Annotated in this window: 40 protein-coding genes, 1 rRNA gene and 1 pseudogene (1 of these 42 running past the window's edge); 10 read left to right on the forward strand and 32 right to left on the reverse strand. The window is 72.1% G+C overall.

Going from position 1 to position 46899, the window contains the following annotated elements:
* The 3 genes from ACIQM4_RS31305 to ACIQM4_RS31315 form a co-directional block, all read right to left on the reverse strand.
* Nucleotides 1-787: the 5' portion of a transferase gene (locus tag ACIQM4_RS31305; RefSeq protein ID WP_401598462.1), read on the reverse strand. The gene continues 74 nt to the left of window position 1, outside the view; the window shows 787 of its 861 coding nt (coding positions 1-787); its start codon is at nt 785-787; its stop codon lies beyond the left edge, outside the window.
* Nucleotides 784-2055 carry a glycosyltransferase family 4 protein gene (locus tag ACIQM4_RS31310; RefSeq protein WP_401598463.1) on the reverse strand — a complete coding sequence of 424 codons (1272 nt, stop codon included), beginning with the start codon at nt 2053-2055 and terminating at the stop codon, nt 784-786. Before ACIQM4_RS31310 ends, ACIQM4_RS31305 begins: the two co-directional genes overlap by 4 nt.
* 209 nt (nt 2056-2264) lie before the next feature.
* On the reverse strand, nt 2265-2885 hold the full coding sequence (locus tag ACIQM4_RS31315; protein ID WP_401598464.1) for a transglycosylase family protein: 621 nt from the start codon (nt 2883-2885) through the stop codon (nt 2265-2267).
* Between the two features lie 443 nt (nt 2886-3328).
* Here ACIQM4_RS31315 and ACIQM4_RS31320 point away from each other — a divergent pair, with 443 nt between their 5' ends.
* Together ACIQM4_RS31320 and ACIQM4_RS31325 are read left to right on the forward strand one after the other, a co-directional pair.
* Nucleotides 3329-4111: a hypothetical protein gene (locus ACIQM4_RS31320; protein WP_401598465.1), complete on the forward strand. Its 783-nt coding sequence runs from the start codon at nt 3329-3331 to the stop codon at nt 4109-4111.
* Between the two features lie 179 nt (nt 4112-4290).
* The gene (locus tag ACIQM4_RS31325) at nt 4291-4614 is read left to right on the forward strand and encodes a hypothetical protein (RefSeq protein ID WP_401598467.1); all 324 of its coding nucleotides are present in this window, start codon (nt 4291-4293) and stop codon (nt 4612-4614) included.
* Between the two features lie 13 nt (nt 4615-4627).
* Here the strand turns inward: ACIQM4_RS31325 and der are convergent, their stop codons facing one another.
* The 6 genes from der to ACIQM4_RS31355 form a co-directional block, all read right to left on the reverse strand.
* Nucleotides 4628-6118, reverse strand: coding sequence for a ribosome biogenesis GTPase Der (der, locus tag ACIQM4_RS31330; RefSeq protein ID WP_401598469.1), 1491 nt, complete (start codon nt 6116-6118; stop codon nt 4628-4630).
* A 111-nt stretch (nt 6119-6229) separates the two neighbouring features.
* Entirely contained in the window at nt 6230-6817 is a 588-nt protein-coding gene (locus ACIQM4_RS31335) for a lysophospholipid acyltransferase family protein (RefSeq protein ID WP_401598533.1), read from the reverse strand.
* Nucleotides 6818-6903: 86 nt separating this feature from the next.
* Nucleotides 6904-7611 carry a (d)CMP kinase gene (gene cmk, locus ACIQM4_RS31340; RefSeq protein WP_401598471.1) on the reverse strand — a complete coding sequence of 236 codons (708 nt, stop codon included), beginning with the start codon at nt 7609-7611 and terminating at the stop codon, nt 6904-6906.
* Between the two features lie 129 nt (nt 7612-7740).
* Nucleotides 7741-8826: a prephenate dehydrogenase gene (locus ACIQM4_RS31345; protein WP_401598472.1), complete on the reverse strand. Its 1086-nt coding sequence runs from the start codon at nt 8824-8826 to the stop codon at nt 7741-7743.
* Complete coding sequence (aroH, locus tag ACIQM4_RS31350; protein WP_401598535.1) at nt 8823-9185, reverse strand: chorismate mutase; 363 nt, start codon at nt 9183-9185, stop codon at nt 8823-8825. The genes ACIQM4_RS31345 and aroH overlap by 4 nt, the downstream gene beginning before the upstream one ends.
* Before the next feature lie 333 nt (nt 9186-9518).
* On the reverse strand, nt 9519-9956 hold the full coding sequence (locus ACIQM4_RS31355; RefSeq protein ID WP_401598473.1) for a YidB family protein: 438 nt from the start codon (nt 9954-9956) through the stop codon (nt 9519-9521).
* Nucleotides 9957-10385: 429 nt separating this feature from the next.
* Here ACIQM4_RS31355 and ACIQM4_RS31360 point away from each other — a divergent pair, with 429 nt between their 5' ends.
* Genes ACIQM4_RS31360 through ACIQM4_RS31375 form a run of 4 tightly spaced genes read left to right on the forward strand, consistent with a single transcriptional unit; the run spans nt 10386 to nt 14262 of the window.
* Nucleotides 10386-10838 (forward strand): Rieske (2Fe-2S) protein, encoded by a 453-nt coding sequence (locus ACIQM4_RS31360; protein ID WP_401598475.1) that lies wholly within the window; start codon nt 10386-10388, stop codon nt 10836-10838.
* 17 nt (nt 10839-10855) lie between these two features.
* Entirely contained in the window at nt 10856-11566 is a 711-nt protein-coding gene (locus tag ACIQM4_RS31365; RefSeq protein WP_401598476.1) for a DNA polymerase beta superfamily protein, read from the forward strand.
* Nucleotides 11567-11591: 25 nt separating this feature from the next.
* The gene (locus ACIQM4_RS31370) at nt 11592-12050 is read left to right on the forward strand and encodes a hypothetical protein (RefSeq protein ID WP_401598478.1); all 459 of its coding nucleotides are present in this window, start codon (nt 11592-11594) and stop codon (nt 12048-12050) included.
* A 10-nt stretch (nt 12051-12060) separates the two neighbouring features.
* On the forward strand, nt 12061-14262 hold the full coding sequence (locus tag ACIQM4_RS31375; protein WP_401598480.1) for a hypothetical protein: 2202 nt from the start codon (nt 12061-12063) through the stop codon (nt 14260-14262).
* A gap of 636 nt (nt 14263-14898) precedes the next feature.
* On the opposite strand, the gene ACIQM4_RS31380 is transcribed toward ACIQM4_RS31375, so the two are convergent.
* The 11 genes from ACIQM4_RS31380 to ACIQM4_RS31430 all read right to left on the reverse strand — a co-directional run bounded on the left by ACIQM4_RS31380 (nt 14899) and on the right by ACIQM4_RS31430 (nt 28288).
* Nucleotides 14899-16080 carry an ADP-ribosylglycohydrolase family protein gene (locus tag ACIQM4_RS31380; RefSeq protein WP_401598481.1) on the reverse strand — a complete coding sequence of 394 codons (1182 nt, stop codon included), beginning with the start codon at nt 16078-16080 and terminating at the stop codon, nt 14899-14901.
* Nucleotides 16077-16841 carry an NUDIX hydrolase gene (locus ACIQM4_RS31385; RefSeq protein ID WP_401598483.1) on the reverse strand — a complete coding sequence of 255 codons (765 nt, stop codon included), beginning with the start codon at nt 16839-16841 and terminating at the stop codon, nt 16077-16079. Before ACIQM4_RS31385 ends, ACIQM4_RS31380 begins: the two co-directional genes overlap by 4 nt.
* 246 nt (nt 16842-17087) lie before the next feature.
* Complete coding sequence (locus ACIQM4_RS31390; RefSeq protein ID WP_401598484.1) at nt 17088-18482, reverse strand: pseudouridine synthase; 1395 nt, start codon at nt 18480-18482, stop codon at nt 17088-17090.
* Nucleotides 18482-19132, reverse strand: coding sequence for an SMC-Scp complex subunit ScpB (gene scpB / locus ACIQM4_RS31395; protein WP_401598537.1), 651 nt, complete (start codon nt 19130-19132; stop codon nt 18482-18484). The genes ACIQM4_RS31390 and scpB overlap by 1 nt, the downstream gene beginning before the upstream one ends.
* A complete protein-coding gene (locus ACIQM4_RS31400; protein ID WP_401598485.1) occupies nt 19102-20145 on the reverse strand; it encodes a segregation and condensation protein A in 1044 nt (347 codons plus the stop codon). The genes scpB and ACIQM4_RS31400 overlap by 31 nt, the downstream gene beginning before the upstream one ends.
* Before the next feature lie 144 nt (nt 20146-20289).
* Nucleotides 20290-20883 carry a hypothetical protein gene (locus tag ACIQM4_RS31405; protein ID WP_401598486.1) on the reverse strand — a complete coding sequence of 198 codons (594 nt, stop codon included), beginning with the start codon at nt 20881-20883 and terminating at the stop codon, nt 20290-20292.
* Complete coding sequence (locus ACIQM4_RS31410) at nt 20868-22031, reverse strand: ParA family protein (RefSeq protein WP_401598487.1); 1164 nt, start codon at nt 22029-22031, stop codon at nt 20868-20870. Before ACIQM4_RS31410 ends, ACIQM4_RS31405 begins: the two co-directional genes overlap by 16 nt.
* A 341-nt stretch (nt 22032-22372) precedes the next feature.
* Nucleotides 22373-23488 (reverse strand): alanine dehydrogenase, encoded by a 1116-nt coding sequence (ald, locus tag ACIQM4_RS31415; protein WP_401598489.1) that lies wholly within the window; start codon nt 23486-23488, stop codon nt 22373-22375.
* Nucleotides 23489-23671: 183 nt separating this feature from the next.
* The gene (locus ACIQM4_RS31420) at nt 23672-25648 is read right to left on the reverse strand and encodes a tetratricopeptide repeat protein (protein WP_401598539.1); all 1977 of its coding nucleotides are present in this window, start codon (nt 25646-25648) and stop codon (nt 23672-23674) included.
* A gap of 250 nt (nt 25649-25898) precedes the next feature.
* Complete coding sequence (locus ACIQM4_RS31425; RefSeq protein ID WP_401598490.1) at nt 25899-26525, reverse strand: NUDIX domain-containing protein; 627 nt, start codon at nt 26523-26525, stop codon at nt 25899-25901.
* A gap of 98 nt (nt 26526-26623) precedes the next feature.
* Nucleotides 26624-28288 carry a CTP synthase gene (locus tag ACIQM4_RS31430; RefSeq protein ID WP_401598492.1) on the reverse strand — a complete coding sequence of 555 codons (1665 nt, stop codon included), beginning with the start codon at nt 28286-28288 and terminating at the stop codon, nt 26624-26626.
* Between the two features lie 550 nt (nt 28289-28838).
* Between ACIQM4_RS31430 and ACIQM4_RS31435 the strand changes: the two genes are divergently transcribed.
* Together ACIQM4_RS31435 and ACIQM4_RS31440 are read left to right on the forward strand one after the other, a co-directional pair.
* Complete coding sequence (locus tag ACIQM4_RS31435; RefSeq protein WP_401598493.1) at nt 28839-30641, forward strand: glycoside hydrolase family 15 protein; 1803 nt, start codon at nt 28839-28841, stop codon at nt 30639-30641.
* Nucleotides 30642-30727: 86 nt separating this feature from the next.
* A complete protein-coding gene (locus ACIQM4_RS31440) occupies nt 30728-32356 on the forward strand; it encodes a PucR family transcriptional regulator (protein ID WP_401598495.1) in 1629 nt (542 codons plus the stop codon).
* Between the two features lie 79 nt (nt 32357-32435).
* Here the strand turns inward: ACIQM4_RS31440 and ACIQM4_RS31445 are convergent, their stop codons facing one another.
* The 5 genes from ACIQM4_RS31445 to ACIQM4_RS31465 all read right to left on the reverse strand — a co-directional run bounded on the left by ACIQM4_RS31445 (nt 32436) and on the right by ACIQM4_RS31465 (nt 38156).
* Entirely contained in the window at nt 32436-33629 is a 1194-nt protein-coding gene (locus ACIQM4_RS31445) for a glycosyltransferase family 4 protein (RefSeq protein ID WP_401598496.1), read from the reverse strand.
* Nucleotides 33630-33995: 366 nt separating this feature from the next.
* On the reverse strand, nt 33996-35717 hold the full coding sequence (recN, locus tag ACIQM4_RS31450; RefSeq protein WP_401598541.1) for a DNA repair protein RecN: 1722 nt from the start codon (nt 35715-35717) through the stop codon (nt 33996-33998).
* 310 nt (nt 35718-36027) lie between these two features.
* On the reverse strand, nt 36028-36936 hold the full coding sequence (locus tag ACIQM4_RS31455) for an NAD kinase (protein ID WP_401598543.1): 909 nt from the start codon (nt 36934-36936) through the stop codon (nt 36028-36030).
* Nucleotides 36937-36983: 47 nt separating this feature from the next.
* Complete coding sequence (locus ACIQM4_RS31460) at nt 36984-37799, reverse strand: TlyA family RNA methyltransferase (protein WP_401598498.1); 816 nt, start codon at nt 37797-37799, stop codon at nt 36984-36986.
* 6 nt (nt 37800-37805) lie between these two features.
* The gene (locus tag ACIQM4_RS31465; protein WP_401598499.1) at nt 37806-38156 is read right to left on the reverse strand and encodes a hypothetical protein; all 351 of its coding nucleotides are present in this window, start codon (nt 38154-38156) and stop codon (nt 37806-37808) included.
* 55 nt (nt 38157-38211) lie between these two features.
* Here ACIQM4_RS31465 and ACIQM4_RS31470 point away from each other — a divergent pair, with 55 nt between their 5' ends.
* Nucleotides 38212-38562: an SCP2 sterol-binding domain-containing protein gene (locus tag ACIQM4_RS31470; protein WP_401598500.1), complete on the forward strand. Its 351-nt coding sequence runs from the start codon at nt 38212-38214 to the stop codon at nt 38560-38562.
* Here the strand turns inward: ACIQM4_RS31470 and ACIQM4_RS31475 are convergent.
* The 4 genes from ACIQM4_RS31475 to ACIQM4_RS31490 all read right to left on the reverse strand — a co-directional run bounded on the left by ACIQM4_RS31475 (nt 38546) and on the right by ACIQM4_RS31490 (nt 42848).
* Nucleotides 38546-39364, reverse strand: coding sequence for an ABC transporter ATP-binding protein (locus tag ACIQM4_RS31475; RefSeq protein ID WP_401598502.1), 819 nt, complete (start codon nt 39362-39364; stop codon nt 38546-38548). The genes ACIQM4_RS31470 and ACIQM4_RS31475 overlap by 17 nt on opposite strands.
* A gap of 140 nt (nt 39365-39504) precedes the next feature.
* Nucleotides 39505-40581, reverse strand: coding sequence for a FecCD family ABC transporter permease (locus tag ACIQM4_RS31480; protein ID WP_401598503.1), 1077 nt, complete (start codon nt 40579-40581; stop codon nt 39505-39507).
* The gene (locus tag ACIQM4_RS31485) at nt 40578-41639 is read right to left on the reverse strand and encodes a FecCD family ABC transporter permease (protein WP_401598545.1); all 1062 of its coding nucleotides are present in this window, start codon (nt 41637-41639) and stop codon (nt 40578-40580) included. The genes ACIQM4_RS31480 and ACIQM4_RS31485 overlap by 4 nt, the downstream gene beginning before the upstream one ends.
* 168 nt (nt 41640-41807) lie before the next feature.
* On the reverse strand, nt 41808-42848 hold the full coding sequence (locus tag ACIQM4_RS31490; RefSeq protein WP_401598505.1) for an HAD hydrolase-like protein: 1041 nt from the start codon (nt 42846-42848) through the stop codon (nt 41808-41810).
* Nucleotides 42849-42924: 76 nt separating this feature from the next.
* Here ACIQM4_RS31490 and ACIQM4_RS31495 point away from each other — a divergent pair, with 76 nt between their 5' ends.
* Complete coding sequence (locus tag ACIQM4_RS31495; protein WP_401598507.1) at nt 42925-44208, forward strand: DUF1015 family protein; 1284 nt, start codon at nt 42925-42927, stop codon at nt 44206-44208.
* Between the two features lie 84 nt (nt 44209-44292).
* On the opposite strand, the gene ACIQM4_RS31500 is transcribed toward ACIQM4_RS31495, so the two are convergent.
* From ACIQM4_RS31500 to rrf, 3 genes and pseudogenes are all read right to left on the reverse strand, one after another.
* Nucleotides 44293-45156 carry a hypothetical protein gene (locus tag ACIQM4_RS31500; protein WP_401598546.1) on the reverse strand — a complete coding sequence of 288 codons (864 nt, stop codon included), beginning with the start codon at nt 45154-45156 and terminating at the stop codon, nt 44293-44295.
* Nucleotides 45157-45651: 495 nt separating this feature from the next.
* Nucleotides 45652-46488: pseudogene (locus tag ACIQM4_RS31505) on the reverse strand (tetratricopeptide repeat protein); the annotation flags it as partial.
* Nucleotides 46489-46807: 319 nt separating this feature from the next.
* Nucleotides 46808-46899, reverse strand: a 5S ribosomal RNA gene (gene rrf / locus ACIQM4_RS31510); the annotation flags it as partial.

The following is a 46899-nucleotide window of genomic DNA, read 5'->3' on the forward strand; positions in this document are numbered from 1 at the left end:
CACCGACGGGCAGCACCGGGTACTTGAGGACGGGCTGCTTCTCCGCGATGTCGTCCAGCAGCCTGGCCACGCGTATCGGGGGCGCGCCGTCGGCCGCGGAGAGCCACAGGTCCCAGACCCGGGCGCCGCCGTCGCGGCCCTCGTCGAGCGACGCGTAGGGCAGCGTGAACGCGAAGCTGTGCTCCGCCCCGTCGGCCGCGGCCGTCACCGGCTCCCGGTGCACCCGGTCGCGCTCGCCGCGCAGCCGGGCCTCGACGACCGTGTCCCGGCCCGCCTCGATCCCGTACAGCCGCCCCTCGACCGTCATCGTGGCCCCGTCCTGGCCGAAGGTGATGTCGCCGGCCTCGGCGTGCGGGGAGCGGCGCCAGCTGCGGACTGCGAGCCGGCCGTCGGGTGTGGCGTACGGGATGCGTACGGCGACCGCCTCGGTACGCGGGTCGGGCCGGCGGTCGACCAGGGCGCGCAGGTCGCGCAGGCCCGGCCGGACGGTGAGGTCGGCCCCGCCGCCGTGCACCCGGGTCTCCCAGCGCCCCTCGGGGAGGTCGACGGTGCTGGGCAGCACGGCCCGCAGCCTGCCGTGCGCGACGGGGGTGAGCGGCAGCCGTACGTCGTCGCCGCCCGTCCCGCCCGTGCGCCTCAGCACCAGGGCGGCGTCGGGCGCGGCGGCGGCCGCCACGTCGAAGGTGATGCCGCCCGCGGAGTCCGCGGTGCAGTCGGCGCGGGGCGGCACCTGGGTACCGGCCCGGCCGGCCGGTGCCGTCGGGGGCCTGGAGGAGGAGCTGGTCATGCGGTACGCCCTTTCCGGAGCGTGGAGAGGACCTTGCGGCGCAGGGTGAATGCTTCGTCGATGAGGACACCCGGCGCGCGGTGAAGGTTGTCCCGCAGCGGGCTGCGATTGCGGTCGTTGGTGCCACGGGCGACGAGATCGGCGAAGAGAGCCGCGTGCCGTTCGGCGATCTGCCCGGGGTCGAAACGTGCGGAGTTCTCCAGCGCGGCCCGGCCCATCCGCTTGCGCAGCGCCTCGTCCTCGATCAGGGCGAGCAGGGCGCGTGCCACCGCGTCCGCGTCGCCCATGGGGACGAGGCTGCCGTCCACCCCGTCCCGGATGATCTCGCGGGGGCCGTGCGGGCAGTCGGTGGAGACCACCGGGAGGCCGCAGCGCATCGCTTCCACGATGGTCATGCCGAACGCCTCCAGGTCGGAGGTGACGGCGGCGATCGACCCCTTGGGCCACTCCGCCTCCAGGGGGTCGGCAATGCCCATCAGGAAGACGTGGTTGTGCAGTCGCAGCTCCTGGACGAGCCTGCGCAGGGCCGGGGCGCTGACGCCGTCCCCGTAGATCCGCAGCTTCCAGTCGGGGCGCACCGCGACGACCTGGGCGAAGGCCCGTACCAGCAGGTCGTAACGCTTGCCCGGGGTGAGCCGCCCGGCGGCCACCACCCACTTGCTGTCGCCGTCCGCGGGCGGCAGGGCCGCCGCCGGGATGCTGTTGGCCATGGCCTCGATGCGGACGCCCGGCAGCCGCAGCCTGGTCCGGTACGAGCGGGCGTCGGCCTCGGTGACGGTGGTGACCGCGTCCAGCAGGGCGTACCGGTAGCGCAGCTCGCGGCGCAGCCGGTAGCGGTGGCTGTCCAGGGTGAGGTGCTCCTGGCCGACCCGCACGGTGTCGTGCCTGGCCTGGCGGGCGATGTGCACGTTGAGGCCGGGCCGGGTGCCGACGACGACGTCGGTCTTCAGCTCCTGGAGGTGGGCGCCGATGCGCTGGTCCGTGAGCCGGCTGTACTGGTAATGGCGGCTGTCACCGGCCGGGAAGACCCGGGCCGGCAGGGCGTGCTCGGGCAGGTTCGCGTCGTTTCCGGGGCTCTGCTTGCGCTGGTCGACCAGGTGGCCGATGCGCACGCCTTCGGGCGGGCTCATCGAGGGTTCGTCGCGGTGCCGGAAGACCGACATGATCTCCACGTCGTGCTGCTCGGCCAGGGTCTGGGCGAGGTTGAACGTGGTGCGGATGGTGCCCCCGACGGCATAGGCGTTGTGGAGCAGAAAAGAGATGTGCATGCGCCGGTAGGTCCCCCTGGTCTTCGGCGGCCCCGGGCGACCCCCTCACGGTGCCCGTTGCCGTTGCTTCGGTGAGAGGACTGTACTTGTCCCTTCATCGGCCGTGCAGGTGCAGAGCCTGTTACGGGTGCCACGGCGGTGGGCCGGTGGCGGCCCGGCGGCTGCACGAAAGGGCACGCGCCCGGTCAGCAGCCCGGGGCGGCTCGTCCCTACGGGAGGGGCGTCGCGGCGCTCGTCGGCCCGGTGGCGGTGCGGCCCGGCCCCGAGCCGCGGGGAATGACCAGCCAGGTACCCACGTTGAGCCCGTCGGCGCGGGGGCCGACCATCTTCTCGTTGGCCTGGTAGAGGGCCTTCCAGCCACCCTTGACCTGGTACTTCCTGGCGATCGACGACAGCGTCTCGCCCTTCCTCACGATGTGCACGCGCCCTTCGAGGCCGTACCGCCTGGCGCAGTCGGGCCAGGCGGCCCAGCCCTGGGTGGCCAGGACCTCCTCGGCGACCTTGATCTGTTCCCCGCGGGTGGCGAGGTCGGCCCGGGGCGCGTACTCGAGTCCGCCGTATTCCTCCCAGGTCCGCTGCCCGAACTGGAGGCCGCCGTAGTAACTGTTGCCGGTGTTGGTCTTCCAGTTGCCGCCGCTCTCGCACTCGGCGAGACAGCCCCAGGGCCACTGGTCGGCGGCGCAGCTGGGCGGCCCGGACTGCTCCGCGGCGGGCATCGGCATCGGCTGGACGGCCGGGCCTGCGGCGGCGGACGCGGCGGACAGCGGGCAGAGGGCGAGCAGCGCACCGAGCACGGCGCAGGACAGGAATCGCGATCGAGGCTTCAGCACGGGCCCACCCCATCACCGTCCCGCCCGGGTGCACGCGTGCCGCGCGGACGGCGGCCGGGCCCCACCCGGTCGGACGACGGGGCGCCGGCTCCCTCGACCGGCCTCGTCGTCGGCGGCCGCGCGGGCCGGTTGCTCCCGGCCCGGGGGCGCCTGGCCTTGCTTCCTACCTCGGGTAACGGTCAATTCCGGACAGGCAGTTGATTCGCCGATATCAGGATTTGTCGATCTTCCCGTCCGTGCGCCATCGCGGTGCCCAACCGGCGCAATTCCTCCTGAACAGCACGTGTTTCCCCGGGCGGAAGCTGCCGTCCGGTGCCTCACCCGCTGCGCCGGATGAGTCGATTCGGTTCCCCCTCCGGCGTGACCCCGGCCGGGAAAAGTCCGTTGTCCTGTTGAAGCTCCGGGAACCGCCCGGTGCAAGCACCCAGTTCGAGGAGCCACCCGTGTCGCGCATGCTCGACGTCAGCGACGACGTACGCGCCGAGATCGGCGACGTAGAAGCCGACCGGCTGCTCGCCGGCGAGAACGCCCCAGGAAGTTACGACTGCACCTCCTGCCGCACCCCGGGCGACAGCGGACAGGAAGCCACCAGCACCGTGCTGTTCGTGGGCGAGGAGACCGCCGTCCTCGCCTTCGCGCACGCCACCTGCATCCCCTCCCAGGTCGTCCCCGTCTCCGAGGAGCAGCTACAGGGCGCGGTGCGCTCCATCACCGCCAGCCAGGACGGCTCGGGCGGCGGCGCCGACGGGACGCCCGAGCAGGCCGTGCTCGGGGTGACCAGCGGGCTGGTCCTGATCGAGGGTGAGCTGCGGCCCGCGCTGGTCGTCGAACCGACCGCGGCGGTCTCCCGGCCGGGCGCGGAGAACGGCGACGAGTTCCTGCCGCTGCTCATCGAGCAGGGCTTCCAGCCGGTCGCGGACCTGCGTTCGGTGCCCGCCGCGCTGTCCGGCTGGTCCGTGCTCCTCGCGATGGGCCAGCTGCACGCCGTGCTGCAGCCCGGCGCCGCGGGCGGCAACCCCGTCGCCTGGTGGCAGGCGCACCGCCCGCTCCAGGTCACCGACTCCTGGCGGGCCGCCGCCAACAAGTCGCAGAAGATCCTGGTGCTCGCCGCCCCGGTCGGCTCCATCGGCCAGCAGCCGCGCGAGGACCTGCTGCGCGGCGCCCTGGACAAGGCCGCGGCGAACGGCCGTCTGGTCGCGGCGACGATGCCGCTGGCCGGCACCTGACAGCCGTCCCGCCCCCGCTTCCGAGGGGAGCCCGGGTGAATCCGGACGCGGGTGGTCCGTTTGCCGCGCGACTGCCTCACCCGTACCCGCGTCACCCGCATCCGAGAGGCAGTGGGGTCGTTGGCACAGACGTGCACTCATACGACCCCACTCGCCCGTACCAGAGCCAGATCCCTGCCATGCGGCCGTCGCAGGAGGCCCCGCCGCACCACTCGCTGACGCCGATCTACGACGCCCTGTACTCCGAGTACCGGAGGTCCTTCCGGGCCCTGCCCGGCGACCGCAGCGGCGAGGAGGACCTCGGCTTCACGGCCTTCGGTACGGGGCCCGTGTACGGCGGTTTCGGCCACGGCCACCACGGGCATCCGCACGTACCGCAGCACGCGGCCTACCCGCAGCACCTCAGTACCTGGCAGAACCTGCACACCCAGCACGGCCAAGGGCGGCAGTACACCGGGAACCTTCCCGCCGCACTGCCGCCCGGCCCCCGTAGGGGCTACTGACGCCCGGGGCGGGCTACTTGTTCCGGCCGCGCTTCTCGCGCACCCGCACCGAGATGTGGACCGGTGTTCCCTCGAAGCCGAACTCCTCGCGCAGCCGGCGCTCCACGAAACGCCGGTAGCCGGCCTCCAGGAAGCCCGAGGCGAACAGCACGAACCGCGGCGGCTTGGCGCCGGCCTGCGTCCCGAACAGGATGCGGGGCTGCTTGCCGCCGCGGACCGGGTGCGGGTGGGCGGCGACGATCTCACCGAGGAAGGCGTTGAGGCGGCCGGTCGGCACCCGGGTCTCCCAGCCGTCCAGCGCGGTCTCGATGGCCGGGACCAGCTTCTCCATGTGCCGGCCGGTGAGGGCCGAGACGTTGACCCGGGGGGCCCAGGCGACCTGGGCCATCTCGGTCTCGATCTCGCGCTCCAGGTAGTAGCGGCGCTCCTCGTCGAGGGTGTCCCACTTGTTGAAGGCCAGCACGATCGCACGGCCCGCCTCGACGGCCATCGTCACGATGCGCTGGTCCTGCACGGAGATGGACTCGCTGGAGTCGATCAGGATGACGGCGACCTCCGCCTTCTCCAGCGCGGCAGCCGTACGGAGCGAGGCGTAGTAGTCCGCGCCCTCCTGGAGGTGCACCCGGCGGCGGATGCCCGCGGTGTCGATGAACTTCCAGGTGACGCCGCCGAGCTGGATCAGCTCGTCGACCGGGTCGCGGGTGGTGCCGGCCAGCTCGTTGACGACGACCCGGTCCTCCTTGGCCACCTTGTTCAGCAGCGAGGACTTGCCCACGTTCGGACGGCCGATGAGGGCGATCCGGCGGGGGCCGCCGAGCGGGGTGCCGGAGCCGAAGGTCTGCGCGGGCGCGTCCGGCAGGGCCTCCAGGACGGCGTCGAGCATGTCGCCCGTACCGCGGCCGTGCAGGGAGGAGACGGGGTGCGGCTCGCCGAGGCCCAGCGACCACAGGGCGGTGGCGTCTGCCTCGCCGGACAGGCCGTCGACCTTGTTGGCGCACAGCACGACCGGCTTGCCGGCCTTGCGGAGCAGCTTGACGACGGCCTCGTCGGTGTCGGTGGCGCCGACGGTGGAGTCCACCACGAAGACGACCGCGTCGGCGGTCTGGATCGCGTACTCGGCCTGGGCGGCGACCGAGGCGTCGAGCCCCAGCACGTCCTGCTCCCAGCCGCCGGTGTCCATCACCTTGAAGCGGCGGCCCGCCCATTCGGCCTCGTAGGAGACGCGGTCCCGGGTGACGCCGGGCTTGTCCTGCACGACGGCTTCGCGGCGGCCGATGATGCGGTTCACCAGGGTCGACTTGCCGACATTGGGGCGGCCGACGACGGCGAGCACGGGCAGCGGCCCTGCGGCTGCCTCGCCGAGTGCCTCCTGCACCTCTTCGAGGTCGAAGCCCTCCTGGGAGGCGAGCTCCATGAACTCCGCGTACTCGGCGTCACCGAGCACGCCGTGGTCGGCGCCCTGCTCGGGTCCGTGCTCGTCGCCGGAGTGAATCTGGTCGTTCATGAAGTCCGTTCCTCGTTCATCATCGATGGGCCGCGTTTCCCCGCGGCCCACTACTCAAGTCTCGCCCACCGGCGGGCGGGGCGCTAACGCCCGTTCCCGCGGCGGGTCCGGTCAGCGCCCGGTCAGGCGCCTGGCACCGGCCAGGTGGTCGGTGAGCCGTTCCTGGATCCGTACCGTGGCCTCGTCCAGCGCCTTCCTGGTCCGCCGTCCCTCGCCGTCACCGGCCTGGAAGGCGTCGCCGAAGACGACGTCGACCCGGCTGCGCAAGGGCGGCAGCGCCGGTATCAGCCGCCCCTTGCGCTCCGTGCTGCCGAGCACGGCGACGGGGACGATGGGCGCCCCCGACCGTACGGCGAAGTAGGCGAGCCCGGCGCGCAGCGAGGCGAAGTCGCCATCGCCGCGGGTGCCCTCGGGGAAGATCCCCAGCACACCGCCGTCGTTCAGCACGCCCAGCGCGTCGGTGATCGCGTTCCGGTCGACGCCGTGGCGGTCGACCTTCAGCTGTCCGATGCCCCGCAGGAACGGGTCGAGCGGCCCGACGAAGGCCTCCTTCTTGACGAGGAAGTGCACCGGCCTCGGTGCGGTCCCCATCAGCATCGGTCCGTCGATGTTGTGCGCGTGGTTCACGGCGAGCACGACGGGGCCGGTGGCCGGGACCCGCCAGGCGCCCAGTACCCGGGGCTTGAACAGGCCGTACATCAGCCCGATGCCGATGCCCCGCCCGACGGCGGCGCCGCGTTCGCCGACGGCGCGCCCGGCAGTGGCACCGCGCTCACTGCGTTCGGTCACTTCCCGGCCCGCTTCTCCTCGACCAGGGTGACGACGCACTCGATGACCTGGTCAAGGGTCAGTTCGGTGGTGTCGACCTCGACCGCGTCGGCCGCCTTGGCCAGCGGGGAGGTCTTCCGGCCGGAGTCGGCCGCGTCCCGCTTGATCAGGGCTTCCCTGGTGGCGGCGACGTCGGCGCCCTTGGTCTCGCCGCTGCGGCGGGCCGCGCGGGCCTCCGGGGAGGCGGTGAGGAAGACCTTCAGGTCGGCGTCCGGCAGCACGGTGGTGCCGATGTCGCGGCCCTCGACGACGATGCCGTCGTCCACGCCGCGGGCGATCTCGCGCTGCAGCTCGGTGATCCGGGTGCGCACCTCGGGGACGGCGCTGACCGCGCTGACCCGGGAGGTGACCTCCTGGGTGCGGATGGGGCCCGCCGCGTCGACCCCGTCGACGGTGATGGTCGGGGCCGACGGGTCGGTGCCGGACACGATGACGGGCTTGGAGGAGGCGTTGGCGACGGCCGCCGCGTCGTCGACGTCGACACCGTTGGTCAGCATCCACCAGGTGATCGCCCGGTACTGGGCGCCGGTGTCCAGGTAGCTGAGGCCGAGCTTGGCGGCGACGGCCTTGGAGGTGCTGGACTTGCCCGTGCCGGAGGGGCCGTCGATGGCGACAATCACTGCGGCCGGGGCGGTCCTGGCGGCGGTTTCCACGGTGTCGGACACCTTCCTGGTACACGGGGCGGGCGGAGGCAGACTGCACTGCTGCCAACCATCTACGGTACCGGCTCCGTGGCGCACCCCTTACGGCCGGTGCCACGGCGTCCCCCGGGGCACCCGGGCCGCCGCCCGCCACTACCGCCGCAACGACCAGCCCCGCTCCACCAGCGTCCGCGCCAGCGGCTCCACCGCGGCGGGCTCCACCATCAGCTGGATGAGGCCGGCCTGCTGCCCGGTGGCGTGTTCGATCCGTACGTCCTCGATGTTGACCCCTGCGGTGCCCGCGTCGGCGAAGATCCTGGCCAGCTGTCCCGGCTGGTCGCTGATGAGGACCGCGACCGCCTCGTACGCGGTCGGTGCGGAGCCGTGCTTGCCCGGCACCCGTACCCGCCCGGCGTTCCCCCTGCGCAGTACGTCCTCGATGCCGTCGGCGCCGCCGTGCCGCTTCGCCTCGTCCGCGGACTGCAGGGCGCGCAGCGACTCCACCGTCTCGTCGAGGTCGGCGGCGACCGCGGCGAGGACGTCGGCGACGGGCCCCGGGTTCGCGGAGAGGATCTCCACCCACATCCGGGGGTCGGACGCCGCGATCCGGGTCACGTCCCTGATGCCCTGGCCACAGAGGCGTACGGCGGTCTCGTCGGCCTCCTCAAGGCGGGCGGCGACCATCGAGGAGACCAGCTGCGGGGTGTGCGAGACGAGCGCGACGGCGCGGTCGTGGGCGTCGGCGTCCATGACCACGGGGACCGCCCGGCAGAGCGCGATCAGCTCCAGCGCGAGGTTGAACACCTCGGTGTCGCAGTCGCGGGTGGGGGTGAGCACCCACGGGCGCCCCTCGAAGAGGTCGGCGGTGCCGGCGAGCGGCCCTGACTTCTCCTTGCCCGCCATGGGGTGCGTACCGATGTACGCGGCGAGGTCGAGGCCCAGTGACTCCAGCTCGCGGCGGGGGCCGCCCTTCACGCTGGCCACGTCGATGTACCCGCGGGCCGCGCCCCGGCGCATCGCGTCGGCGAGGGTGACCGCCACGTGCGCGGGCGGTACGGCGACGATCGCGAGGTCGACGGGGCCCGCGGGCGCCTCGTCGGTCCCCGCACCGAGGGCGGCGGCCGTGCTCGCCCGGTCGGGGTCGTGGTCGGCGAGGTGCACGGTGACGCCGCGGGCGGCGAGGGCGAGGGCGGCGGACGTGCCGATCAGGCCGGTGCCGATGACGAGTGCGGTCCTCACTGGGCGATGTCCTTGCGCAGGGCGGCGGTGGCGCCGAGGTAGACGTGCTGGATGTCGGCCTTGCCGAGGCCGGTCTCGACGTGCGCCAGGATCCGCACGACGCTCTCCATGGCCCCGTCGATGTCGAGCTCCTGGGCACAGATCAGCGGGACGTCGACGATGCCCAGGCCCCGCGCGGCGGCTGCCGGGAAGTCGCTGTGCAGGTCGGGCGTGGCCGTGAACCAGATGCTGATGAGGTCGTCGCCGGTGAGGGCGTTGCGCTCCAGGACGGCGGAGAGCAGCACGCCGACCTGCTCGGCCATGTGCCCGGCCTCGTCCCGCTCCAGCTGGACGGCTCCGCGGACCGCTCGTACCGCCACGTCGTACTCCTCGGTGCAATGGTGCTGTTGTGGGCCCGGTGCGGTGACGCTGTCGCCGGCCCGGTGCAGGGGCGCTGCCACCGGCGGCGCTCGACGCACCATCCGGGTGATCCGTTCAGCGTAGTGGGCGCCACCGGCAACGGCTCCGGCCGCCCACACCGTCGTACGTACGAGGGCGGGGCGACCGGAGCCGTGGGGCGCGCGGGACGGCCGGGTGCGGCGCGCGGGGGCGCGGGCCGAGGTGCGCGCGCGATACGTGCTGCCTTGCTCAGAGGTTCTGCTGCTCGGTGCAGAGGTTCTGCTGCCTGCCGCTCAGAGGTGGTTCTGTCTGCCTCAGAGGTTCTGCTGCTTGATGAGGTCCTCCAGCGAGGAGGCCTGCGGCAGCTGTCCCTGCGGGGTCAGTTTGTCGACCGCCTGCGGGAGCGCCTGTGCGAGCGAGTCCGCGGCCTCCTGCGGGGACACCCCCGCGTCCTGGGCCGCCTTCGCCAGGGCGTCGTCGGGGAGGGCCTTGGCGACCTGCTCGCCGCTGACCGGCTGGTTGTCGCCGGTGCCGATCCAGGACTGGGCCTGGTCGGCGAGTCCGGACTTCTGGAGCATCTCCATCAGACCGCCGAGCGGATTGCCGCCCTCCTTGTCGGCGGCGCCACCGCCCGCGCCGCCGAGTGCGCCCAGCAGGGAGCCGAGGATGTTGCCGGCGCCGCCGCCCGACGAGGCGGAGTTTCCGCCGCCCAGGAGGCCGCCGAGGAGACTGCCGAGATCGTTGCCCGCCATGGTTCTGCCTTTCGAGATGATCCAGCTGCCGAGAAGGTCGAGCCCGGTCTCAGGCTCGTCAGACTCGTTCAATCTCGCCCAGGTGGCGTCATGCTGCCACTCGGGCGGATCCGTCCCGTCGCTGCCGCTCGCCCCGGTCCGTCCTGGCTATGGACGGCGGGCGCCCGGGTCCGCTTGCATGGGGCCTGCGCCGCCCACCCGGCGCCCTTTCGGTGCCGTCATCGAGCTCTCGGTAGCGTCACCACCGGGTACTCGTGGCGTTGTCATTGGCACGCGTCCGCGTTACCCCTGGCCTTCGTAGGCGTTGCCCCAGGCCTTCGTAGGCGTTACCCCTGGCCTTCGTCGGCGTTACCCCTGTCCCCACCCGCGTCCACGCCGGTGCCACCACGTACCGGCCACGCCGTCGTCATTCGTAAGGGAGCAGTCCCCATGCACCAGTCCACCACCCGCCGCACCGTCCTCGCGGCGGCGGCCGGGACGGCGGCCGTACTGGCCACCGGCTGCACCGAGAACGGCGACGCGGGCGGCGGTGAGAACCCCAAGGGGACCGCGCCCGAGACCACCGCCCCGCCGGCGTCGGACGGACAGAGCGAACCGGCACCTCTCGCCGCGACCGCCGACATCCCGGTGGGCGGCGGCAAGGTCTTCAAGGACGAGAAGGTCGTGGTCACGCAACCCGTCGCGGGCAGCTTCAAGGCGTTCTCGTCGGCCTGCACCCATCAGGGCTGCTCGGTCACCGACGTGTCGGGCGGCACCATCAATTGCCCGTGCCACGGCAGCAAGTTCCGCGTGGCGGACGCGTCCGTCGCGGGCGGCCCGGCGCAGCAGCCGCTGCCGCCGCGCGCGATCACCGTGGAAAGTGGGTCGATCCGGCTGGCCTGACCGGCCACAATCCCGGTATGACCACCCCGCTCTCCCCCGCCGCCCTGGTACGCGACCACACCGTCTACTCCTGCGTCATGGGCTCGCGCGCGTTCGGTCTGGCGACGGAGGGGAGCGACACGGACGTACGGGGGGTCTTCGTCGCCCCCACCCCGCTCTTCTGGTGCTTCGACAAGCCGCCCACGCACGTCGAGGGCCCCGCCGACGAACACTTCTCGTGGGAACTGGAACGCTTTTGCGACCTGGCCTTGCGCGCCAACCCCACCATCCTGGAGTGCCTGCACTCCCCGCTCCCCCTGCACGCGGACGCCCGGGGCGAGGAACTGCTCTCGCTTAGCACCGCGTTCCTCTCCCGCCAGGTGCTCACGACGTTCGTCGGCTACGCGCAGAGCCAGCGCCGCAAGATTGACGCCGACGTACGCCGGCACGGGGCGCCGCGCTGGAAGCACGCCATGCACCTGCTGCGCCTCGTGGGCAGCTGTCGCGACCTTCTCCGTACGGGTGAATTGACGCTCGACGTGGGCGACGCCCGTGAGGCGCTCCTCGCCGTCAGACGCGGCGAAGTCCCCTGGCCGGAGGTCGAGAACCGGCTGGACCGGCTGGCCACGTCCGCCGTCGCGGCCGAACCGGGCAGCCCGTTGCCTGCTCTCCCCGACCGCGCCCGGGTGGAAGACTTCCTGGTCCGTACGCGCCGTGAGTCGGCTCTCGCGTACGGGGAGTCGCTGTAGCGCACCCCCGGGGAGGAACCGGCCCATGGCCTGGAACGAGTGGGAACAGCTGAAAACCGGGACGTCGGGCGGGGCCGGGGGTACAGGTGCGCACGGCGGTGGCGCGGGCGGGCGGGCCGATCTGGTCGCCCACCAGGACGACCTGGGCGCGGTCGGCCACGAGGCGTACCTCCTGCACTGCTCCCTCGTCCGTGCGGCCGACATCGCCGGTACGGGCGCGAACGGGTCCGCGGCCTGCTCCTCCGCGCAGGCCGCGACCGCGCTCAGGTCCCACCACTTCGCGATGGGACCCGCCCTGTCGACGACGCTGTCCCTGTGGACCTCCCAGCTGACGGCCCTCCTCCAGGCCTGTGCCCGGATCTCCGACCACCTCGACCACACGAAGGCGTCGCACGCCATGGACGACGCGAAGATCCGGACCAAGATCCACGGCGTTACGGCGCCCGAGGTGCCGGTGTCCCGTCTCACCGAGTACTTCAAGTAGGGCCGGGCCCATGAGTCCTCCCGCTCCCGCGTCCGACCTCAGCCACGCCGACGTGGCGGACGTGGATCTCACCGCTCTCGGCCGCGCGGTCGCCGACTGGAAACGGACCGCGGCCCAGCTCAAGAGGCTGTCCGCGAACGCCGGGTCCGGTCTCCTCAGGAAGTCGGAGACCGCCCGGTGGAGCGGCGTCAACGCCGGCGTCACACGGGACTTCGTCCGTAGGACCACCAAGGAGTTCGCCGACGCGCTGGCAGAGGCGACCAGCATCGCCAAGGTCCTGGAGGACGCCCACCTGGAGCTCACCAGGATCCAGCGGGCGGTACGCCACATCCGGGAGGTGGAGGGTCCGGAGCTCGGTCTGCGGCTGGTCGGTCTGCCCGGTGCGCCCGTCCCCTCGGTCGACGTCCGCAAGCCGGCCGAGATCGAGCTGAACCACCGGCTGGCCGTCCTGGTCGCCCACGCAGCCGAGATCGACGCCTCGGTGTCCCGTGCCCTGGCCAAGTCCCACGGCAACGACGCCCACAATTTCGGCCACCGCAGCTACCGCTCGCTCGACGAGGCGCAGCAGGAGCGTGCGCTCGAACTGGCGAGGGTGGGGACGATGATGACGGCGCCCCAGTTCGCCGAGCTGAACCGCATCCTGAGGTTCAACGCGAAGGACTCCGACTTCTCGGCCGCGTTCTTCCGGGGGCTGGGCGGGCCGAAGGAGACCTTGGACTTCTACGCGAGGATGTCCCTCGACTGCACGGTCGGCGACCAGCCGGAACGCCTGGCCCTGGCGAAGGAGCTCCAACGCGGGCTGGGCGCGGCACTGGCATCGGCCACGGACCCGGACAACCGGTCGCACCTGCCCGGCTCCTGGGCCGAGGAGTTCCGCAGACTGGGCACCGAACGCCTCAACGCGGACGCGCTCGGGTTCAACGACCCCTACGGCTACCAAGTCCTGGGCGGACTGCTCCGTCACGGGGACTACGACCCCCGGTTCATCAACCCCATCGCCGAGGACATCCTCCGGCTGCACAAAGAAGACCCCGACTTCTTCATGGAGAACAGGCCGCGCACGAACGGCGACTTCGACTTCGGCTTCAACCCGTCCGGACTCTCCGGAGCGGGCTACGACCCGCTGACGAGCGTCCTGGAGGGCCTGGGGCACAGCCCGCAGGCGGCAAAGGAGTTCTTCGCGGGCGGCAGACATCTGGACGACCTGACGAGCGCCGGCTTCAAGTGGCCGGCAGACACGCTGAACCGCACGGCCGAGAGCTCCCACGACGGAGGCCCGGACGCACTCGGCCACGCCTTGGAAGCAGCCACGACGGGCCACCCGTGGGACGACGCACGGCCGGGGTTGCACAGGGATGCGGAGACGGCGGCGATTATGAGGAAGGTTGTTGGGTTGTACAGCCCGACCGAGGAAACAAAGCCGCCAGAAGCGATGATGGACAGCTTGGGGAGGATGGGGGCGGCCTACATCGACGACCTGAACTTTTCAACGCTCAACTTCGGTGACAGTCGCGAGGATTTGAACGGCGGCGAACTGTTCAGATTAGACGCAGGGAATTCACGTACGGACTTCGGCGAGTTCGCCTCACGCAACTTTATGACCGTCGTTGCGGGCAGCGAAGAGGGCTACAAGACCCTCTCGGCAGCCCAGCAGGTGTATACGTCCAGCGCTCTGGCGTCGTTCGAGGACAACCGGTCGTCAGGAATCGATTTCGCGCACAACGCCGCAAAAGTCCACGGAATTCTGGACCAGTCCCGCATCTCTCAAGTCGAAGCAGACTTCAAGGACAAGGAAGATCAGGCGAATCTTGACGCGGAGAAGAGGGGCGAGTGGCGTAAGTACGCGGTGGGTGGCGCGGCCGCGGTGGTAGCCGGCGTAGGCGGCACCCTCGTGCTGGGTCCCGCCGCAGGCGTGGCGGTAGCAACCGCAGTGCCCTTGGCCCTGGACACAGCAGCGGGTGCAGCCAGCACCGCATATGGGAACCACACCTTGCAGTATCTCAAGGACAACGAGGTCAAGAACGACTCCGAAGCCCTGAAGACAATGCAACAGATCGAAGAGCTCTGCGAAAAGGAAGCGTTGACCCCAGTAAGAACGTACGCGGATTCGGTAGGTCTGACCAGGGAGGAGAAGTTCTCCCTCTACCGAGACATCGAGGAGTCACACGCCCTGGGCCGGTCGAAGGTCCAGTCGGCGCGTCAGGTCATCTGAAGGGAAAATGAACAATCACCGCACGTCTGTACTGGCTTTCTTGACCGCTCTGCTGACTACAACAGGATGCTCAACTCCTGTCGCCAAACACCCGCCCGTTGGACAGGACATCTGCACCTCACTGATCGGCCGCGGCAATGTGGAGTCCGTAGCCCGGTCGATGGGAGACCGCGACGTCGCATACGTGAATACAGGGATGCCTTTGAGTGAAGTAGTCACCGCACTGTCATACACGGGTCGCAAGTGGCGGCCGGGAGACGACTATTGGGAACCAGGGTCGACGCCGTGTGTCTTTGGCCCGGCTGGATCCAGGAGCTCTCTGACCGTACGAGTGGGCTGGCTCGGTGCATCACTCGCAACGGCAGAACGCACCGGCTGGCGCAAGGCAGGCGGTGATGTCCTTTCCGGCTGGTGGCTGAACGAGGAGGACTCCCGTTACGCCTTCCCCTGCAAAGTACGCGGCTCTCATGCCGAGCAACAGGAGCAGTTCCCGCTCTCCGTGCGTCTCAACGCGAAGAACATCGACGGCCTCACTCTGGATCTCCGCAGCAGGGTCGCCGCAACCCTGGCCCGCACCATAAGCACCCAACTCAACTGCACCAACAACCCCACCATCCCCGACCGCCTCCTCACCCCTCACACACCCCCGCCGTCCCACCCCTCCCCCAGCCCCACCAACTCCCCCCGGTACTCCACCCGTTCCACCCACTCCCCCGGCCAGGCCCCCGCCCCCAGGTGAGCGCCCGCGAACGCGCCGGTCAGGCAGGCGAGGGAGTCCGAGTCGCCCTGGGTGCACGCGGCCCGTCGTAGGGCCGTCACCGGTTCGTCCGGGAACATCAGAAAGCACAGCAGCGCCGTCGCCAGCGCCTCCTCCGCGATCCACCCGTCCCCCGTCACCAGGCACGGATCCGTCTCGGGCGACAGCGAGGGGTCGCGCAACGCCCCCTCCAGCCGCTCCAGCACCCCCAGGCACTCGTCCCAGCCCCGCTCGGCGAAGTGCTGCGGGGTCGGGTCCTGGGCGTGCCTCCACAGGTCGCCCAGCCACCGCTCCTGGTACACGCTCCTGCTCTCCAGCGCGTACGAGCGCAACTGCCCGACCAGTCCGGTCGGTTCCGCCCCCTGCGCGAGCTGGTAGACCGCCCGTGCCGTCAGGTCGCTCGCCGCCAGCCCCGTCGGGTGCCCGTGCGTCAGCGCCGCCTGCAACTGTGCCGCCCCCGCCCGCTCCCCCTCGCTCAGTCCCGGCACCAGCCCCACCGGCGCCACCCGCATGTTCGCCCCGCACCCCTTGGAACCGGTCTGCGACGCCTTCTGCCACGGCAGGTCGCTGTCGAGCAGCCGGCACGCGACCATGCACGTACGCCCGGGAGCCCGGTTGTTCTCCGGCGAGTGGTACCAGTCCACGAACTCCTCCCGCACCGGCCGCTCCATCCGCCGCGGCCCCAGCGGCCCACGCGCGAGAGCGGTGCCCAGGCCCCGTCCCAGCGCCAGCGTCATCTGCGTGTCGTCCGAGACGTGCGCCGTTCCCGCCCGCCGCGAACCTCCGGACGTGCCCGGCAGCTCCATCTCCCGCCAGGGCCCGCACTTGGCGAGGATCGAGGGCACGTCGTTGAACTCGGTCGGGAAGCCGAGCGCGTCGCCGAGCGCGAGTCCGACGAGCGACCCGGTGGCGGCCTGCTTGGCCGCGGCGACGGAAGTGTTGCCAGAGGCACGGGCAGAGGTGTTGGCAGAAGCGGTGCAAGAGGTGTGGGCAGAAACGGTGCCAGAGGTGGTGGCAGAAGCGGTGGCAGAGGTGTGGGCAGAAGCGGTGAGTGGCTTCATGAGTGAGTCCCTTCCAGGAGCACATCGTCGAAAGGCGGCCGCAGCAACGGCGGGTGCAACGCCCTCGCCGCCCCCGCCCGGTACAGCGCCGCGGGCTTTCCCCTCCCACCGGTACGGCGCGGCGGCCCGCCCACCGGCTCCACGAACCCCGGCGTGGCCAGTACCTTGCGCCGGAAGTTGGGCCGGTCCAGGGCCACCCCCCACACCGTCTCGTACACCTGCTGCAACTCTCCGAGCGTGAACTCCGGTGGGCAGAAGGCCATCGCGAGCGCCGTGTACTCCAGCTTGTCGCCGACCCGCCGCCGCGCGTCCGCCAGGATCCGGCCGTGGTCGAAGGCCAGCAGCGCCTGCAACTCGCCCGTCAGCGGCACCCATTGGGCCTCCGCCGCGTCGCCGCCGCCGCGCGGCTCCGGCAGGTCGGGCACGAGGGCGGTGAACGCCACCGACACCACCCGCATCCGCGGGTCCCGGCCGGGATCGCTGTAGGTACGCAACTGCTCCAGGTGCAGCGCGGACGCGACGGACTCCGACAGCCCTGTCTCCTCGGCGAGTTCACGCAGCGCGGCGCGCTCGGCGGACTCCCTAGGCAGTACGAAACCTCCGGGCAGCGCCCACGTACCTGCGAAGGGGGCCTGCCCGCGGCGGATCAGCAGGACGTGCAGCAGGGCGTTCCGCACGGTGAAGACCGCCAGATCGACGGTGACCGCGAAGGGTTCGAACTCCTTCGGGTCGTAGCCCTGTGGGATGTCTCTCTCCGACACGTTCCGGCCTCCGTCACGCCGTGCCGGCCGTTCCCGGCCTGGTCCACCCCCGTGGGCCCAGGCCGGGCAGCCGTACGACCTTTTAAATGGTCATAGTGACTATAAATGGGGAGAGCCTGCCGGGCAAGGGCCCCGGGACAGCGAAAAGCCCGGGGCCGGTACCTGCACGAGCAGGTACCGGCCCCGGGCGCGCCTCGAAGAGTGCGAGGCAGTGGGAACGGGAGTGGGAGCGGAGGAGGCTAAGGCCTACAGGCCGACTTCCTTCATCAGCATGCCGACCTCCGTGTTCGTCAGCCGGCGCAGCCAGCCGGACTTCTGGTCACCCAGCGGGATCGGCCCGAAGGACGTGCGGACCAGCCGCTCGACCGGGAACCCGGCCTCGGCCAGCATCCGGCGGACGATGTGCTTGCGGCCCTCGTGGAGGGTCACCTCGACCAGGTAGTTCTTGCCGGTGTTCTCCACGACGCGGAAGTGGTCGGCGCGGGCGTACCCGTCCTCCAGCTCGATGCCGTCCTTGAGCCGCTTGCCCAGGTCGCGCGGGAGCGGGCCCTGGATGGCGGCGAGGTACTGCTTCTTCACGCCGTACTTGGGGTGGGTGAGGCGGTGGGCCAGCTCACCGTGGTTGGTGAGCAGGATGATCCCCTCGGTCTCGGTGTCGAGACGGCCCACGTGGAACAGCCGCGTCTCGCGGTTGTTCACGTAGTCGTTGAGGTTCTGGCGGCCGTCCGGGTCACCCATGGTGGCGACGACACCGGCCGGCTTGTTCAGCGCGAAGAACAGGTGCGACTGGGCGGCGACCGTCAGGCCGTCAACCTTGATCTCGTCCCTGTGCGGGTCGACCCGCATGCCCTGCTCGACCACGATCTGGCCGTTGACCTCGACGCGGGACTGCTCGATGAGCTCCTCGCACGCGCGCCGCGACCCCATGCCCGCGCGGGCGAGGATCTTCTGCAGACGCTCGCCCTCCTGCTCGGCGCCCGGGAAGGTCTTCTCGATCTTCACGTCGGGCTTGCCCGCGTAGCGGTCCCGGTTGCGCTGCTCGATCTTGGCGTCGAGCTCACGCGGCCGGGAGGCGCCCGCGTTGTAGTTGCCGCGACGGCCCGGCTTCTGCGGGGTCTTCGGGGACTTCGGGCCGCCCTTGGCGCCACCGCGCGCGGAGTCACCGCGACCACTGCGGGGGCCCTCGTGGGTGGCGGAGGGGCCTACGTCGTAGCGCCGCTCCTCGGGACGGGGACGCTTCGGCCGCTGGTCGCGCTCGGCGTCACGGGAGTCACGGGCATCGCGGGAGTCACGTGCATCGCGGGGATCGCGTCCGCCGCCGAAGCCGCCCTCACGACCGCCACCGGACGTACCGCGACCGCCGCCGAAGCCCTGGCCGCCGCCGAAGCCCTGCCCGCCACCGGACGTACCGCGGCCACCGCCGAAGCCCTGCCCGCCACCGGAACCACCGCGGCCACCGGCGGAGCCACCGCGGCCGCCACCGGCTCCGCCGCGTCCGCCGCCCGCCGAGCCCGAGCCGGAGCCTGCGCCCCGTCCACTGCCCGCGCCGCCGCGCCCGCCACCGGCGGGGCCGCGTCCGTCACCCGCACCCCGCTGGTTCCGGTCGTTGCCGCCGCTGCTGTTCCTGTCGTTGCTTCGCATCAAAAATCCGTCTTGTCGTCGTCTGCTGCATGAGTGCCCGGGGCGTACGGTGCGTCCGGATCGAACGACGGCACACCCTCCAGCGTCTCAGCCTCGATCGCATCTGCCTCAGGGAGGAAGGGCGCGAGTTCCGGGAGCTCGTCCAGGCCCCGCAGGCCCATCCGCTCCAGAAAGTAGTTCGTCGTCCTGTACAGGATCGCACCTGTTTCGGGTTCCGTGCCCGCCTCCCCGACCAGACCCCGCTGGAGGAGGGTCCGCATGACCCCGTCGCAGTTCACTCCCCGTACGGCCGAGACCCTCGAACGGGAGACCGGTTGACGGTACGCGACCACCGCCAGGGTCTCCAGGGCCGCCTGGGTGAGCCGGGCGTGCTGCCCGTCCAGTACGAACGCCTCGACCGCCTCCGCGTACACCGCGCGCGAGTAGAACCGCCAGCCGCCCGCCACCTGCCGCAGCTCGAAGCCGCGCCCCTGGACGGTGTACTCGTCGGCCAGCTCGCGCAGCGCGTCCGTGACGTCGCGCTCGCGCACGTCCAGGACCTTGGCGAGGTGCTCGGCCGTCGCGGGCTCGTCGACGACCATCAGCACGGCCTCCAGCGCGCCCCGCAGGTGCTGCTCGCTCACTCCCGCTCCTCCACGTCGAGATCGAATTCCCGGGTCACCAGCGGCTCGGTGCCCACCCCGCCCACCCAGGTCACCGTCAGCTCCCCCAGCGCCTGCTCCTGGTCCAGCTCGACGGCCTTCTCCCGGTAGAGCTCCAGGAGCGCCAGGAACCGGGCGACCACGGTCAGGGTGTCCGGTGCGTCCTCGACCAGTTCCCGGAAGTCCGCCGCCCCGCGCTGCCGCAGCAGCCCGACCACGATGCCCGCCTGTTCCTGCACGGACACCAGGGGCGCGTGGATGTGGTCCACGTACACCTCGGGCACCGGCCGCGGCTGCATGGCTCGCACCGCCAGTTCGGCGAACCGCTCGGCGCCGATGCCGATGACCACCTCGGGCAGCAGCGCGGCCAGCTGCTTCTCCAGCCCGACGGTGCGCGGGTAGCGGCGCCCCTCGGCAAGCCGGCGCTCCTCAAGGACGGCCGCCACCTTCTTGTACGCCCGGTACTGCAGCAGCCGCGCGAACAGCAGGTCGCGCGCTTCGAGCAACGCCAGGTCCGCCTCGTCCTCGACCTCGGCGGCGGGCAGCAGCCGGGCGGTCTTCAGGTCGAGCAGGGTGGCCGCGACGACCAGGAACTCCGTCGTCTGGTCGAGGTCCCAGTCGGCGCCCATGGCCCGGATGTGCGCCATGAAGTCGTCGGTGACCCGGGAGAGCGCGACCTCGGTGACGTCCAGCTTGTGCTTGGAGATCAGCTGGAGGAGCAGGTCGAAGGGGCCCTCGAAGTTCACCAGCCGAACGGTGAACCGCCCGCCCCCGGGCTCGGGAGCCGGCTGCGGGACCAGCGCTTCCGCGACCGCCGCTCCTGGCCCGGGCCCCGCCGCGGGCCGGCCGGACTCCACCGGCCGCCCCTCACCGAGCACGGGGTCACCGGCCACCGGATCGCCAGGGCCGGCGTCGGCGGGCGCGGGAACGCCGTCCGCCCCCGGCCCCCGCCCGAGAGGGCGGCGGCGCGAGGGGCGGCCGGGTCCGGCGTCCGAGCGGTCGGGAAGGGCGGGCGGCGTCAAAGGATGTCCTGGGTACGGGCGGAACTCGGCGAGGTGGCAGCCGAGGCTACCGTCGCCCCCGTCAGCACCCGCGCAGGCGCCGTACGAGGATGCTCGCGCCGCCCTCGAAAGCCGCCCTACGAGGGTTGGCTCGCGTCGCCCCCGTCAGCGCCCGCGCAGGCGCCGTACGAGGATGCTCGCGTCGCCCCGTGACTCCAGGTCGGCCAGGACCACGGCGACCGCCTCGCGGACGATCCGTCCGCGGTCGACCGCCAGCCCGTGCTCGCCGCGCAGGACGAGACGGGCGTGCTCCAGGTCCATGAGCTCCTCGGCGGAGACGTAGACCGTGATCTTCTCGTCGTGGCGCTCCCGGCCGCTGGGCCGCCGGTTGGCGCCCCGGCCGCCCCGTCGGCGGGGCTGGGCCCCCGTTCCGGCCGGTACGCCGTTACGCGGCGCCCCAGAGGCCTCCTGGGGCCGGTTGGCGGTGGCCTGGGGGGCCGCCGTCGCGGCGGCCGCGGGCGGCCCTTCCGCGCCCCGGGTGCCCTGTCGGCCGCCCGCGTCCGCGGCGGCGCCGTGTTCGGCGCCCCCGCCGCTCTCGGCCGGACCCGGCTCGGCCGCCGGCACCGGCTCCGCCGCGGGCGCCGGCACCCTGGCCGTGTCGCCGTTGACACCCGACCTGCGGGAGGGCGACTGCAGCCCCATCCCCCCGGTCGTACGGAACAGTTCGTCGGCCCCCGGCAGACTCACTCGGCGTGACACCGGGCGAGCACCTCCCTGGCGAGCTGACGGTAGGCGGCGGCGCCGACGGAGTTCGAGGCGTACGTGGTGATGGGCTCTCCGGCGACCGTGGTCTCCGGGAAGCGCACCGTCCGGCCGATCACCGTGTGGTACACGTGATCGTCGAACGCCTCCACCACGCGCGCGAGGACCTCGCGGCTGTGCACCGTGCGGGAGTCGTACATCGTGGCGAGGATGCCGTCGAGCTCCAGGTCCGGGTTGAGCCGCTCCTGGACCTTCTCGATGGTCTCCGTCAGCAGGGCCACGCCGCGCAGTGCGAAGAACTCGCACTCCAGCGGCACGATCACCTTGTGCGCGGCCGTCAGGGCGTTCACCGTGAGCAGGCCGAGCGAGGGCTGACAGTCGATCACGATGTAGTCGTAGTCGTTCATCAGTGGCTTGAGCGCCCGCTGAAGGGTGGATTCGCGCGCGACCTCGCTGACCAGCTGCACCTCTGCGGCGGACAGGTCGATGTTGCTGGGCAGCAGGTCCATGTTCGGAACGGCCGTCTTCAGCAGCACGTCGTCGGCCGACATGCCCCGCTCCATGAGCAGGTTGTAGACCGTGAGGTCGAGCTCCATCGGGTTCACACCGAGACCGACCGACAGGGCTCCCTGCGGGTCGAAGTCGACGAGCAGGACGCGGCGTCCGTACTCGGCGAGCGCGGCACCCAGGTTGATGGTCGAGGTCGTCTTGCCGACCCCGCCCTTCTGGTTGCACATCGCGATGATCTTGGCCGGGCCGTGATCGGTCAGCGGTCCGGGGATCGGGAAGTACGGCAGCGGCCGTCCGGTCGGGCCGATCCGCTCGCGGCGCTGGCGGGCAGCGTCGGGGGCGAGGGTGGCCGCGTACTCGGGGTCGGGCTCGTACTCGGCGTCGGGATCGTAGAAGTGCCCCTGGGGGACCTCGTCGAAGTCGGCGAAGCCGGTGGTGGACTTATCGCCACTCTGGTCGCCGGCCATGGCGTTCACGTGTAGGCCGTCCATGCTCTGGTGGGATGTCGTCATGTGCTGATGGGTGGCGAAGGTGCGGACCGCTACCGAGCCGACAGCTTCGAGCCCTGTAGGGCTCTGGCCCTGCGCAGGCGTTCCCGATCGACCACCCCCGGGAGTAAATGTCGACTCATTCACAAGTCGTCTTACCTCCTTGGGACGTGACCAGGAAACTTATCGATAGGTCAGCGTGGCACCATGCCGACGGTCGCCGACTCTATGGCGTGTCACCGCTCCGCAGCAACACAATCCACCGGACCCGGGTCGATGTGTCGGCAACCGAACACCTCTCTGTCAAGGGTGCGCAGGGGTGTACGCGAAGCACGCGGGCCGGGTTTCGCAGGTGTACGAATCGGTTAAAGGGTTACGTTCGCGACGAGTTGAACGAGCGTCGCAAAGTGACCGGATACACGTCCGGCCGGACCTCGCGGAGGCAAGGTCCGGCCGGGCGCGCGATGTTGACGACGCCTGTTGACGCGTCAGCCCAGAAGGCTGCTCAGCTCAAGGTGCGGGAGGTCGTGCGCCTCCGCCACCTCGCGGTAAACGACCTGGCCGTCATGGGTGTTGAGGCCCTTGGCGAGGGCGGCGTCGCGGCGCAGCGCCTCGACCCAGCCACGGTTCGCCAGCTCGACGATGTACGGCAGCGTGGCGTTGGTCAGGGCGTAGGTCGAGGTGTTCGGTACGGCGCCCGGCATGTTGGCCACGCAGTAGAAGACCGAGTTGTGGACGTTGAACGTCGGCTCGGCGTGCGTGGTCGGGTGCGAGTCCTCGAAGCAACCGCCCTGATCAATTGCAATGTCGACAAGTACACTTCCGGGCTTCATCTTGGCGACGAGCTCGTTGGTGACGAGCTTCGGGGCCTTGGCGCCCGGGATCAGCACCGCGCCGATGACGAGGTCGGCCTCGACGACGGCCTTCTCCAGCTCGAAGGCGTTGGAGACGATGGTCTGCACCTTGGTGCCGAACACCTTGTCGGCCTCGCGCAGCTTGTTGATGTCGCGGTCGAGCAGGGTCACGTGGAAGCCCATGCCCACCGCGATCTGGGTGGCGCTCCAGCCGGAGACGCCGCCGCCGATGACCACGGCCCGGCCCGCCGCCGTGCCCGGGACGCCGCCCGGGAGCACGCCGCGGCCGCCGACCTGGCGCATCAGGTGGTACGCGCCGACCTGCGGGGCGATGCGGCCCGCGACCTCGGACATCGGGGCGAGCAGCGGCAGCGCGCGGTTCGCGGTCTCGACCGTCTCGTAGGCGATGGCGGTGGTGCCGGACTCCAGGAGCGCGTCCGTGCACTCGCGGGAGGCGGCGAGGTGCAGGTAGGTGAAGAGGGTCTGGTCCTTGCGGAGGCGGTGGTACTCCTCGGCGATCGGCTCCTTGACCTTCAGCAGCAGGTCCGCGGCGGCCCAGACCTCGTCGGCCGTGTCGAGGATGCGGGCGCCGGCGGAGACGTACTCGCCGTCCGTGATCGAGGAGCCGAGACCGGCGCCCTTCTCGACGACGACCTGGTGGCCGTGGCGCACGAGCTCGTGCACGCCGGCGGGGGTGATGGCCACCCGGAACTCGTTGTTCTTGACCTCGCGGGGAATACCGACCAACACGATAGATCACGGTCCTTGACTCGGTGGGGATGGAACGGGCTGTGCCTCACATGTCCGGGCGCATGAACAGGCGTGTGACCAGGCATGTGACCAGGCATGGAAGGCACGCCTGGGGAACACCGCGGCTTGATGCGGCAAAGCCAGTCTAATGAAGGATTTCCACCTGTCTAGCCTTACAAAGCATCAACCTCGCGCGGCTGCGCTACGGATTTCGTAGGCTGGAGCGCCTTCTTCCATTAGTCTCTCCGCCGCGCTCCGGTGCAGTCGGGCCGCGGTCGGGTCGCCGAGCCGGTCGAGGGTGTCGGCGAGCCGCAGCTGAAGCGCCGCCTGGAGCCGCACGTCGTCCGCCCGGCGCGCCCATTCGACCGCTTCCTGGCAGGTGCGCAGTGACTCCTCGGGGCGCCCCGCGTACTCCTGCACGCGGGCCATCTCGCTCAACGCCCGTGCGTGCCCCGGGAGATCACCGAGCCGGCGCAGTCCGGACGCCGCGGCCCGCCAGTCGCGGAGCCCCTCGCCGTACCGGCCCGCGTAGGTGTGCACCGCGCCGAGCCGTCCGTACAGGCGCGCCCCGTCCTCGTCCTCGCCGCGTGCCAGGCGCTGGGCGAGCGCCCGCCCGTACCAGTCGGCGGCGCGTGAGAAATCCCCCATTTCCTGGTATGTGCCACCTACGGATTCCATCGCGCGGGCCGTGGCGTACGGGTCACCCGCCGTGCGGCCCGCGTCCAGGGCCGCCCGGTAGCGGGCCAGGGCCTCGGTGGTGCGTCCGGTCCGCGCGTCCAGGTCCGCCAGATTGAGCAGTGCGGCCGCCTTCTCCCGGTGCAGGTCGCGCCGCTCGGCCACGTCGAGGACCAGGCGGTGCAGCCCGTAGAGGTCGGGGGCGGCCTCCTCGGTACCGCGGTGGGCCACCAGCGCCCGCACCAGGGCGGCGATCAACCGCCGTGCGAGGGTGTCGAGTTCACCGTCCGCCACCGCCGTGCGGGCGGCGGCGAGCAGGGTCGGCCGACGGGTGCGCAGCCAACCGGCGGCGGACTGGGGGGTGGTGAAGCGCAGCGCGCGCGGCAGTCCGGCGAGCTTGCGGCGCGCGGGCGAGCCGTCCGGCTCGGTCACCGCCCGGCACGAGTGGAGCTGACGCACGGTCCGCTCCAGCATCCGCGCCCGCGCCAACTGCCGCTCCGCGGGCCGCTCCTGCGCCTCCGTCAGGGCCAGGAGCAACGGGGCGATGCAACCCGGCACCTGGTACTGCGGTACGGAGCCGTGCACCGGGTGCAGCAGCCCCTGGACCGCGAAGTCGTCGAGCGTGGTCTGCGCCGCCGACACCGAGCACCCGGCCAGCGCGGAGGCGGTGTGGGCGTCCGCGAGCCCCGCGGGGGCGAGCGCCAGCAGTCGCAGCATCCGCGCCGTGGGCTGCGGCAGCGAGTCGTGCACGAGTCGCAGCGCCCGCGCCAAGGGGCCCGCGCCCTGCGGTTGTTCGGGGGTTTCGGGCAACTCGTGGAGGTGTTTGGTGACGTCGGCGACCGAGGACTTCGGGCGGCCCGCCAGCCAGCCGCCGACCAGTACCAGTGCGGCGGGCTGCCCACCGCACTCCTCGGCGAGCGCGTCGGCCGCGGTCGGGTCGACAGTGATGCGGACCTTTCCGGTGTACTGCGCGAGCAGCGCGACGGCGGAGGCCGTGTCGAGTCCGCCGAGGGTGCACGGCCGTACGTCCGGGATGCCGGTCAGCGGGCCCTGTGCGGTCGCGATGACGAGGCAGTCCGGGTTGTCGGGGAGCAGCGGGTCGACCTGTTCGGCGTCGGCCGCGTCGTCCAGCACCAGCAGCACCCGGCGTACGGCGAGGGCCTCGCGCACCATCTCCGAGAGGGTGTCGGCGCCGGCGCCGGCCGGGGCGGCGATCGACAGGTCGTCGAGGAGCCCTCGCGCGGTCTCCTCGGTGGGGACGCGGTCGCCGCCGGGGGCGGTGAGCCTGGCCCGCAGCGCGCCCGCCGGGTAGTCGTCCATGAGGGAGCGGGCCAGCTCCTCCGCGAGGGCGGTGCGCCCGGAGCCGGGGCGGCCCGCGATCAGCAGCACGCGGGCCCTGGGCACCTTGCGGCCGGTGAGGGTGTCCAGTCCTGTGCGCTCGATGTCGGCGCGCAGTTCCTTCAACTCCCTTTTCCGGCCGAGCAGTTCACTGCCCGACCAGTCATGGGCGGAGCCCGCCGCCGGTTGTGCCGCGGTGACGGTCGCAGTGACCGCCGCCGCGCCGCCGTTGTCCACCGCCTGGTCCGTCACGGGCCACGCTCCCGTCCGCCTGCGCCCAATCCCCGCCGCGACCGCGGTCGGGGATTCGAGCCTAGTTCACGCTCTGCTACTGATCCGGGGGAGCGCGGCGGACAGGTCCCCCGATCGGATCAGCAGTTTTTACGACCGGCCCGTCTCAGAAGGGCCTGGCCGGCCACGGGGCCTCCGCCGGGCGCAGCGCGTCGAGTCCGCCGCCGGCGCCGGACCGGGCGGCGTGCAGGGCGAGCACCCCGACCGCGAGGCAGGTGTTGTGCAGCTGCCCGGCGAGCACCCCCCGCACCAGCTCGTCGAGCGGCACCCGGGCGTGCTCCATGTCGGCCTCCTCCTCGGAGACCTCGAAGCGTTCGCCCTCCGCCTCCGACAGGTCCCGGGCGAGGAAGATCCGTACCGCCTCGTCGGACCCTCCGGGCGAGGTGTAGACGTCGGTGAGCACCCGCCAGTCCCCCGCCTTGATGTGCGCCTCCTCGTAGAGCTCGCGCTGGGCGGCGTGCAGCGGGTTCTCCCCCGGTACGTCGAGCAGGCCGGCCGGGATCTCCCACAGCTTGTGGCGGACCGGGTGGCGGTACTGGCTGAGCACCGTGACGCGCCCGGCGTCGTCCAGGGCGAGGACGGCCACCGAACCTGGGTGCACCTGGTAGTCACGGCTCGCCACGCTGCCGTCGGGCATGACCACGTGGTCGGTGCGGACGCTGGTCTTCGCCCCTTGGAAGGGGGTCGCCGTCCCGGTGGTCGTCCACTCCTGGGGGCTGTCCTCGATGGCCACGTACATCCTCCTGAAAATGCAGAAACCGGGGTGAGGTCCCAGATAAGGGCCTCACCCCGGCAACGTTAACGCGTGGCCGCCACGCGGCCGTCCCGCGCCTACTCGCCCTGCGCCCGCGCCTGCTGCTGGCGTTCGACGGCCGCCTTCACCAGGCCCGCGAAGAGCGGGTGGGGGCGGGTCGGGCGCGAGCGGAGCTCCGGGTGCGCCTGGGTGGCGACCAGGTAGGGGTGGACCTCGCGCGGGTACTCGACGTACTCGACGAGCTTGTTGTCCGGGGAGGTCCCGGAGAAGACGATGCCCGCCTTCTTCTCCAGCTCGGCGCGGTAGGCGTTGTTGACCTCGTAGCGGTGGCGGTGGCGCTCGTCGACGTACTGCTCGTCGGCGTAGACCTCGCGCACGATGGAGCCCTCGGCGAGCTTCGCCGGGTAGAGGCCCAGCCGCATGGTGCCGCCGAGGTCGCCCGCGCCCTCGACGTACGCCAGCTGCTCCTCCATGGTGGAGATCACCGGGTGGGCGGTGGCGGCGTCGAACTCGGTGGAGTTGGCGTCCTCGATGCCGGCCAGGTTGCGGGCCGCCTCGACGACGATGCACTGGAGGCCGAGGCAGATGCCGAGCAGCGGCACCTTGTTCTCGCGGGCGTACCGGATGGCGCCGACCTTGCCGTTGACGCCGCGCTCGCCGAAGCCGCCGGGGATCAGGACGGCGTCGCAGTCGGCGAGCTGCTTGCGGGCGCCCTCCTGCGTCTTGCAGTCGTCGGAGGTGACCCACTTGACCTTGACGCGGGCCTTGTTTGCGAAGCCGCCGGCCCGCATGGCCTCGGTGACCGAGAGGTACGCGTCGGGCAGGTCGATGTACTTGCCGACGAGCGCGACGGTGACCTCGTGCTGCGGGTTGTGGACGCGGTCCAGGAGGTCCTCCCAGACGGTCCAGTCCACGTCGCGGAACGGCAGGTCCAGCTTGCGGACCACGTAGGCGTCCAGGCCCTCGGTGTGCAGCACCTTGGGGATGTCGTAGATGGACGGGGCGTCGATGGCCGCGACCACGGCGCCCTCGTCGACGTCGCACATCAGCGAGATCTTGCGCTTGATGGCGGTGGGGACCTCGCGGTCGGCGCGCAGCACGATCGCGTCGGGCTGGATGCCGATGCTGCGCAGGGCGGCGACCGAGTGCTGGGTCGGCTTGGTCTTCAGCTCGCCCGAGGGGCCGATGTACGGGAGCAGCGAGATGTGCACGACGAAGACGTTGTCGCGGCCGACCTCGTGGCGGACCTGACGGACGGTCTCCAGGAACGGCAGCGACTCGATGTCGCCGACGGTGCCGCCGACCTCGGTGATCACGACGTCGACGTCGTCGGTGGCCATGCGGCGGATGCGGTGCTTGATCTCGTTGGTGATGTGCGGGATGACCTGCACGGTGTCACCGAGGTACTCGCCGCGGCGCTCCTTGGCGATGACGGTGTTGTAGACCTGGCCGGTGGTGACGTTGGCCGAGCCGTCGAGGTCGACGTCGAGGAAGCGCTCGTAGTGGCCGATGTCCAGGTCGGTCTCGGCGCCGTCGTTGGTGACGAACACCTCGCCGTGCTGGAAGGGGTTCATCGTGCCGGGGTCGACGTTCAGGTACGGGTCGAGCTTCTGCATGGTGACGCGGAGACCGCGCGCCTTCAGGAGAGCGCCCAGGCTGGAGGCAGTCAGACCCTTGCCGAGGGAAGAGGCGACACCCCCGGTGACGAAGATGTGCTTGGTCGTCGTGGATTTGTTCTGCATGGCCAAGACGGGGCTCCCGTGGTCGCGAGGTGAGGGTGCGTTTCCGGCCTCCCCACCGGTGGACAACCAGTGCATTCACCGGTCTTCTCGGGGGACGCCGTCGCTGCGGTTCGGGGGGTTTTGCTCCCCACCGTCCACGGGCTACCAGGGTAACAGTGACTCCGGCAGGCTGCTTCCGGCGTCCGCGCCCGAACGCGGCCGCGGGCCTGGTCGCGAACGGATTCCGGCCGCCTCCTCGGCCGCACCTGTGAAGACGCCCGCGCGGGGCCGAAGTCCGCGAACGCTGTCATTCGGCTGCCCGTTCGAGCCTCCTTCACCATTTGGGCACAGCGGCTCCACCTGCGCCTCACCCGTTCGGCCCACTCACGTTGCAGCGACCTCACGCGGATGAGCTCTCTCCGTCGTATCCTTCACGAACACATCGCTGCGAGCCGGCCGGCGACGGCATCTTCCCGCCAGCTCCGGCCTCCGAAAGCTCGTCGTCGAAGATCCCCTGACCGCAGAAGCCCCCGCGAGGGTGCGGATGTGGCCGTTCGACTGGAGATTGCACGTGGCCGGGCGCATCGAGGACTACGCACTCATCGGAGACATGCAGACAGCGGCGCTGGTCTGCCGGGACGGTTCAGTCGACTGGCTGTGCCTGCCCCGCTTCGATTCCCATGCCGTTTTCGCCGGACTCCTCGGTACCGAGGAGCACGGCTTCTGGCGGATCGGACCCTCCTATCCGGACGGCAGTGAGGCCCCGCCGGCCTCCCGCCGCCGCTACCGCGGTGACTCCCTGATCCTGGAACAGGAGTGGGACACCCCGCGGGGCACGGTCCGGGTGACCGATTTCATGCCGCCGCGTGACGGCGCGCCGCAGCTGACCAGAATCGTGGAGGGCGTCAGCGGCCGGGTGCCGATGCACTCGGCGCTGCGCATGCGGTTCAGCTACGGCCGGGTGACGCCCTGGGTGCACCGGGTGGACAACCGCACGGTCGCGGTCGCGGGCCCCGACTCCGTGTGGCTGGACACGGACGTGGAGACGCACGGCCAGGACCTCACCACGCACTCCGACTTCACGGTCGGACCCGGTGAGCGGCTCGCCTTCACCATCCAGTGGCAGCCCTCGCACCGCGAGGCCCCGCCGGTTCCCGACCCGGAGGGCGCGCTGGAGCTCACGGTCGACTTCTGGCGCGAGTGGGTCGAGCACTGTACATACCACGGGCCCTACCGGGAGGCCGTGGTCCGCTCGCTGATCACGCTCAAGGCCCTGACGTACGCGCCCACCGGCGGCATCGTCGCGGCCCCCACCACCTCCCTGCCGGAGGACATCGGCGGCTCCCGCAACTGGGACTACCGCTACACCTGGCTGCGCGACGCGGCGATCACCCTCTCCTCGCTGCTGCGCACCGGCTACCGCGAGGAGGCCCGCGCCTGGCGCGAGTGGCTGCTGCGCGCGGTCGCGGGCGACCCGGAGAACCTGCAGATCATGTACGGGATCGCCGGCGAGCGCGAGCTGGGCGAGGCCGAGCTGGACTGGCTGCCCGGTTACGAGAACTCCGGCCCGGTCCGGGTCGGCAACGGGGCCGCGGGCCAGCTCCAGCTCGACGTCTACGGCGAGGTCACCGAGGCCCTGCACCTGGCGCACATGACGGGCCTGGCCCGCAACGACTACGCCTCGCTCCTCCAGCTCAAGCTGATCCGCTACCTGGAGGGCCACTGGGACCAGCCCGACGAGGGCATCTGGGAGGTGCGCGGCCCGCGCCGGCACTTCGTGCACTCCAAGGTGATGGCCTGGGTCGCCGTGGACCGCACGATCAAGCTGATCGAGGCGGGCGACGCGGACGGCCCGCTGGAGCGCTGGCGCGAGCTGCGTGACGAGATCCACGCGGACGTCTGCGAGAAGGGCTACGACCCCGAGCGCAACACCTTCACGCAGTCCTACGGATCCAAGGAGCTGGACGCCTCCCTGCTCCTCATCCCGCAGATGGGCTTCCTGCCGCCCGACGACAAGCGCGTCATCGGCACCATCGAGGCCATCCAGCGCGAGCTGTCCACCCCCGACGGCTTCGTACTGCGCTACCCCACCACCGGTGACGACGCGGGCGTGGACGGCCTGGAGGGTGACGAGGGCGCGTTCCTGGCCTGTTCGTTCTGGCTGGCCGACGACCTGGCGATGATCGGCCGGGTCGACGAGGCGCGCCGACTGTTCGAGAAGCTCCTGTCGCTGCGGAACGACCTGGGACTGCTGGCCGAGGAGTGGGACTCCAAGGCGCAGCGCCAGGTCGGGAACTTCCCGCAGGCCTTCAGTCACGTGCCGCTGATCGACACGGCGCTGCGGCTGACGGCCTCCGGCGCGTACGGCGGCTGACCGGCCCCGCCCGGCGCCCCGCACCCCGCGCACCCCAACGCCCCGGAGGCCGTCGCCTCCGGGGCGTTCCGGTACCGTCCCGGTGCATGGACACGCAGGGCGGAATCACCGTGCAAAGGGCACTTGAACTGCCGGGACTCCGCAGCGGGCTGCCGGAGGTGGTGGCGGGCGCCGACCGGCTCAACAGGACCGTGCGCTGGGTGCACGCGGGTGAGGTCCCCAACATCGCCTCGCTGCTCAAGGGCGGTGAACTGCTGCTGACGACGGGGCTGGGGCTGGGGACCCGTCCGGCCGAGCAGCGGGCCTTCGTACGGAGACTGGCCGACCGGGGCATCGCGGCCCTCGTCGTCGAGCTGGGCCCGCGCTTCGGCCGGCTGCCCTCGACGCTGGTGGAGACCGCGCGGACGGCCGGACTGCCGCTGGTGCAGCTGCACCGCGAGGTGCCGTTCGTGTCCGTCACCGAAGAGGTCCACACGGAGATCGTCAACGGGCACTACACGCTGCTGCGGCGGGCCGAGGACGTCCACCGCCGCTGCACCGAGGCACTGCTGGGCGGCGGCGGGGTCCCGCAGGTGCTCGGCATCCTGGCGGACTTCACCGTCAACCCCGTCTTCCTGGAGACCGCCGACGGACAGCTGCTGTACGCGGCGGGACCCTCGGCCAAGGACCCGGGCGCCGACCCCCTCCAGGTGTGGGAGGGGCTGCGCGGCCGGCGCGAGGCACGCGAGTCGGGGCCCCCGGCCAACGGGGTGCTGGTGGACGTGCCGGGCGGCGGCCCCGGAGCGGGCTCGGTACGGGCCCGGCTGGTGCTGCTCGGCGTCGGCGCGCCGCTGCTGCCGGTGCACCGGATGGCGGCCGAACGGGCGGCGGACATCCTGGCCGTCGTACTCATGCAGGCGCGGCAGGAGGAGGAGCTGGCGGCGCGCGGGCGCGGCGACTTCCTCTCCGACCTCGCACAGGGCCGCGTCTCGGCGGACGACGCTCCCGCGCAGGCCCGGGTGCTGGGCTTCAAGCCCGGCGAGGGGCCGCTGCTGCCGGTGGTGATGCGGCTGGCCGCCGAGCTGTCGCCGTCCGGGAACTGGGCGGTCCTGGCGCGGGCCGTGCTGGAGGAGCTGGCTTCGGTCGGCGTGCCGGTGCTGCTCGGCGTACGGCCGGTGGAGGGACGGGTTCCGCTGCTGCTCGGGCTGCGTACGGAGTCGGAGCGCACCGCGGTGGCGGACCGGGTGGCGGCCGCGCTGCGGGCCGGGGTGGAGCGCGCCGGGCTCGGCCGGGCGGGCGCCCATCCGCCGGTCGTGGTGGTCGGGGTGGCGGGCGGCTGGGCGGCGGCCTCGGCGGGGCTGCGGCACGCCGCGGAGACGGCGACGGCGGCGCAGGGGCTGCACGAGCGGCCCTGGTACGACGCCCGGCGCCTGGACATCGACCTGCTGCTGTGGCGGCTGCGGGACCACCCCGACCTCGCCGCCTTCGTCGACCGGGCGATCGGCCCGCTGCGCGACCACGACCGCGCCTCCCGGCCACCGCTGCTGCCGACCCTGGAGACGTATCTGGCGCACGCGGGCCGCAAGGCGGAGACGGCGCGCGAACTGCACCTCAACCGGCAGACCCTCTACAACCGGCTGGCCCGCATCTCGGAGCTGCTCGGCACCGACCTGGACGACCCGCAGACGGTGCTGGCACTGAGCCTGGCGCTACGGGCACGGCGACACGCCTCCTAGCGGCGGCGGCCGGACCCGGCAGGCGCGCGGCGCGCGCCGTCGACCGGGTCCCGGTGCCCCGCGCCCGGCCCCGGCACGCTCAGCCGTGCCCCGTCAGCTCGTCGTACACGCTGAGCACCTGGGCGACCGTCTCGTCCTCCGTCGGCCAGGTGGCCGCCTGCCGCCGGCCCGCCGCGGCGAGCGCGGCGCGGCGCTCCGGGTCGTCGAGCAGCGCGAGGACCGCACGTCCGAGGGCGTCGGCGTCCCCGTACGGTACGAATTCGGCGGCGTCGCCGACCAGTTCACGGACGCCGCCGACGTCTGTGGCGACCAGTGCCACCCCGGCGCGCAGTGCCTCCTGGGCCAGCACGGAGCGCGCCTCCCAGCGGCTGGGCAGCACGGCGACGTCGGCGGCGGCGAGCAGCTCGGAGATGTCCTCGCGCCGCCCGATGAGCCGTACCGGCAGGTCCTCGGTCTCGATGCGGCGCTGGAGCGCGCCCCGGTCGTGGCCCTCCCCCGCGATGGTGAGCAGCGGTGCGGGATCCAGGCCGCGCCACGCCCTTGAGGCGTCCAGGAGGACGTCGTATCCCCGGTGCGGCACCAGGCTGCCGACGGCCATCAGCAACGGTCGCTCCACGGCGCCCAGTTCGGCCCTCGCCTTGCTCTCCTGGTAGCCGGTGGGCGGCCGGGGCGCGGGCACCGTGACGGGTGCGAGGCGCGCGTCACGGGCGCCCCCGCCGCGCGCGCGGTCGACGAGTTCGGACGAGGTGCCTAGCACGACCGAGGCGGCCCGGACGGCACGGCGTTCCATCAGCCGTGCGACATGACCACGGGCGCCCTCGGTGTGCGGCCGGGTGTGCCAGGTGACGACGAGCGGCACGCGCGGCACGGGCCGGTCCGCCTGACTGCCGTCCGGCCTCTCCCCCTGGCGGCCCTCGGGCCACCGGGCCGTGCGCCGCCCGGCCGGCATCCCGCTCACGGCGAAGGCGGCGCGCACGGCGGCGTGCAACCCGTGCGCGTGGACGACGTCCGCGCCCACGCAGGCGGTCCGCAGCGCGGCGACGGCGACGGGGTCGCCCCGCCGCGGGACGTTCACCACGTCGGCGCCCGCACCGGCGAAGCCGTACGCCTGTTCCAGCTCGGCGGGGGCGCACACGGTGACCCGCACCCCTCTTGCGACGAGCCCCGCGGTCAGCGACCTGACGTGCGCGCTGCTGCCTGCGCTCCCACCGCCGAGCACTTGGACGACGCGGAGCGGCGACTGTCCGTACGGCGGTGGCGGGCTGCTGCTCACGGTGGTGGGTGCTCCTGGGTGCCGGGATACCTGCGTGGCCGATTGGTGAAGTCTGGTGCCGGAATACCTGCGTGGCCGAGTGCGCGAAGGCTGGTGCCGGGTGCGTGGCGTCACGCCGGGTGTGTGACGCCGAACACCTGTTCACCGGGTGCGCCGGTGCCCGATCGCATGCCTCCTCGAACTCCCGAACTCCTGCGCACACCTGCCGAGCCCGCTGCCGCACTGTGCGTGCGGTACGCACTCCGGCGCCAAGGATGCCAGCACCCGGGGCCGTTGGGGCACCACCCGTGCCACGGCTCCGTGACTTCCCGCGCGCTTCCACCCGCACGAGTGATCATCGGGCCGGTAGCTCCCGCCGGCCGGGCGTCAGACGTCCGCGCGCGCCGTGGCGAGCAGTTCCTCCGCGTGTGCGCGGGCTGTCTCCGAGTCCTCCTGGCCCGCCAGCATCCGGGACAGCTCGCGCACCCGGTCCTCGCCCTCCAGGACGGTGACGCCACTGCTGGTCACCGAACCGTCGTGGGTCTTCTCCACCAGCAGCTGCCGGTCCGCGAACGCCGCCACCTGCGGCAGATGCGTCACGACGACCACCTGCGCCGACTTCGCGAGCTTCGCCAGCCGCCTGCCCACCTCGACCGCCGCCTTGCCGCCGACGCCCGCGTCGACCTCGTCGAAGAGGTACGTCGGCACGGGGTCAGAACCGGCGAAGACGACCTCCACGGCGAGCATCACCCGCGACAGCTCACCGCCGGACGCGCCCTTGCCGATCGGCCGCGGGTGCGCACCGGGGTGCGGTGCGAGCAGCAGCTCCACCTCGTCGGCCCCCGACGAGGTGTACGCGACGAGCCGCCCGCCGACCTCGATGCCCCGCTCGGCGTCCTCGGTCTGCCGGATGTCGATGCTCACGCGGGCGTGCGGCATCGCGAGGGAGGCGAGCTCGGCGGTCACCGCGTCGGCGAACCGTGCCGCGGCTTCCGTGCGGGCGTCGGTCAACGCCTGCGCCAGGGCGGACAGTTCGTCCTTGAGGGCGTCGCGTTCCGCGGTCAGCTCACCGATCCGGTCGTCGTCGCCGTCCAGTTCGGTGAGCCGGGCCGCGCCCTCCTGCCCCCAGGCGAGCACCGCGTCGATGTCCGGCCCGTACTTGCGGGTGAGCTGGGTGAGGGCCGCCCTGCGCTCCTCGACGACGGCGAGCCGCAGCGGGTCGGCGTCCAGGTCGTCGGCGTACCCGGCGAGCTCGCCCGCCACGTCGCCGAGCAGGATGCCGATCTCCCCGATGCGCTCGGCGAGTGCCGAGAGCGCCGGGTCGTGCGCGCGGACCGCGTCCACCGCCCGCTGGGCTCCCGCGACCAGGGTGTTCGCGTCGACGCCCTCGGGGTCCTCGGGGTTGCCGGCCAGCGCGGCGTGCGCCAGGGCGGCGGCGGAGGCCAGTGACTCGGCGTGACCGAGCCGCTCGGCCTCGGAGGCCAGCTCGATGTCCTCCCCCGCCTGCGGGTCGACGGCGGCGATCTCCTCCAGGCCGAAGCGCAGCAGATCGGCCTCCTGGGCGCGCTCGCGGGCCCGCGTGGTGATCTCGTCGAGTTCGGCCGACACCGCCTTGAGACGGCGGTACGCGGACGCGTACTTGGCGTGCGGCACCGCGACGGCGTCGCCCGCGTACCGGTCGAGGGCCTTGCGCTGCCGGGACGGCCGCAGCAGACCCTGCTGGTCGGTCTGCCCGTGCACGGCTGCGAGGTCGTCGGCCAGTTCGGCGAGCAGCCCCACCGGGACCGAACGCCCGCCGAGGTGGGCGCGCGAACGTCCCTCGGCGGAGACCGTCCTGCTGATGAGCAGCGCCCCGTCGTCGAGTTCCGCCCCGGCCTCCTCGGCCCGCACGGCCGCGGGGTCGCCGGGGCGCATCGTGAGCCGCCCCTCCACCACCGCCGACTTGGCGCCGAGCCGTACCAGGGCAGGGTCGGCCCGGCCTCCGAGCAGCAGCCCGAGACTGGTGACGACCATGGTCTTGCCCGCTCCGGTCTCGCCGGTCACCGCCGTGAATCCGGGTGACAGCTCGACGACAGCGTCGTCGATGACTCCGAGCGACCGTATCCGCATCTCCTCCAACACGGACACGACCTTACGAGGTTCAGGGCCCCGTGTGTGACGGGACCCGTCCGACGCGCTCCCGACGGACCCACCGGAGCCCCCGGAGCGCGCGGACCTACCGGAGCCCCCGGAGCGCGCGGAGTCCCCGGAGCCGTCGGAGCCGTCGGAGCCCGCGGTGATCCGCGGCCTGAGCTGTTCAGCCTGCTTCATGGTGCCCGCCTGCCCCACCCGGCCGGCCTTGACCCCCGCGAACCGTGCCGGGACCTCCGGGTGCGCCGGGGCGGTGTGCGCCGGTGTGACGCTGAAGGGCGCCGGCGCGTCAGTGCGGTGCGCCGCGCCAGCCCGCCACGGGCAGGGCGAACTTGGCGACCAGCCGGTCGGTGAACGAAGCGTGGTGCAGCCGCGCCAGCCGTACGGGCACCGCCCCCCGCCTGACCTCCACGCGCGCCCCCGCCGGCAGTTCGACGGTCCGCCGTCCGTCGCACCACAGCACCCCGTCGGGAGTGTGCGGCTGCACCTCGACCGCGAGCACCGAGTCCGGCGACGTCACCAGTGGTTTCGCGAACAGCGCGTGCGCACTGATCGGCACCATCAGCAGCGCCTCCACCTCGGGCCAGACCACGGGCCCGCCCGCCGAGAAGGCGTACGCGGTGGACCCGGTGGGCGTCGCGCACACGATCCCGTCGCAGCCGAACCCCGTGACCGGACGACCGTCGATCTCCAGCACCACTTCGAGCATCCGCTCGGGCGAGACCTTCTGGACGGCGGCCTCGTTGAGCGCCCAGTCCCGGTGGATCACGACGCCGTTGTTGTGCACCAGGACATCGAGCGTCATCCGCTCCTCGACCTCGTACGTGCGGGTGACGACCCGGTCCACGACCTTGTCCAGGTCGTCGCGCTCCGCCTCGGCGAGGAAGCCGACGCGGCCGAGGTTGACGCCCAGCATCGGCACCCCCGACGCACGGGCGATCTCCGCGCCCCGCAGCAACGTACCGTCGCCGCCCAGCACGATCAGCAGCTCACAGCCGTCGAGCACGTCGGGGGTCGCCTCGACGACCGTCTCCACGGAGGACGGCAGCGGCAGGTCGACCGCCTCCGACTCCAGCAGACGTACGCCGAGACCGCTCTTGAGCAGCCCCTCCACTACGAGCTCTGCGCTGCGGATCGCCGCCGGGCGCCCCGTGTGCGCGAGCAGGAAAACGGTGCGTTCGGCGGCGGGTTCGAGCACCCGGGCCGCCTCCGCCGCACCTGACGTTCCGGTCGTCCCTTGTGTGGTCACCGAGGCCCCTCCGCCACTGCACGGTCAACATCCGCCGGGTCGAGCTCCGGAGCTCCGGCCCTCAGCCACAGAAAGTACTCGACGTTCCCTGAAGGCCCTGGCAGCGGGCTCGCGGTCACTCCCCGCACGCCGAGGCCCAGGGCCCACGCCTGCCGGGCCACGTTCCGCACGGCATCGGCCCGCAGCTCGGGGCTGCGCACCACTCCCCCGCTGCCGAGCCGCTCCTTGCCCACCTCGAACTGCGGCTTCACCATCAGCACCAGGTCCGCGTCCGGCGCGGCGCAGCGCGCCAGGGCGGGCAGCACCAGGCCCAGCGGGATGAACGACAGGTCGCCCACCACCACGTCGGCCGGCGTCCCGTCGATCATCTCCAGGGTCATCTCGCGCACGTTGGTGCGGTCCTTGACGGTGACCCGGTCGTCGGACTGCAGCGACCAGGCCAGCTGTCCGTAGCCGACGTCCACCGCGACCACGTGCGCCACCCCGGCCCGCAGCAGGACATCCGTGAAACCGCCGGTGGAGGCCCCGGCGTCGAGCGCCCGCCGCCCCTCGACCCGCAGTCCCAGCGGTGCGAAGGCGGCCAGCGCCCCGGCCAGCTTGTGCCCGCCGCGCGACACGTAGTCGGGGTCTCCGTCGTCCTGGAGCACCACCACGGCCGCCGCCGTCTCGACCTGCGTCGCGGCCTTGCTCGCCACCGCCCCGCCGACCTTGACCCGGCCCGCGGTGATCAGCTGGCTCGCGTGCTCGCGCGAACGGGCCAGTTTCCGGCGGACCAGCTCGGCGTCCAGGCGGCGGCGTGCCACTCCTGCCACTCTCGTTCAGCTCCTGATGTCGTACGGGGAGGCGGGGTGCGCCGGAGGTCCCGGGCGTGCGTCGAGTGCGCTCAGCGTCTCGCGCAGCCCCCGGTGTACATCTTCGTACACCTCGATGTGTCCGTCCGCCGTGAGGTGGTCGACGTCCGAAAGACGCTCCAGGCGGGCGTCCACCTCGGCGTTCCCCGTCGTGCCGCGTGCGACCCCGAGCGGCGCCGGGGCGGCCGGGTCGTACGCCACCATGCCCTCGGCCCCGCCCGCCCCGCCGTCCCCGCCGTCCCCGGCCGGAGCGGCCGCCGCGTGACCGGCGGCGACGGGTGCCGGGCCACCTGCCGCGGCTGTGTCCTGTGCGTCCATGCTCACGACGCTACCGCGAAGCCGTGACGCGCGGCCTGAGGTACGGTCGGCCTTGATGGCGACCATGGAGGAGTGCCGCGGCGCACTCGACAGACTCTCGGACACTCTCAGCAGGTCCGACAACGACCGCGTGCGCAGCGCCGCCGCGTTCGACCGCTCGCTGAGCTGCTACCTGACCGACCTCGACCAGACCTTCACGGGCCGGTTCTCGGACGGCCGGATAAGCGTCGAGGACACCAGGCCGGGACCGCCCGCGGAACGCGCGCAGATCCGCCTCGCGATGACCGGCGACGACCTGGTCTCGATGGTCGAGGGCGATCTGGACTTCCCGCGGGCCTGGGCCACCGGCCGGGTGAAGCTGGAGGCCGGTTTCCGCGACCTCCTGCACCTCAGGAAGCTGCTGTAGCGGCCTGGGCCGGCGTCCGGGGCCTCCGCGCCGCCGGCACCACCAGCGGGGTCCCCGTCTCGGGGTCCGCGATCACCTGGCACCTCAGCCCGAAGACCCGCTCCACCAGCTCGGCGGTGACGATCTCCGCCGGCGCCCCCTCGGCGACGACCCGCCCGTCCCGCATCGCGATCAGATGCGTGGCGTACCGCGCCGCGTGGTTGAGGTCGTGCAGTACGGCGACGAGCGTGCGCCCCTGTGTCTCGTGCAGCTCCGCGCACAGGTCGAGCACGTCGATCTGGTGCTGGATGTCCAGGAAGGTGGTCGGCTCGTCCAGGAGCAGCAGCGGCGTCTGCTGGGCGAGCGCCATCGCGATCCAGACCCGCTGGCGCTGGCCGCCGGACAGCTCGTCCACGTACCGCTCGGCGAGTTCGGCGACCCCGGTGGCTGCCATCGACTCCTCGACGATCCGCTCGTCCTCGGGCGACCACTGCCGCAGCAGCCCCTGGTGCGGGTAGCGCCCGCGGGCCACGAGGTCGGCGACGGTGATGCCGTCGGGCGCGACCGAGGACTGGGGCAGCAGACCGAGCGTCCTGGCGACCTTCTTGGCGGGCAGCGCCCCGATGGCCTGCCCGTCGAGCAGCACCCGGCCGCGCGAGGGCTTCAGCATCCGCGACAGGGCGCGCAGCAGGGTCGACTTGCCGCAGGCGTTGGGCCCGACGATGACGGTGAAGGAGTTGTCCGGTATCTCGACCGAGAGGTCTTCGGCGATGACCCGTTCGTCGTAACCGAGGGTCACCGCTTCCGCGACGAGGCGCTGCATGGACGTCGTACTCCTCCGGTTGTTCCTGCTCATTTGCCCGTCACTGCTCTTTTGCCGCTCGCTACCGGTCTTCCGCCGCTCGGTACTGCTCGTCCGAGCTCCGGTCCTCCGCACTCCGGTCTTCCGCGCCCCGGCCGGTGTCATATCCGTCCCGCCTTGCGCTCGGTCACCAGCAGCCACAGCAGATAGCAGCCGCCGACCACGCCGGTCACCACGCCCACCGGCAGCTGCCGCTCGCCGAACAGCGACTGCGCGGCCCAGTCAGCGACCACCAGCAGCCCCGCCCCCATCAGCGCCGACGGCACCAGGTTCGGCCCCGGCGACCGGGTCAGCCGCCGCGCCAGCTGCGGCGCACCCAGCGCCACGAAGGTGATCGGCCCCGCCGCCGACGTGGCGACGCCCATGAGCAGCACGGCGCTCAGGAGCAGCACGATCCTGGACCGCTCCACGGGCACCCCCAGCGCGTACGCCGCGTCGTCGCCCATCTCCATCATGCGCAGCGCCCGTCCGTGCAGCAGCACCAGCGGCACCAGGACGGCGCAGGCGACGGCCAGCGGCACCACCTGCTCCCAACCGCGCCCGTCGAGCGTGCCGGTGATCCAGAGCACCGCCCGGGTGGCGTCCATCAGGTTGGCCTTGGTCAGCAGGTACTGCATGACCGCGGTCAGCATGGCGGCGGCCCCGATGCCGACGAGCACCAGCCGGTAACCGTGCACGCCCTTCTTCCATGCGAGCAGGTAGACCAGAACGCCCGTCAGCACGCAGCCCGCCAGCGCGCCGGCGGCGACCGCCCAACTGCCGCCCTGGAAGAGCACGATGACGACGAGCGCGCCGACCGTCGCCCCCTGGCCGAAGCCGAGCACATCGGGGCTGCCCAGCGGATTCCTGGAGATCGACTGGAAGATCGCCCCGGACAGTCCGAGCGCCGCACCGACCAGCAGCCCGGTCAGCATCCGCGGCAGCCGCAGGTCGACGACGATGAACTCCTGGGCCACCGCGCCGTTCCCGAGCAGCGTCTGCACGGCCTCGCCGGGGGTGATCGGGAAGTCACCGCTGCCCACCAGGACCAGCAGTGCGCCGACCACGAGCGCCACCAGGCCGATCGCGAGCGTCGCGACGACGGCACGGGCGTGCAGCCGCAACGACAGCCCACTGCCGAAACGTATCGCCGCAGGCTTCCTGGACCGGGTGGCCGTGGTCCTCTCGACGGTGCTCACAGCTGTCCCATCCTCCGACGGCGTACGAGGTGGATGAAGACGGGCCCGCCGATCAGCGCGGTCACGATCCCGACCTGCAACTCTGCCGGGCGGGACACGACGCGCCCCAGCACGTCGGAACCCAGCAGCAACACGGGCGCGAGCACGGCCGCGTACGGCAGGATCCACCGCATGTCGGGCCCCGTGACGGCCCGCACCAGATGCGGCACCATCAGCCCGATGAAGACGATCGGCCCGCAGGCGGCGGTCGCGGCGCCGCACAGCAGCGTCACGGCGACCATCGCCAGGACGCGGGTACGGATCAGGTGCACGCCCAGCGAGCGCGCGCTGTCCTCGCCCATCTCCATCGCGTTCAGCGGCCGGGCGATCAACAGTGCCAGCACGAGCCCCGCCGCGATGAACGGCCACACCTTGCCCACCACGGCCGCGTCCGCGGACGCGAGGGACCCCACGGTCCAGAACCGCAGCCGTTCCAGGGCCGCCGAGTCAAGCAGCTGTACGGCGTTGACGTAGCCGAACAGCGCGGCGGTGGCGGCCGTCCCGGCCAACGCGAGCCGTACGGGCGTCGCTCCCCGGCTGCCCCCGAGCACGTACACGAGCACGGAGACCGCCCCCGCGCCGAGGAACGCGAACCACACGTAGCCGGTCAGCGACGTCACCCCGAGGAAACTGATCGCGGACACCACGGCCGCCGAAGCCCCCGCGTTCACCCCCAGGACCCCCGGCTCGGCCAGCGGGTTACGGGTGAGTCCCTGCATCACCGCACCGGCCGTGCCGAGCGCGGCCCCGACGAGCACGCCGAGGACGGTGCGCGGGATGCGCACGTCCCGCACGATGACGTCGTCGTCGGTACCGGAGAAGTGCGCGAGGCCGTGCCAGACGTCGTCGACCGGGATCATCTTGGCGCCCACGGCGATGCTCGCGAGCACCACCAGCACCAGGGCGCCGAGGGAGACGAGCAGGCCGACGGCACGCACGGCGTTCCGCCGACGGGCGGGACGCGAGGCGGACGGAGCGGAGCCGGGCTCCACGCTCTGTTCAGGTGGACTCTCAACCAACACCTGGTAAGGCTAGCCTACCCTCGCCTTCCTCTCCGTGGAGCCTGTGGCCAAGAGCCAAGACCCAAGAGCCAAGAGCCACAAGCCACAAGCCAGAAGCCAGAAGCCAGAAGCCACGAGCCACGAGCCACGAGCCACCGCAGGCTCTCGCCCTCCCCTCGCGCCCGGCTACTCCAGTCCCGCCACCTTCAGCGCCTCCGTCGCCTTCAACTCGCACGCCCCGTCGCCCGCCTGGGCCCAGGCCGCCGCGCACAGCGCCCGCAGTGCGTCGATCGGCTCGCCCTCGCCCTCGCCCTCCACCGCGAGCGCGTCCCCCCGTACCGAGGCGCTCCACCCACCACAGGTGAACGCCCCTTCCTCAGCCACCACTTCGGGCTGCCCGCGCAGCAACCCCCGCAGGTCCTCGTCCACATACGTCGGCCGGTACTTGGGTTCGGCCGCCAGCAGCTGGGCGGCGTCCGTCACCCCGGTCAGCACCAGCAGGGAGTCGACCTCCCCCACGTTCGCGCCCTCGATGTCGGTGTCCAGCCGGTCCCCGACGACCAACGGCCGCTTCGCCCCGGTCCGCAGGATCGTCTCCCGGTGCATCGGCGGCAACGGCTTGCCCGCCACCTGCGGTTCCGCGCCGGTCGCGATCCGCACCACCTCGACCGCCGCGCCGTTCCCCGGTGCGATGCCCCGCGCGCTCGGAATCGTCAGGTCCGTGTTCGAGGCGAACCACGGAAGGCCCTGACGGATCGCGTACGAGGCCTCGGCGAACCTGCTCCACGTCATGTCGGGCCCCCCGTACCCCTGCGCCACGGCCACCGGCCCGTCCTCCGCCGAGTCCACCGGTTCCAGACCGCGCTCACGCAGTGCGACCTCAAGGCCCTCCCCGCCGATCACCAGCACCTTCGCCCCTGCCGGTACCTGATCGGCGATCAGCCGGGCCACGGCCTGCGCGGAAGTGATGATGTCGGAAGCCTCCGCGGGCACTCCGATCTCGGTCAGGTGGGCGGCGACGGCATCCGGCGGCCGCAGCGCGTTGTTGGTCACGTACGCGAGGTGCATCCCGCCCTCCCGCGCCGCGTCGAGCGCCTCGGGCGCGTGCGCGATGGCCTCGCCGCCCTTGTACACCACCCCGTCGAGGTCCAGCAGGGCCGTGTCGTAGGCCTCGCGCAGCACCGTCTCGCTGCTGCCCGGACGGGTCCTGCTCTGCTGCCGGCTCATTCTGGTCCCTTCCTAGGTTCTGCTGGTTTTCCCCCGATCATCACCCATCCCCCCCCACCCGACTTACGATGCACCAATGAGCACACCTGGGCCGCCCGGGGACCACGGCCTGCGAATGGTCCCCCTGCGCGGACTTCGCTATGTCCCGGAGCAGGTCGGCAGCCTGGCCGCCGTGACCTCCCCGCCCTACGACGTCGTGGTCCGTCCGGACGGCCTGCTGCACCTGGAGTCCGCGGACCCGCACAACATCGTGCGTCTGATCCTGCCGCAGGCGGACACTGCGGCCGCCCGTCACCAGCAGGCCGCGCAGACCCTCCGCGACTGGCTCGGCAAGGGAATCCTCGCCCCCGACGCCGAGCCGGCGCTCTACCTGTACGAGCAGTCCCGGGGCGGTCTCCTGCAGCGCGGCATCATCGGCGCGCTCGCGCTGTCCGCCCCCGAGGAGGGTGTCGTCCTCCCGCACGAGGACGTCATGCCGCACGTCGTCGAGGACCGCGCCGATCTGATGCGCGCCACCGCCGCCAACCTGGAGCCCCTCCTCCTCACCTACCGCGGCGGCCCCGGCCCCTCCGGCACGACGGACACGGTCGAGCGCACGGCCGCCCTGCCCCCGCTCGTCGCCACCACCACCGAGGACGGCTTCCACCACCGCCTGTGGTCGATCACCGACCCGGCCGAGATCGCCGCCGTGACCGAGGACCTCTCCCACCACCAGGCCCTCATCGCCGACGGCCACCACCGCTGGGCGACGTACCTGCGTCTCCAGCAGGAGCGCACCGCCGGCCCGAGCCCCTGGGACTTCGGCTTGGTCCTCCTGGTCGACACGGCCCGTTACCCGCTCAAGGTCCGCTCGATCCACCGGCTGCTGCACCGCCTCCCGGTCTCCGATGCCCTTGCGGCGGTACGCGACCACTTCCGCATACGCCGCCTGGACACATCCCTCTCCGAGGCCCTGGCAGCGCTGGCGGACGCGGCGAGCGGCGGCAACGCGTTCCTCCTGGCGGGCGACGGGGCGTACCACCTGCTGGACCGCCCCGACCAGGAACTCCTCGACCGTACGATCCGCAAGGACCGGCCGGACGCCTGGCGCACACTCGACGCGACCGTCCTGCACGAGACGCTCCTGGCCCATGTCTGGCACGTGCCGGACGCGCCGGAGCACGTCGCGTACATCCACGACACGGAAGCGGTCGTCGAGCAGGCCGTACGCCACGACGCCACGGCAGTCATGATGCACCCGGTCCGCGAGGAGGTCGTCCGCGACCTGGCCCGCCAGGGCGTCACGATGCCCCGCAAGTCGACGTCCTTCGGCCCGAAACCGGCCTCCGGTCTGGTCCTGCGCAGCCTCGACATCGACTGACCGCGACGCCTCCGCCGAGGCGGCCCCGGAACGCAAAGAAGGGCGGCACCCCGGAAACCCGGGGTGCCGCCCTCTGCACACTGCTCAGCCCTTGTCGGCCGTACGCCCGCTCTCGTCCGGACCGTCGCCCGGCTCCGAGTCCTCCGCGTCAGCGTCAGCGTCAGCGTCAGCATCGACATCGACATCGGCCGCAGCCTCGTCGGTGGCCTCGGCCGGAACCGCGGTCCCCGCGGCCTCCGCCGCCTCCACGAACAGGGGCTGCACCACCGAGGCGACCTCCGAATCGTCCGCCGCGGCGGAACGACCGTCAACAGCGTCGCCCTCGTCCTCGACGAGCGCGTCGACGAACTCGACGCCGTCCAGCTCGGCGAGCCGGTCGGAGGCGTCGGTGCTGCCGTCCTTGTCCGCCTCGACGGCCTTGGCGAACCACTCGCGCGCCTCGTCCGTACGGTCCGCCGTCAGCAGGGCGTCGGCGTACGCATAGCGCAGCCGAGCCGTCCACGGCTGTACGGAGCTGGAGCCGAGCTCGGGACCCTGCAACGTCACGATGGCGGCATCGATCTGCCCCATGTCACGCCGCGCGCCCGCCGCGACCAGTCGCATCTCGACCTGTCCGGCCTTGTCCAGCTTCTTCACCTCGGGCTCACCGGCCATGGCCATCGCCCGCTCGGGACGACCGAGGCCCCGCTCGCAGTCGGCCATGACGGGCCACAGCTCGACGGTGCCGGTCATCCGGCGGGTGGCGCGGAACTCGGCGAGCGCCTCGGTGTAGCGCTGGGTCGCGTACGCGGCGAAGCCGGCGGCCTCGCGCACGGCAGCCACCCGCGAGGCGAGCCGCAGGGCGATACGCGAGTACTCGTACGCCTCCTCGGGCTCGTCGTCGATCAGCTTGGCCACCATCACCAGGTTCCTGGCCACGTCCTCGGCCAGGGTCTTCGGCAGGCTCATCAGTTCCTGGCGTACGTCCGGGTCGATCTCGCGGCCCGTGACGTCGTCCGGGATCGGCAGCCGCTTGACGGGCTCCCGCTCGCGCTCGTCGCGGCCACGGAACCCACCGCGGTCACCGCCCCGCTCGTCGCGCGCGCCACGGTATCCACCGCGGTCGCCGCCCCGGTCGTCACGCCCGCGGAACCCGCCACGGTCGCCGCCGCGGTCGTCACGGCGCTCGAAGCCACCACCGCTGGGACGGCCACCACGATCGTCCCGCCCACGGAAACCGCCACGGTCACCGCTCGGACGGTCATCACGACGCGGCCCACTGCTGGGACGGTCGTCCCGACGGAAGCCACGGTCGTCGTCGCGACGCGGTCCACGCTCGGCGCCACGGTCGTCACGGCCGCGGAACCCACCACGGTCGCCGCCGCGGTCATCACGGCGCTCGAAACCACCGCGGTCGCCACCCGGGCGCTCGTCGCGACGGAAGCCGCCACGGTCACCACTGCTGGGGCGGTCGTCCCGACGCTGGAACCCACCACGGTCACCGCTGCCGCGGTTGTCGTCACGGCGCTCGAAACCGCCACCGGCCGGACGGCCACCGCGGTCGTCCCGCCCGCGGAACCCACCACGGTCGCCACCGCGGTCGTCGCGGCGCTCGAAGCCACCACCGCTGGGACGGCCACCACGGTCGTCCCGCCCACGGAAACCGCCACGGTCACCGCTCGGACGGTCATCACGACGGGGCCCGCTGCTGGGACGGTCGTCCCGACGCTGGAAACCACCACGGTCGCCACCGCGGTCATCACGGCGCTCGAAACCACCGCCGGCCGGACGGCCACCACGGTCGTCACGCCCACGGAACCCACCACGGTCGCCACCGCGGTCGTCGCGGCGCTCAAAACCGCCACCGCTGGGACGGCCACCACGGTCGTCCCGGTCGTCACGACGGAAGCCACCACGGTCACCGCTCGGACGGTCGTCGCGGCGCTGGAAGCCACCACGGTCGTCACGGCGGTCGCCGCCGGTCGGGCGGTCGTCCCGGCGCTGGAAACCACCGCGGTCGCCCCCGGTGGGGCGGTCGTCGCGACGGAAGCCACCGCCGCGGTTGTCGTCGCGGCGCTCGAAGCCACCGCCGCTGGGACGGCCACCACGGTCGTCACGGCGGAAACCACCGCGGTCACCGCTCGGACGGTCATCACGACGGGGCCCGCTGCTGGGACGGTCGTCCCGACGCTGGAATCCGCCGCGGTCACCGCCGCCACGGTTGTCATCACGGCGGAAGCCACCACCGGCGGGCGGTCGGCCGCCCCTGTCGTCACGGCGGTCGCCGCCGGCCGGACGGTCGTCCCGGCGCTGGAAGCCACCACGGTCGCCCCCGGTGGGACGGTCGTCGCGACGGAAGCCACCCCGGTCGTTGTCACGGCGGGGTCCGCGGTCGTTGTCACGACCACCGCGGTATCCGCCCCGGTCACCGCTGTCACGGTGACGCGGCTCGCGCTCCGGACGATCGTCAGGAGAGTTGGTGGACATGGGTGACTCCTAGTCTTCGGGCAACGCAGTCATTCTCGCGCAGTCGGTCATCCGACGCGCTTCGGGCAGAAAAACAAAAAAGGACCCTTGGTCCCAGCATGAACGCTGGGACCAAGGGTCCTTTTGAAAGATTGTTCGGCGGCGTCCTACTCTCCCACAGGGTCCCCCCTGCAGTACCATCGGCGCGGAAAGGCTTAGCTTCCGGGTTCGGAATGTAACCGGGCG

The organism is Streptomyces sp. NPDC091272 (assembly GCF_044757485.1).
Lineage (GTDB): Bacteria > Actinomycetota > Actinomycetes > Streptomycetales > Streptomycetaceae > Streptomyces.

Coding starts and splice junctions, on each gene's coding strand:
- der (WP_401598469.1), bottom strand. CDS start 6,118: ATGAACGACCAGATTCACTCCGGCGACGAGCACGGACCCGAGCAGGGC.
- ACIQM4_RS31325 (WP_401598467.1), top strand. CDS start 4,291: ATGCGGCCGTCGCAGGAGGCCCCGCCGCACCACTCGCTGACGCCGATC.
- ACIQM4_RS31355 (WP_401598473.1), bottom strand. CDS start 9,956: ATGGCGGGCAACGATCTCGGCAGTCTCCTCGGCGGCCTCCTGGGCGGC.
- ACIQM4_RS31380 (WP_401598481.1), bottom strand. CDS start 16,080: ATGAAGCCACTCACCGCTTCTGCCCACACCTCTGCCACCGCTTCTGCC.
- ACIQM4_RS31470 (WP_401598500.1), top strand. CDS start 38,212: ATGGCGACCATGGAGGAGTGCCGCGGCGCACTCGACAGACTCTCGGAC.
- ACIQM4_RS31375 (WP_401598480.1), top strand. CDS start 12,061: ATGAGTCCTCCCGCTCCCGCGTCCGACCTCAGCCACGCCGACGTGGCG.
- ACIQM4_RS31370 (WP_401598478.1), top strand. CDS start 11,592: ATGGCCTGGAACGAGTGGGAACAGCTGAAAACCGGGACGTCGGGCGGG.
- ACIQM4_RS31390 (WP_401598484.1), bottom strand. CDS start 18,482: ATGCGAAGCAACGACAGGAACAGCAGCGGCGGCAACGACCGGAACCAG.
- ACIQM4_RS31500 (WP_401598546.1), bottom strand. CDS start 45,156: ATGAGCCTGCCGAAGACCCTGGCCGAGGACGTGGCCAGGAACCTGGTG.
- ACIQM4_RS31490 (WP_401598505.1), bottom strand. CDS start 42,848: ATGAGCCGGCAGCAGAGCAGGACCCGTCCGGGCAGCAGCGAGACGGTG.
- ACIQM4_RS31310 (WP_401598463.1), bottom strand. CDS start 2,055: ATGCACATCTCTTTTCTGCTCCACAACGCCTATGCCGTCGGGGGCACC.
- ACIQM4_RS31365 (WP_401598476.1), top strand. CDS start 10,856: ATGACCACCCCGCTCTCCCCCGCCGCCCTGGTACGCGACCACACCGTC.
- ACIQM4_RS31430 (WP_401598492.1), bottom strand. CDS start 28,288: ATGCAGAACAAATCCACGACGACCAAGCACATCTTCGTCACCGGGGGT.
- ACIQM4_RS31495 (WP_401598507.1), top strand. CDS start 42,925: ATGAGCACACCTGGGCCGCCCGGGGACCACGGCCTGCGAATGGTCCCC.
- ACIQM4_RS31465 (WP_401598499.1), bottom strand. CDS start 38,156: ATGGACGCACAGGACACAGCCGCGGCAGGTGGCCCGGCACCCGTCGCC.
- ACIQM4_RS31475 (WP_401598502.1), bottom strand. CDS start 39,364: ATGCAGCGCCTCGTCGCGGAAGCGGTGACCCTCGGTTACGACGAACGG.
- ACIQM4_RS31335 (WP_401598533.1), bottom strand. CDS start 6,817: ATGTACGGCCTGTTCAAGCCCCGGGTACTGGGCGCCTGGCGGGTCCCG.
- ACIQM4_RS31360 (WP_401598475.1), top strand. CDS start 10,386: ATGCACCAGTCCACCACCCGCCGCACCGTCCTCGCGGCGGCGGCCGGG.
- recN (WP_401598541.1), bottom strand. CDS start 35,717: ATGCGGATACGGTCGCTCGGAGTCATCGACGACGCTGTCGTCGAGCTG.
- ACIQM4_RS31440 (WP_401598495.1), top strand. CDS start 30,728: ATGGACACGCAGGGCGGAATCACCGTGCAAAGGGCACTTGAACTGCCG.